Raw genomic sequence first — 54,714 nt, forward strand, 5'->3', positions numbered from 1 at the left:
AAACCTCCGCAACCTGCCCCGGGCCACCCCCCGGGGCAGTGCTGTTGGGCCTGAGCCAATGTTCGTATTCCAGGCTCGTAAGGCGACACACCACAATCCCAAAGTTCATGCACTGGGCCGGGTTGTAGCGTGGAGGGTTCGGCCTTTACCCCATCGCAAACAGGTCCCGCCCCTCGCCCGCGGGCGGTTCCTCGAAGGCGTTCGGGTCGCCCGGGCCGGTTTCCCAGCCGAGATCGGGGAGCGCGATGATGCGCAAGCCGCGCGGGTCGTTGCGGGTCACGACGATGTTGCGGGTTTCCATATAGGCGATGAGGCGCCGCGCCCGGCCCGGCGAGCGGCTGCCGCAGGCCCGCGCGATCTCGCCGTCGGGCGGACAGGGCGCGCCCTCCATCGCTGCGCGGGCGATGAGCAGGTAGACGCCCTGGATGTCCTCCTCCAGATCCGCCGCGAAGGCGACCGCGCGGTCCCATTCGGTGCCCTCGGCCCGGGCCGTGTCGACGCCGGCGCGCGCCACCGCCAGGCGGCGGCGGAAGGCGGGCAGGTTCAGGGGCTTGCCGGAGACGCGGCGGATGCGGCAGCGCACCAGAAAATCCTGATAGAGCACCGCCACCGTACGGAAGGCGGCCTCGGGATCGTCCAGAATCTCGCGCAGGATGGCGTCGAGCGCCGCCTCGCGCTCGGCCTTTGTCTCCTCCGTGACCTCGGGGCCTTGAGGCTCCGGCGCGGCGGCGGCCTTGGTGCGGGCGAGCTGGGCCAGGAGATCGTTGGTGGAGGGCGCGGGCGGCGGAGGGGCGCGGCGCGGCATGGCCGGACGGGCCGCGACCTCGTCCTCGCCCGCCTTGAAGATGAGGTCGCGCGCATCCTCCTTGGGTTGCTCGGGCAGCGGCATGAGCTTGAAGGTGCCCGTGCGGGTGGAGGTTTCCACCGCGCCGATGCGGATGGGGAGCGGGCGGCGCGAGAGCGCGGGCCCGAGGGCTACGAAATGCCCGCGCTCGAGATCGCGGAACATCTCGGCCTGGCGGCGCTCCATGCCCAGAAGGTCGGCGGCGCGGGCCATGTCGATGTCGAGGAAGGTGCGGCCCATGAGGAAATTGGAGGCTTCCGCCGCCACGTTCTTGGCGAGCTTGGCGAGGCGCTGGGTCGCGATGATGCCGGCAAGGCCGCGCTTGCGGCCGCGGCACATGAGGTTCGTCATGGCCCCGAGCGAGACCTTTCGCGCCTCGTCCGAGACCTCGCCCGCGGCGGCAGGCGCAAAGAGCTGCGCCTCGTCCACCACCACGAGCATGGGATACCAGTAGTCGCGGTCGGCGTCGAAGAGGCCGCCGAGGAAGGCCGCCGCGCAGCGCATCTGCGCCTCCGCGTCGAGCCCCTCCAGGCTCAGGACCACCGAGACCCGGTGCTGGCGCACGCGGGCGGCGATGCGCTGGATGTCGCCTTCGGAGCGGGAGGCGTCCACTACCACATGGCCGAACTTGTCGGCCAGCGTGACGAAATCGCCCTCCGGGTCGATCACCGCCTGCTGGACCAGGGACGCGCTCTGCTCGAGAAGGCGGCGCAGGAGATGGGACTTGCCCGAGCCGGAATTGCCCTGGACGAGCAGACGCGTCGCCAGAAGCTCCTCGAGATCGAGCAGAGCCGCCTGTCCTCCGGGGGCGGAGGAGACCACTCCCATGTCGATGCCAGCCTTCATCAGCCTCCCTCATACGGGTTTTCGAACCGGCTAAAGCATCGGACCCAAAAGTGGACTTGCACTTTTGGGATCCCATCCGATGCTTTCTCTTATGATGAGAGCATCGTTGGTGTGCGGAAAACCGGATCCACTTTTCCGCACGATGCTCTAGGCTCCTAACACGGCAAAGCTCGCGAAAGTGCCACGGGCTCCGCAATCCTCCCCGCTATCCCCAGGCATGAAGCCGCAGGAGGGCCGAAACCTGCACATGACCGGAACCGTTGGTAGAGGGCGGAAGGGCAGGAGCGATGCCGCTCGATCTCTTCAAAGGGCGAATCCCCGAGTCCATTCCCGTACCGGCGGGGATCGGGCGGGACCTTGGCCTCGAGGCGGCAGGAAGGCGGCCGGCCACCGAGGAGAACGGCAACGGGGTGATGCTCCCGCCGGCCGGAGCCTCCCGGGCCGAGGCGCTCTTCTCCGCCGTCGGGATCGCCCTGATCGTGGCGATTGTGCTCTCCGCCCTCTGGATCCTGATTCGCAGACGATAAGGCCTGGAGCCCGGCCCCGTCAGTCCCCCCAACGCGGCTCGACCGCAATGTCGAAATGCAGGACCTCCTCGCGGGTGCCGAGCTTTGCGTAGAGCGCAATGGCCGGTTCGTCGCCGTGATCCGCCTGGACATAGACCACCCAGGCGCCGCGCCGGGCGGCGAGCTCGCGCAGGCGCCCGATGAGGGCGGTCGCGACGCCCCGTCGCCGATGCGCCTCGGCCACGGCGAGGTCGTAGATATAGACTTCGCGCCGGGCCCGCTCGAACTTGTCGAGTTCGTAGGCGACGAGCCCGCCCACCACATCCTCGTCCGCCAGAGCGACGAGCGCGACGACATGCTCCTTCGCAAGCAGATCCTTGAGATAGGCGTCGTCCGGCGGCACGGCCCCGTAAGTCTCAGGCTCGGCCAAGGCGTCACCGAACAAGGCATTGAGCCTGCGGAGCAGCGTCACATCCGCGGGAGCGAGGCGGCGGAGCGTCAGGGGCTGCGAGGTCATGGCCGGAATATAGCGCCGCCGCTCCTGTCGTGAACCTGTCCGGGCTCCGTTCGAGGCCCTGGCGCAGTCGGGCATGCGCTTCCGCCAGAGGCTCGACCAACGATTCTCAATCCGCGATGGCCGCCTCCGCGGCCTTCACGGCGCCGCCGCGCAGGGGCCGCTCCTCCATGGCGATGAGGAAGACGAGCGCCAGCCCGAAGCCGAAGGCGGCCGCCGCGAAAACCCAGCGGAAGATGTCGACGAGATCGACGCCGCTCTGGGCTGCGGTCGCCGCCAGGGTCTCGAAGCTTGCAGCCCCGCCCATGCCGGAGCCGCCGAGCACGATGGCTCCGAAGATCGCCACGATGAAGGCGCCGCCGAGGGAGCGGAAGAAATTGGCCGTGCCCGTCGCCGTTCCCAGCTCGTGCAGGGCGACCGCGTTCTGGATCGCCACCGTCGAGACGGGAAGCAGCGTGCCGAGCCCGATGCTGATGACGGCGAGCAGGGCCTCCACGCCCGCAAGGGGCAGCGCCCCGGCGAAGGCGGCGAGCAGCCCCGTCGCGACCATGGCCACGAGCAGCCCTGCGACCGGCAGGGTCTTGTAGTGCTTCACCTTCGCCATGGTGCGGCCCGACAGGGTCGCGCCGCAGACGGTGCCGACCATGAGGGGAATGAGCGCCAGGCCCGATTCGCTGGCCGAGAGCCCGCGCACCGCCTCGAAATAAACCGGCAGGTAGATGGTGAGGCCGATATAGGTGCCCATGCCGAAGCAGGCGGACAGCACCCCCATGCGCACCACCGGGTTGTGCAGCACGCCCGGCGGGATCAGCGGCTCCGGCGCGAGCTTCATACGCATGGCGAAGAAGCCCCAGAGCACGAGCGATGCCGCGCAGAGCCCGAATATCGGCAGCGAGAACCAGGGATAGCGCAGCCCGCCCCAGCTGAGGCCCAGAAGCAGGGAGACGGTTGCGGAGACGAGCAGCAGCGCCCCCAGCAGATCGAGCCGGTGCGGCCGGTCGAAGCGCGGGAGTTTCTTCAGGCCATGAAAGGTGATGAACAGGGCGACGAGGCCCAGCGGCAGGTTGATCCAGAAGATCACCGACCAGTGCAGGTGCTCCGCGAAGAAGCCGCCGAGCACGGGCCCGAGCAGGCTCGAGGCCATGAAGACGCTCGCGAAATAGACCTGGTACTTCGCGCGCTCCCGCGGCGCGACGAGATCGGCCACGATCGTCTGGCCGAGCGCGATGAGCCCGCCGCCGCCGAGCCCCTGCAGGCCGCGGGCCAGGATCAGGATCAGCATGGTCGGCGCGACGGCGCAGGCGATGGAGCCGATGATGAAGATCACGATGCCGATGAGCATGGTGATGCGCCGCCCATGGCTGTCGCTGAACTTGCCGTAGAGCGGCGTCACGGCGGTCGAGGTGAGGAGGTAGACCGTCACCACCCAGGGCAGGTGCTCCAGGTCCCCGAGTTCGCGGCCGATGGTCGGAAGCGCCGTGGCGATGATGGTCTGGTCGAGCGCCGCCAGCAGCATCGCCAGCATGATGCCGATGATGATGTTGCGGATTTCAGCGTGCGTTAAGGCAGGTTTGGAGTCGGCCCGCAGGCTCTCGTTCGTCGACTGATCCATCGCGTCCATCGTGTTCCGGCCCGTCTCATAACGAGCGAGGAGCAACTTTGTCTTGACGCCGGGCGCAGGGCAGCCATGCGCCCGGGTGCGAACGGTACCGCGCTGGGGATGATGATTCCGAAGCGGGTTGCCAGAGGGGGCGATCTGGCGCTAGCTCTTTGTGTTCCGGTATTGTTCACGCATGGCACCCCGCACCAAGCTCTCCCTGCCCCAGGCCCGGCGCATCGCGCTTGCAGCCCAGGGCTTTCATGAAGACCGGCCCGAGGCTCCGACGGCGCGGCACCTGAACCGCGTGCTGCAGCGCTCGCACCTGCTCCAGATCGATTCGGTCAACGTGCTGGTGCGGGCCCATTACATGCCGCTCTTCTCGCGGATCGGGGCCTACGAGCGCGCGCTTCTCGAAAAGAACGCCTATCACCGGCGCAGGCGCAACGCCTTCGAATATTGGGGCCACGAGGCCTCGCTGATCCGCCTCGACCTTCACCCGCTCTTCCGCTGGCGCATGGCGCGCGCGGCCAGGGGCGAGGGCATCTATGGTGGGCTCGCCCGCTTCGGCTCCGAGAAGCGCGCCTTCATCGAGGAGGTGCGCCGGGAGATCGAAACCCGCGGGCCGATGGGCGCGGGCGATCTGTCCTCCGGCGGCAAGGGACAGGGCTCCTGGTGGGGCTGGAGCGACGGTAAGCGGGCGCTCGAATGGCTGTTCTGGGCGGGCGAGGTCACCACCGCCACGCGCCGCGGCTTCGAGCGCATCTACGACCTCCCCGAGCGGGCGCTGCCCTCCGAGATCCTGAACCGGCCGACGCCGCCTGAGGACGAGGCGCAGCGTGAGCTTCTAAGGCTCTCCATCCGTTCCCTGGGCATCGCCAGCGAACGCTGCCTGCGCGACTATTTCCGCCTCGAGGCGGCGGATGCGAAGGCGCGGATTCCCGAATTGGTGGAATCCGGCGACCTCATCCCTGTCGCGGTCGAGGGCTGGAGCGGGCCGGTTTATCTCGACCCCGAGGCCCGCATGCCCCGCCGGGTCGAGGCGCGGGCCCTCGTCTCGCCCTTCGATCCCATCGTCTGGGAGCGCACCCGCACGGAGCGCCTGTTCGACTTCCGCTACCGGATCGAGATCTACACTCCCGCCGAGAAACGGGAATACGGCTATTACTGCCTGCCCTTCCTCCTCGGCGACCGGATCGTCGCGCGGCTCGACCTCAAGGCGGACCGCGCGCAGGATCGCCTTCTCGTCCATTCGATCCACCCGGAGGCCTTCGTGTCTCCCGAGGAGATCGCGCCGGCGCTCGGAGCGGAGCTCCGCCTGATGGCCGAGTGGCTGGGCCTTTCCGACATCGAAGCGCCGAGGGGATGGAGAAAGCGACTGGAGATCTGAGCTCGCATCCGCAACGGGAGATCGATCGGCACCGCCGCTCTCGCCAGACTCGAACCGCTCCTCTATCTCTTGCATCCATGAAAGCTCTCCTCGCCCCCGCCGCCCACCTCTCCCGTCGCCTGCGTCTGAACGAAATCGGCCCGCTGATCTCGGTGGCCGCCTGCGGTTTCTTCGCCTGGGGATTCGTCGAGCTCGCCGATGAGGTCGTGGAGGGGGAGACCCACGCCTTCGACAACGCGATCCTGCTGGCGCTGCGCGACCCGCAGAACCTCGCCGATCCGGTCGGTCCGGGCTGGCTGGAAGAATCGGCGCGCGACATCACGGGACTCGGCGGCTTCGCCGTCCTGGGTATCGTGACGCTCGTGGCGATCACCTATCTCCTCATGGCGAGAAAGCGCGGAGCGGCGCTCCTCGTCACGGTGTCCATCGTCGGCGGAACGATTCTCTCGACGGCGCTGAAGCTCGGCTTCGAGCGCCCGCGCCCGGATCTCGTGCCGCACGGGGCCCAGGTCTACACGGCAAGCTTTCCAAGCGGCCATGCGATGCTCTCCGCCATCACCTTCCTGACCCTGGGAGCCCTGCTGGTCCGCGTCGAGAAGAGCCGGCGCATCAAGGCCTTCATTCTGACTCTCGCCATCATCATGACCCTGCTCGTGGGCTCGAGCCGCGTCTATCTCGGCGTCCACTGGCCGAGCGACGTTCTGGCCGGCTGGTCCGTCGGCGCGGCCTGGGCGGCTTTGTGCTGGTTCGTGGCGCTGCAGCTGCAGCGGAGCGGTCAGGTTGAGAGGCCGGGAGAGACGGTGCTCCCGCACGAACCGGAACAGGCATGACGGACGGAGGCGACGACAGGCCTGTCCGGAAGCCTCCGCGCAAAGTCACGTCCGCCTATCTGCAGCGGGCGGCGCTCGCCTATCTCGAACGCTACGCCTCCTCGGCCGAGAACCTGCGCCGGGTGCTGCGGCGGAAAGTGGACAAGCGCTGCCGCCTGCGCAACGAGGACCCGGCGGAGTTCCACGAGCTGATCGACGAGGTGGTGGCGAAAAGCCTGCGCAGCGGTCTCATCGACGACACCCGCTACGCGCAGGCCCGCATCGCCACCCTGCGCCGCCGGGGCGGCTCGGCCCGGGCCATCCAGGCCAAGCTCTCCGCCAAGGGCGTGGACCGCGCCACCATCGCGGAGGCGCTGGAGGGAGAGGAAGGCGACGAGGAACAGGCCGCCCGCGCCTTCGCCCGCCGTCGCAGGCTCGGCCCCTTCCGGCCCGGCGAGCGCGCGCCCCACCGCGACAAGGATCTGGCGGCCTTGGCCCGCGCGGGCTTCCGCTTCGATGTGGCGCGCAAGATCATCGACGCGGAAGAGGACGAGACCTAGTTCGCATCCCGCACGAACATGATCGTCGGCTGGCCCTTGTAGGTCGTGCGCCGGAACTCCCGGTAGCCGCATTTTTCCGCCACGCGGATCGAGGGCGCGTTCTCCGGCGCGATGATGCAGGCCGTGCGCACGGTGCTGAAATGGCTCTCGCCCCAGGCGACGGCCGCGCGCGCGGCCTCCGTCGCATAGCCCTTGCCATGGCCATGGGGCGCAAGCACCCAGCCGATCTCGGGAACGTCCTTGAGCGAGGGCTCGATGTCCCGCTTGAAATCGGCGAACCCGACCTCGCCGACGAAACGCCCCGTCGCCTTCTCCTCCACGGCCCAGTAGCCGTAGCCGAGGAACGCCCAGTGTCCGGCATAGCGCAGGAGCCGGGACCAGACCTCCTCCTCCGTCGAGGGCTTGCCGCCGATGAACTGCGTCACCTCGGGATTGCCCCACATGGCGGCGCATTCGGGAAAATCGGCGAGCCGGTGGCTGCGCAGCACAAGGCGTTCGGTCTCCAGAACCGGAATGCCTTCGGAGGAAAACAGAGGACTGGTCATCGAAAACCCGGGTTGTGCGGACAGGCTGTCAGGCGGCGCCCCGGAAAGCAAGGTCCGCAGGAAGCGCCGAGCGGGTTTGCACAGGCTGCTCTGGAGCCCGGTGCGGTCCGTCCTATTTGACCCGCAGTCACCACAGCGAGGAGATGATCATGAAGCGCAAGGCAAGGGCCGTCTGGCAGGGCACGGGCAAGGACGGCACGGGGCATCTGACGTCGGATTCCGGGGTCCTGTCGACGACGCCCTACTCCTTCAAGACCCGCTTCGAGAACGAGAAGGGGACGAACCCCGAGGAGCTGATCGCGGCGGCCCATGCAGGCTGCTTCACCATGGCGCTCGCCTTTCAGCTTCAGAATGCCGGCTTCACTCCGACGGAGCTCGCGACCGAGGCCGTCGTGTCCCTGGAGCAGGAGGGCGCAGGCTTCACGATCAAGAGCTCGGCCCTGACGCTCAATGCGAACGTTCCGGGCATCGACCGCGCGAAGTTCGAGGAACTGGCCCGCGCCGCCGAGAAGAACTGCCCGGTTTCGAAAGTGCTCAACGCAGACATCACGATGGACTTCACGCTGGCGTAGCGCTCGCCCGTCATCCCGGACACCGTCGGGCGTCCGGGATGACGGCTTGAGCGAATGCCAGCCTTACATCGACTTCTTATAGGCGTCGACGACGGCCTGGCCGTCGGAGCCGGCCTTCTTCAGCCAGTCGGCCGTGAGCTGCTCGCCGACCTTCTGGAGGCCTGCCTTCAGCTCGGGGCTCGGAGGCTGCACCTTCATGCCGTTAGAGGCCAGCTGCTCCAGGTACCACTTGGTCTTCTCCTGGGCGGTCTGCCAGCCGCGCTCCTCGGCCTCCTTCGCCGCCTTGAGCACAGCCTCCTGGGTCGGCTTGTCGAGGGCGTCGAAAGCGGCCTTGTTCACGAAGGTCATGTTCTTCGGCAGCCAGGCCTGCGTGTCGTAGAAGTTCGAGAGCGATTCCCACACCTTGGCGTCGTAGCCGGTCGCGCCCGAGGTCATGAAGGTCGTGACCGCGCCGGTGGCGAGGGCCTGCGGCAGCTCCGCCGCCTGGACCGTCACCGGCTGCGCGCCGACGAGTTCGGCGATGCGGGCGGTGCCGGGATTGTAGGCGCGCCACTTCACGCCCTTCAGATCCTCGACCTTGTTGATCTCCTGCTTGGAGAAGATGCCCTGCGGCGGCCACGGCACCGCATAGAGAAGCATCAGGCCCTGGCTTGCGAGCTTCTTCTCGACCGCAGGCCTCTGCACGTCCCAGAGCTTCTTCGACTCGTCGAAGGAGGTGGCGAGGAAGGGCACCACGTCGAGGCCGTAGACCGGGTCCTCGTTCTCGTGCAGCGACATCAGCACCTCGCCGGCCTGGGCCTGTCCCGTCTGCACGGCGCGCTTGATCTCCGGCGCCTTGAAGAGGGAGGCGTTTGGGTGGACGGTGATCTGCAGCTTGCCGTTGGTGGCAGCCTCCACGTCCTTGGCGAACTGGCTGATGTTCTCGGTGTGGAAGTTGTCGGACGGATAGGCGGCGGGCAGGTTCCACTTGGTCTGGGCCAGCGCCGGCGCGCTCATGAGCAGTACGCCCGCGAGCGCCAGTCCGTAGCGTGTCGAATGTCTCATTGGTCTTCTCCCTGTTTTGAGTTTTGACGAACTTCCTATTCCGGAAACGCAAGTCTCGGCAGGAACAGCGCGATGTCCGGAAAAGCCGTGATGATGGCGACCGCCGCCACGAGCAGGAAGAAGAACGGCACCGCCGCCTTCGCGACGGCGAAACTGTCCCGCCCGCTCATGTTCTGCAGCACGAAGAGATTGAAACCGACCGGCGGGGTGATCTGCGCCATCTCCACCAGGACGATGAGGAACACGCCGAACCAGATAAGGTCGAAGCCGGCCTGCTTGATCATCGGCAGCACCACCACCGTCGTGAGCACGATCATGGAGATGCCGTCGATGAGGCAGCCCAGGAAGATGTACAAGACGGTGAGCGCCGCGATCAGCACGTAAGGCGAGAGCTGAAGCGTCTCGACCCAGGAGGCGAGCGCCACGGGAATGCCCGTATAGGCCATGGCGGCTGTGGTGAAGGCGGCGCCCGCCAGGATCAGCATAATCGTGGCGGTCAGGCGCGTCGCGCTCAGCAGGCTCTCGCGAAAAGTCTCCCAGGTGAGCGTGCCGGACCACCAGGCGAGAATCAGCGCGCCGGTGACGCCCCAGGCGGCGCATTCGGTCGCCGTCGCCCAGCCGAGCAGCAGGGCCGCGAAGATGAGGAAGATCAGCAGGAGGACCGGCAGGAGCTTCGCCGACTGCCGCAGCTTGAACCCGAGGCTCGTGCGGGGCTCGGGCTTCGGCGACCGGTGCCGGTTGAGAAGCGACCAGACCAGGATGTAGCCGGAATAGAGCGCCATCACGAGAAGGCCGGGCAGGAACCCTGCGAGAAAGACCTGGATCACGGAGACATTCGCCGCGATCGCATAGACCACCATGGGAATGGAGGGCGGGATGAGCAGGCCCAGCGTGCCGGAGCCGGCAAGGCTGCCGAGGCTCATCATGTCGTCGTAGCCGCGTTTTTTAAGCTCCGGCAAGGCGATCTTGCCGATGGTGGCGCAGGTGGCGGCGGACGAGCCGGAGACGGCGGCGAAGACGCCGCAGCCGACCACGTTCACATGGAGCAGCCGGCCGGGCAGCCAGTTGAGCCAGGGGGCCAACCCTAAGAACATCTGCTCGGAGAGGCGCGTGCGGAAGAGGATCTCGCCCATCCAGATGAAGAGCGGAAGCGCGGCGAGCGACCAGGAGGCGGAGCTGGCCCACACGGTCGTCGCGAGAACAGCGCCGACGGGCACGTTCGTGACCAGGACGATGGCAGCGAAGCCTACGATGATGAGCGCGATGCCGATCCAGATTCCGAGCGCCAGGAGAAGGGCGAGAATCCCGAAGAGGATGGCGGCGACGGGGACGAGCCCGATATCGGCGAACATGGTCTAGATCCCGCCCTCGGCTGCACGCTCCACGACCTCGTCGGGCGTGGCGGGTTTCGGCTTTTCGTAGCGGGGCTCGCGGCCTCCGAGGACATGGACGAGTTCGTCCAGGAAGGCGACGGCGAGGATCGTCAGTCCGACGGAATATCCGAGCTGCGGGATCCAGAGCGGCACCGCGACCACGCCCTGCGAAATGTCGTTGAAGCGCCAGCTGTCATAGGTCATGCGCACCGCATGCCAGGCGAAATAGGCGGTCACGGACCCGCCGATCAGGAGGCAGAGGATCTCGACCGCGTGCCTCAGCGCGGCAGGCATCCGGTCGAGCAGGAGGCCGACCCGGATCAGGTCGCCGGACCGGAAGGTGTGGGCGAGCCCGAGGAAGGCGAGAGCCGCCATGGACCAGGCGGCGAAATCGTCGCCCGCGGGAACGTTGATCCCGACCTCTCGCCCGAGCGAGAGGCTCATCATCAGGAGGAAGATCGCGATCAGGAAAATGCCCGCGAGATAGCCGGCAGCGAGGTAGAGCCCGTCGAGCAAAGTTCGGATCATGCGGTCTGGTCGTCGCCTGCGCATCGTGCGCCCGGGTGAGATTACCGCTGCGGCAGGACACGGCAAGGGCCAAGGTGGACCTCCATGCACAAGCTTCCGGCTTTCCTGCCCGAAGCTTGGGCGTTTTCGTACTCTTCATGCGACCTCCCGTCCCTCTCGCGAGCCCTCGCCAGCCAGCACCCTTCGTGCTAGAACAAAAAGCGAACGAATATAGAAAGACCCATGGACGAAAAGCTCTTCAAGAAGCTGCGCATCCTGGCGGACGCGGCCAAGTACGACGCTTCCTGCGCCTCATCCGGCGCGCCGGGGCGCAAGGCCGATGCGGGAGGCCTGGGCTCCACCACGGGAACGGGCATCTGCCACGCCTACACGCCCGATGGGCGCTGCGTGTCGCTGCTCAAGATCCTGCTCACCAATTACTGCCTGTTCGACTGCGCGTATTGCGTGAACCGGCGTTCGTCCAACGTGAAGCGGGCGAAGTTTTCCGTCGACGAAGTGGTCACGCTCACCATCGAGTTCTACAAGCGCAACTATATCGAGGGCCTGTTTCTGTCCTCCGGCATCATCCGCTCGCCGGATTACACGATGGAGCAGATGCTGCTGGTCGCCAAGAAGCTGCGCCGCGACCACGGCTTTCACGGCTATATCCATCTCAAGACGATTCCCGAAGCGAGCCCCTGGCTGATCGAGGAGGCGGGGCTCTGGGCCGACCGTCTCTCCATCAATCTTGAGCTTCCGACGGAACGGAGCCTGGAGCGGCTGGCGCCCGAGAAGGACGGCGCTTCCATTGAGAGCGCGATGGCGCAGATGTCGGAGCGCATCGAGGAGGCTCAGCTTGAGCGCCGCCATTTCTCGCCCGCAGGCCAGACGACGCAGATGATCGTCGGCGCGGACGAGACGACGGACGCGAACGTGCTGCGTACCTCCGCACGTCTTTACGGCCACTATGACATGCGGCGGGTCTATTACTCGGCCTTCAGCCCGATTCCAGATTCCAGCGCCATCCTGCCCCTCAAGGCTCCGCCCTTGCTGCGGGAAAGCAGGCTCTACCAGGCCGACTGGCTGCTGCGCTTCTACGGCTTCAACGTGGACGAGATCGCGTCAGGCGGCGAGAAGGGCATGCTCGACCTCGAGGTCGATCCGAAGCTCGCCTGGGCGCTCAAGAACCGCCACCTGTTTCCCATCGACGTGAACCGCGCCGAACGCGAGATGCTGCTGCGGGTTCCAGGCCTCGGCGCGCGCGCCGTGGACAAGATCGTGGTGGCGCGGCGGCACACCACCTTGCGCCTGGAGGACGTGGCCCGCCTCACCTCGGGCCTCAAGCGCGCGAAGCCCTTCCTTGTCGCCGCCGACCACCACCCGAAGGCCCGGCTCGACCGCCAGGATCTGCGCGAACGGCTGGTTGAGAAGCCGGAGCAGCTGAGCCTGTTCACATGACGGGAGGACATGCATGAATCCCCACCCCATCACCCTTCGCGACGGAGCGGATCTCGACGGCTTTCGCCGGGCGGTGCGGTGGCTGATGGCGGAAGAGCTGGCGCCGCAGCACGTGGTGTGGAGCATCGGCGATGCGCCGGGCCTCTTCGGGGAGGATGCGGTGGGGGAAGCTCCGCCCGTCACCCTGCCCCGTGCGGTGGCGCGGCTGATCGAGCTCGTGGTGTGCCACCGCGATCCCGAGCGCTACGCGCTGCTCTACCAACTCGCCTGGCGCGTGCTGAACGGCGAGCGCGATCTGCTGGAAATTGCGAGCGACCCGCTCGTGCACCGCATCGATTCCATGGCCCGCGCAGTGCGGCGCGACCTGCACAAGATGTACGCCTTCCTGCGCTTCCGCCGGATGAGGGGCGAAGGCTCCGAGCGTTTCGCCGCCTGGTTCGAGCCGGAGCATTTCATCCTTGAAGCGGCGGCTCCGTTCTTCATCGACCGGTTCCGCTCCCTCGACTGGACGATCCTGACGCCCATCGGCTCGATGCGCTGGGACCGCGCGGCGCTCACCTTCGGCCCGCCGGCCCGGCGGGAGGATGCGCCGGAGGGAGACGAATTCGAGGAAGGCTGGCGCGGCTATTACGAGAGCGTGTTCAACCCGGCGCGGGTGAACCCCACGGCCATGCGCGCTGAGATGCCGAAAAAGTACTGGCGCAACATGCCGGAAACCGCCTCCATTCCGGGATTGATCCAAACCGCCGCCCGGCGCGTTGACCGGATGATCGAACAGGAGGCCACCATGCCTGCGAAACGCACGCCCGAACGCGCTCTCGAGGCCATGTGGGATCAGGAGCCGAAGACGCTCGAAGAGCTCAACGCCGTCATCGCGAAGGCCGGGCCGCTCGTGCCCGGCGCGACGCAAGCCGTTTTCGGCGAAGGTCCCGCTCATGCGGAGATCGCCTTTGTCGGCGAGCAGCCCGGCGACCAGGAGGACCGGCAGGGACGGCCTTTCGTCGGGCCTGCGGGCAAGCTCCTGACGAAGGCCATGGAAGAGGTCGGGATCAGCCGCGAGAGGGCCTATCTCACCAATGCGGTGAAGCACTTCAAATTCGAGCAGCGCGGCCACCGGCGCATCCACTCCAAGCCCACCGCCGGCGAGGTGAAGCACTATCGTCCATGGCTGATGAAGGAGCTCGAGCTGGTGCGGCCGAAGCTCGTGGTGGCCCTGGGCGGAACCGCCCTGCTCGCGCTCACCGGCAAGTCGACGCCGATCTCCCGCTCGCGCGGCCTGGCGCGGTTCGGCGACTGGCCGGGCTACATCACCGTCCATCCGTCCTACCTGCTCCGCCTGCCGGACGAGACGACCCGGCGCGAAGCCTACGAAGCCTTCGTGGAAGACCTTCGGCGCATTCACCACATCGCCAAGGCCGATCCGGAAACGGGCGAGCTGCGGCTGGCGGCCGAATAGGCCTCAGACCCGCTCGGGCGGCGATACGGGAGCAGGAGCTTCGGACGAATCGGGATCGGGAGGGCACCACTCGTCGACCGGCTGCCCGCGCTCCTGCCTTTTCCTGTCGAGACGGCGCATGACGGGGGTCACGGTCGTTCCATGGAGGACGATGGAAATCAGCATGATCAGGCCTGCCGTGCTCCAGAGGAGATCGGCCTCATCGAAGGGCGCATGGCCGAGCCCATAGGCGAGGTAATAGGCGGAGCCGAGACCCCGGATGCCGAAGAAGCTGATGACGGCCTTCTCGTCGGAGCGCTGGTGACGGCCGACAAGGCTGAGCCACCCGATCAGGGGCCGCACAAGGAAGATCGCAAGGACAGCGTAAAGGACGACCTCCAAGCTCACGGCCCGCAGGAGACCGCCATCGGCGATGGCGCCTCCGAAGATCACGAGCAGCACCATCATCAGGACCCGCTCCAGCTGCTCGACGAAATCGTGCAGCTTTTCGTGGTACTCGTTGTTGCGCTCCACCGACCTGAGGCCGAGAGCCGCCACGAAGACGGCGAGAAAGCCGTAGCCATGCGCCATCTCGGTCAGTCCATAGGCGAGGCAGGTGATGCCGAGCGCCACGAAGCCGTCGCCGGTGCGGGACAGCTTGGCCCGGTTCGGCAGGCGGAAGGTAAGCCAGCCGAGGATGCGGCCCACGACCCAGCCGACCGCGACGCCCGCTCCCAGCTTCCAGAAGACATCGACCGTCAGCCACTCCACGAACCAGGTCTTACCGGTCTGGGATGCGAGCGCTATGGCGACCGCGAGATTGACGAAGGGAAAGGCGAGCCCGTCATTGAGCCCGGCCTCGGAGGTCAGGGTGAAGCGCACCTCGTCCTCCAGCCCCTCGCCCGGCGGGCCGACCTGGACGTCGCTGGCGAGCACGGGATCGGTGGGCGCGAGGGACGCCGCCAGGAGAATCGCGCCGGCGGCGCCAAGGCCGAGCAGGAAATAGGCGAGCACGGCCAGCACGGCGATGGTGAGCGGCATGGCAAAGCCCAGGAGACGCCACGTCAGCATGCAGCTCACCCAGGCCAGCGGCCGGTCGAGCTTGAGCCCCGCGCCCATGAGCGCGATGATCACTACGAATTCCGTCAGCCGCTCGGTGAGCGCCAGATGCTCCTGGGGATGGGGCGCGACGCCGGGCACGGCGGGGACCGAGAAGATGACGGCTCCCAGCGCGACGCAGAAGATCGGCAGGGTGAGCGGCAGCTCCCGCAGCAGCATGGGAAGCCAAGCCGTCAGCAAGACGACCGCCCCGAAGCCTGCGAGCACGACGATATACGGATCCATAAGGACGCGAACGCGGGGCGGAATCGCCGGTTCCGCCAAGTTACAAGGTTTAACTGCCCCTTAAACCGCCATAATTACAGTGCTTCACAAGCATGATAAGGCTGGAAAAAGCCGGCTGACGAATGCGGGGTTTAAGACGTGGCGAACGGACGTGACCGGCGCAGAGAGCCGGTTTTCGATACGCCCGCCGCCGATGCGGGAGCGCTGGATTTCAGCCTCTCGCCTGAGGATCGGGCAGGGGGCAATATGGGGCGGCGGCGCAGTTCTCGAGGCAGTGGAGACGGAGGATCGCCGCGGCGTTCGCCGCCATCCCGCGGGCGCAAGCGCAAGCAGGGCCGTTCCTTCCTCGGCAAGCTGATCTATGCCGGCGTGGTGCTGGGCCTCTGGGGCGTGATCGCCGTCGGCGGCGTGGTCGCCTATTACGCCTCGCAGCTTCCCCCCATCGACCAGCTCACGGTGCCCAAGCGGCCGCCGAACATCGCGATCCTGGCCAGCGACGGCACGCTCCTCGCCAACCGGGGCGAGACGGGTGGGCGCACGGTCACCCTGAAGGAGCTGCCGCCCTATCTCCCGAGAGCGTTCGTGGCCATCGAGGACCGGCGCTTCTACGACCATTTCGGCATCGACCCGATCGGCATCGCCCGCGCGGTTTACCGCAACCTGAGCAACAGCGGCGGACTGCAGGGCGGCTCGACCCTGACGCAGCAGCTGGCGAAGAACCTCTTCCTGACCCAGGAGCGCACCGCCTCGCGCAAGATCCAGGAGGCGATCCTGGCGCTCTGGCTCGAGCGCAACTACACCAAGGACCAGATTCTCGAGCTTTATCTCAACCGAGTCTATTTCGGCGCCGGCGCCTACGGCGTCGAAGCGGCCGCCCAGCGCTACTACGGCAAGTCGGCCCGCAGCGTCTCGCTCTCGGAAGCCGCCGTTCTCGCGGGCCTCGTCCAGTCCCCGTCGCGTCTCGCACCCAACCGCAATCCGGAGCGCGCGCAGGCGCGGGCGGAACTCGTGATCGCGGCCATGAACGAGCTCGGCTTCATCACGCCGGGCATGACGAAGACCGCCCTCGGCGATCCGGCCGAAGCGGTCCGCCCGAAGGGAGCCGGCTCCGTCAACTACGCCGCCGACTACGTGATGGATGTGCTCGACGATTTCGTCGGCACCATCGAATCGGACATCGTGGTCACCACCACCCTCGAACCGAAAATGCAGGCCGCGGCCGAGCTTGTCCTCGTGGAGGAGCTCAACGCGAAGGGCGAGAAGTTCAACGTGAGCCAGGGCGCCTTCGTCGCCATGCAGCCGGACGGGGCGCTGAAGGCCCTGGTCGGCGGCCGGAACTACGAGGCGAGCCAGTTCAACCGCGCCACCGTCGCCCGCCGTCAGCCGGGCTCGGCCTTCAAGCCCTTCGTCTATCTCGCCGCCATGGAGCGGGGCTACACGCCGAACATGGTCATGGAGGACGCCCCCGTCGCCTATAAGGGCTGGGCTCCCAAGAACTACGACCGCAAGTATCGCGGGGCGATCACCTTGCGGGATTCCCTCGCGCTCTCCCTCAACACCATCGCGGTGAAGCTCAACATGGAGGTGGGGCCGAAGGCCGTGGTGCAGACCGCGCAGCGCCTCGGCATTTCCTCTCCGCTCCAGGCCAACGGCTCGCTTGCCCTCGGCACCTCCGAGGTGACGCCGCTCGAGCTGGTGAGCGCCTATGCGGCCTTCGCCAATGGCGGCATCGGTGTCATTCCCTATGTCATCGAGCAGGTGAAGACCACGGATGGCCAGGTGATCTACCGGCGACAGCACACCGGCGGCCTGGGCCGCGTCATCGACCCGTCTGCGGTCGCGATGATGAACGAGATGATGCACAACGTCTTCGTCATCGGCACCGGGCAGAAGGCGCAGATCCCCGGCTGGCCCATGGCCGGCAAGACCGGAACGACCGACGACTACAAGGACGCCTGGTTCGTGGGCTTCACCGGCAATCTCGTGGCCGGCGTCTGGCTCGGCAACGACGACGGAACGCTGACCAAGCGCGTCACCGGCGGCAATCTGCCCACGGAGGTCTGGCGCAACTTCATGGCGGTGGCCCTGAAGGACAAGCAGCCCGTGCCGCTCCCCGGCCTCGACCGCCTCCGGCCGCCCTCGGACGTGCCCGTGGCGGGCATGGAGAACGATCCGCGCTATGCGAGCGCCGATGCCCGCGAGAGCGCCTGGATCCCGCCGCAGCCCCAGCGCCGCAGCCGCGAGAAGAACTTCCTGGAGCGGCTCTTCGGCCTCTGAGCCCTCTTGCGGAAAAGAGCGGGCGGGGCAGCGCCCGCTTCCATGACCTCCGAGGTTATGGCCAGGGCTCCTCCCGCGCGGCATGCTGGCCCCGTTGTTCAAGCAAGGAGCCTGTCATGACCGCCTATGCCATCGGCCATCTGCACGACGTCGCCATGGGGCCGGAGATCGTTGAATACCTCCGGCGCATCAACGAGACGCTGGAGCCCTTCGGCGGTCGCTTCCTGATCCATGGGGGTCCTGTCGAGGTCCGCGAGGGGACCTGGTCGGGAGACCTGATCGTGATCGCATTTCCCGACCGGGAGAGCGCCCGGGCCTGGTACGATTCCCCCGCCTATCGCCGGATCCTGCCCCTGCGCACCGGGAACTCGCGGGGCGACGTCATCTTCGCCGACGGCGTCTCGGAGGAGCACAGGGCGACGGATATTCTGGCCGGCACACCAGCAGCCGGCTAGAGCGGTTTGCGTTCCGGTGGAATCGCAACCCGCTCTAATCTAGCCCTCAGGCCGGTGCCCGCCGCGCCCGCTCCGTCCCGAGAGACACCGCGAGCGCCAGCACGCCCGTCACGGCAATGGCGGCGGGCAGCGGCAGGGCGGAGCCGCCGAGATTCCGGCCCAGCACGATGCCCAGGATGGCAGCGAAGGTCATCTGGCAGATCCCCAGGAGCGACGACGCCGCGCCCGCCCGGTCCGGGAAGGGCATCAGCGCCGAGGCCATGGATTGCGGCATGGTGAGGCCGACTCCGAGCCCGTAGATCGCCATCGGCCCGGAAATGGCGAGCGAGGACTGCGCTCCGGAGGCCACCAGGACCAGCATCAGGACGCCGCCCGCGGCGAGGCTTGCGACGCCGAAACGGATGGTGTCGTCGAGGTCATAGCGCCCGACGAGGTGCTGCGCCAGATAGGTGCCGCCGATGAAGCCCACCACCACGAAGCTGAAGGAGAAGGCATAGGCGAGTTCGCTCAGGCCGTAGAGGCCCTGGAGCACGAAGGACGAGCCGGAGATGAAGGCGAAGAGACCGCCATAGGCAAGCATGGACAGGCTGACATAGGTCCGGTAGCCCGCATGGCCGAGCAGGGACCTGAACCCCTTGAGAATCGCCACGAAGGAGATCGGCTCCTTCGATTTTCGGCGGATGCTCTCCGGCAGGCGCAGGAACACGGTGGCGGCCAGCGCCAATCCGCACAGGATCATCACCCCGAAGGTCACGCGCCAGCCCGAAACCTGGGCGATCACGCCGCCGAACAGGGGAGCGATGGCGGGAACGACCCCCATGATCGTTCCCATGCGCGACAATTCCTTGCCTGCCCGCGGCCCCTCATAGAAGTCGCGCACGATGGCGCGTCCGAGCACGATGGGACCGGAGGCCCCGAGGGCCTGCAGGAAGCGCGCGCCGATCAGCACCTCGATGGAAGGCGCAAGCGCGCAGGCAAGCGTCGCGAGGACATAGAGGCCGAGCCCGAACAGCAGCACGGGCCTGCGGCCGATCCGGTCCGAAACGGGCCCGTAGAAGAACTGCCCGGCGGCGAAGCCGAGCAGGAAGGCCGAGAGCGTGAGCTGCGCCTGCCCCGTGGTCGCCCCGAACCCTGCCGCGATGGAGGGAAGCGAGGGCAGGTACATGTCCGTCGACAGGGGACCGAGCGCGGTCAGCAGCGCCAGGACGATCGTGAGGGCCAGCGTATCGGGCTTGAGCATCTGTTCGCGACGGGCAGGAATGACGGGACAGGCCGGGAGTAGGCCGAAAAGCCGCGCCTGTCACCCTTCTGCGAGCCCCATCGCTCCCTGTCATTCCCGGCCGGAGCGCAGCGGAGGGGAAGGGAATCGATCCGCGGATCCCCTTCCCGGCTCTTCGAGCCGCCGGGGATGACAAGGAAAAGTTCTTCTCACCCGATCCGGTGCAGGGCGCTGCCGTAGGTCTTGAGCCAGGCCTCCGCCTCTTTCGTGCGCGGGCAGAGCTGGTGGGTGAGCTTCCAGAAGCGGTGGGAATGGTTGAGCTCGCGCAGATGCGCGACCTCGTGGGCGGCGAGGTAATCCAGCACGAAGGGCGGGGCCATGATGAGCCGCCAGGAGAAGTTGAGCGCCCCGGTGGCCGAACAGGAGCCCCAACGGCTCTTGGTGTCGCGCACGGTGATTCGCTTCGCGGTCACGCCGAGCTGGGCCGTATGGCGCTTCACGGCGGCAGCGAAGTCGCGCTTTGCTTCCGCCTCCAGGAAATCCTGGACCCGCCGGGCCACATGGGCGGGTTCGCCCGCCACCGCGATGATCGGCTCGCCCGCGCTGTTGCGGGTGGCCTGGGTCACGCCGCGGATGGAGGACCAATGGACGATCCGGTGGAGCACGCCCCGCAGCGGCACGACGGAGCCGGGCTCGAAGAGCACCCGTTGGGGCACCTTGGCGATTCGGCTGGCGATCCACTGGCTGTGGCTGTCGGCGAATTTCTGGGCGAGGCCCACATCCGTCCGCTCGGGGATGGTGAGAACGACTTCGCCGGTCGCGTTCGAGACGCGCAGCGTGATCCGCTTCGCCGTGGGACGACGCTTCAGGGCCACCTTGAAGGCATGGCCCTGGTGGAAAACCTTGAGATGGGGAGGATCCGCGGGAACGCGGCGGAACAGAGCGGATTTCATGTCCGCAATCTGCCCCGCCGGACGAATTTTGTCAGCGCAGCCGTTTGCCGCTGGCGAGAACCTATCAGGAACGAAGTTCGGCTCTTGACGGCTTCTTCCGGGTTGGTTCTCGCTCGTAATTCTCAATGAATTCAACGATTCGAGGAGCGATTTCAGCCCTGAAACGAGAGCCGTTGAAGACGCCATAGTGACCGACCCCAGGCTGCAGGTGGTAGAGCTTCTTGGTCGAGGGCAGATTGGGGGTCAAGTCCAGGGCGGCCTTGGTCTGGCCCACGCCCGAGATGTCGTCCCGTTCGCCTTCGATGGCCATGATGGCGCAGCGCCGGATCGCAGCAAGGTCCACCGGCTCGTTCCGGTGCATCATCTCGCCCTTCGGCAGTTCGTGCTTCACGAAGACCGTGTCGACCGTCTGGAGGTAATATTCCGCGGTCAGGTCCATGACGGCCAGATACTCGTCGTAGAAATCCCGGTGCTTCTCGGCCGAATCGCCGTCCCCTTCCACGAGATGGTTGAACATCTCCCAATGGGCGTTCATGTGGCGGTCGAGATTCATGGCCATGAAGCCGGAGAGCTGCAGGAAGCCAGGGTAAACGTCGCGCCAGAAGCCGGGATTGCCCGGGGGGACCTTGGCGATGCAGTGCTGCCGGAACCACTCGATGCCGCGCTTTTCAGCCAGCTCGTTGACGGCGGTGGGCGAACGGCGCGTGTCGATGGGGCCGCCCATGAGGATCATGGAGCGGGGCGTGGCCGGGTCGTTCTCAGCCTCCATCCGGGCGACGGCGGCGATGACCGGGACCGCCGGCTGGCACACGGCCATCACATGCAGGTCCGGCCCGAAGGCCCGGAACATGTCCCTCAGGTAGTCGATATAGTCGTCCAGGTCGAAGCGGCCCTCGGCGAGGGGCACCAGCCGGGCATCCACCCAGTCGGTGATCATGACCTGGTGGGTGGGCAGGAAGGTCTCGACCGTGCCGCGCAGCAGCGTGGCGTAATGGCCGGACATGGGCGCCACAATGAGGAGCTTCGGCTGGGCCTCGGCGCGGGGATGGTCCCTGTCGAAGGCGATCACGTCGCAGAACGACCGCGACCAGACGATCCGTTCGGTGACCGCCACCTCCTCCGCGCCGATCACGGTGGTGCCGAGACCGAAAACGGGTTTGCCGTAGCGGCGGGTGGTGCGCTCGAAAAGCTCGCAGGCCGCCGTGACCGTCCTGCCATAGGCGGTATCGGTGAGAGGATTGCCAGGATCTTCAAAGAAGAGCTTTGTAATATCGGAGGCCGCGCGAGCGGGGCTCAACAGCCAATGCGCGGTCTCATACCAGTAATAAGAAAGGTTCATTCGAATCCCCAAGAGGCCGGGTGCCTGGTTTCTCGCACGATGCGGTAGGCTTATCCTCAACCGTAATTTTAAGATTAAAGTTCCTGCTGCTGAAAGCAATGCCCCCAGCACTTAAGTCTGACATTCGGGCGCCGTAATCCCCTCTTTCGCGCCTTTGAACCCCGGAATGGGAATTTCGACTTACACCGGGCTGTATCCCGTTGCTTGGCGAACGGGGGGAGAACCCTATTCTGTTCCCATGGCAGAGATCGAACCGAAGCGCCTGACCCACAATGCCCGGCAACTGCGCCTCGACACCCTGGTCCGGCTGCGCTGGCTGGCCATCTCCGGGCAGGCAGCGGCCGTCACGGGCGTCCGATTCGGCCTCGGCTTCGAATTGCCCTTCGCCCTGTGCTTCCTAGTGATCGCGGCCTCCGCCTGGGTCAATCTGGTCCTGCGCGTCCAGTATCCCGCAAGCCACCGGCTCAGCGACAACGCCGCCACCGCTCTGCTCGCCTTCGACATCCTTCAGCTGGCGGCGCTCCTCTACCTCACGGGCGGGCTCGAGAACCCCTTCTCCATGCTCTTCCTTGCCCCCGTCCTGATCTCGGCGACGGCGCTGACGCCGGAGCGGACCCTGGGGCTCGGCCTTCTTGCCGTCGGGTCCGCCACCATGCTGGTCCTGGCGCACCGCCCCCTGCCGTGGTTTCCCGGCCAGACCTTCAGCCTGCCCTTCCTCTACGTGTCGGGCATCTGGACGGCGATCCTGCTGGGGACGACCTTCACCGGCATCTATGCCTGGCGCGTGGCGGAGGAGGCGCGCCAGCTCGCCCAGGCGCTTGCGGCCACCGAGCTGGTGCTCGCCCGCGAACAGCACCTGACCCAGCTCGACGGACTTGCCGCAGCCGCCGCCCACGAGCTGGGAACTCCGCTCGCCACCATCGCCCTCGTGACCAAGGAGCTGGGCCATTCCATGCCCAAGGACGGCCCCGTGGCGGAGGATATCCGGCTCCTGCAGGAGCAGGTGGAGCGCTGCCGGACGATCCTGACCAAGCTCACATCCATGGGCGAGGAGGACGAGGCGGCCTTCCTCGAGACGATTTCCTTAAGCCATCTGGTGGAGGAGATCGTCGAGCCGCAGAGGGCGGTCGGCTTCGACATCCGCGTCCTCGCCTCCGGCGAGGGCCCGGAGCCGATGGGACGGCGCAATCCGGGCGTGGTCTACGGGCTCTCCAACATTCTCGACAACGCGACGGACTTCGCCGAGAGCCAAGTCACCATCGAGGCCTGCTGGTCTCCTCACGAGGTTTTCATCGAGATCCGCGATGACGGTCCGGGCTACGCGCCCGATATCCTGCTCAGGGTCGGGGAGCCCTACGTGACGACGCGCAGCGCCGCCGAGCGGACGGAGGACAGCGAGGAAGGCGGAGGATTGGGCCTGGGCCTGTTCATCGCCAAGACCCTGATCGAAAGATCGGGGGCTCATCTCACCCTCACCAACGCCGCTCCGCCCGCGACGGGCGCCGTCGCACGGATCGTTTGGGCGCGTCATGCGTTTGAACGGGGTGCGGCAATTTCGCCGCAGGGAGGCTCGCCCAGGCCTCTCAAAGAACATAGCAAGAATTCCCATATGAAGAATGGGCCGATGGGGCCCGCTTCATAAGGAGTCTTCTCGCCAATGGAGGGAGATGTTCTGATGGCCGATGCGCCTGTGGCGTTCGAAGATCGGGCCGACAAGAGCCTCTTGATCGTGGACGACGACCGACCTTTTTCGACCCGTCTCGCGCGCGCCATGGAATCGCGTGGCTATCAGGTTCGTGTGGCTGAAAGCGTAGCCGATGGCATCGCCGCCATCGAAAGCGAGCCGCCGGCTTTCGCGGTGATCGACATGCGCCTCGGCGACGGCAACGGGCTCGATGTGATCGAGCGCCTGAAGAATCGCCGTCCGGAAGCCCGCGGCGTCATTCTCACCGGCTACGGCAACATCGCCACCGCCGTCACCGCGGTGAAGATGGGCGCGTTCGACTATCTCGCGAAACCCGCGGATGCGGACGAGATCCACGCCGCGCTCATGGCGCAGCCCGGCGAGCGCGCCCTGCCGCCGGAAAACCCCATGTCGGCGGACCGCGTGCGCTGGGAGCATATCCAGCGGGTCTATGAACTGTGCGGCCGCAACGTCTCCGAGACCGCACGCCGCCTCAACATGCACCGCCGCACCTTGCAGCGGATCCTGGCCAAGCGCGCCCCGCGCTGATTCTCGCCACTCGTTATTCCCGGCCGGAGCGGAGGGGGAATCCAGTCTGACGCGCTGCGTCACGGGTTCAACCGTTCTGCGTCTCGCGCCGGGGATGATGCCGTCCGCTTTTTCCCGAAGAACTACAGTCGCCCGTCCGGAACGCCGTCGGGGTCGCTGAGCGCGTGAAGCGCCGAGGCTGCGGCCTGGGCGAAGCGCAGGGTCACGGCCTTTCGGCGCGCGCCTGCGAGCGGATGGCGCAGGGATTCGCGCATGATCGCCGCGCCGAACGAATCCGCGACGATGAGGCCACGATCCTCGGGGAGGATGTCGAAAGGCACCGTCTCCGGCACGGCGAAATAGAACCGGTCGCAGAAATCCTCGTAATCGGGCCATTTCCGGTCGGCCCGGAAATCCGCCACGCTCGACTTGATCTCGATGATCGTGAGCACGCCGTCCGGCGCGAGCGCGATGATGTCGGCGCGCCGCCCGTTGGCGAGGGTGAATTCCGGCAGCGTCGCGTGGCCGAGCTGCGCGAAGAGGCGGCGAACGCCGCGCTGGATTCCGGCGGCGACCGGCGACTGGCGCCCGTCGGGCGGCAGGATCGAAGGGGAGCGGCGAAGGGCAGGCGAATCGGACATGAACCCCAGACTAGCCGCCACGGCTGCGCCCGCAACGGCGGCGTTGTCGCGCGCGGGCGCGGTTCGGCCTTAATGCAGCATCAGGTTGCGCGGCGAGAGGTTTCGCAGCATCTCGCGCAGCTCGTCCATGTGCGGATTGATCGACAGGGCGATCTGGAACGCAGCCCTCGCCTCGTTCAGGTGACCATGACGCAGGCAGATGTCCCCGAAGCCTGAGATGGCGCCGAAATGGCGCGGCTCCAGCCGCAGGGTCTCGGCGATGTCGTTGAGGCTCTCCACATCGCGTTGCTCGATGAAGGCGAGCGTGGCGCGCTTGTTCCAGGCCTCCGCCCAATCCGCATGGGCCCCGACGAGGTGGTCGAGCAGGGGCTTCGCCTTCGCGAGTTCGCCCGCCGCCATGGCGTCCACGGCCGCGGCCAGGGTCTCCTCCGCCACCCGGTCCTCGTGCGAGGCCCAGAGCGCCCAGATCAGGTCCTCGATCTCCTCCGCCGGGCGGCCGGGATCGGGCGAAGCCAGTTCGCGGAAGAGATGGGTCAGGCGAGTCGGCAGGCTGGCGCTCGGACGGGCCCGCGGCGCGTCGAGGACGAGCTGGAAGACCGGATCGACGGGCAGGGCTGATGTCATGATGGGCTCATCATCCTCCGCAAGATGCCCCGATGAGCGGTGACATAGTGTTGTCATGCGCGGCGGCGAGAGGAGAGGCCGAAGAGCGCCTCTCCTTGTCCCGGCGCGACGCCGCCCTCACGAGGGAGGTGACCTGCCGCACGGACCGGCTCCCCCTTTCGCAGGAAAAGACTCTGGCCGTTGCGGCAAGGCTTGGGTAACGTCACGCAACGACAACGACCTGGGAGCTGACATGGAGCGCGATCCGCTTCGCCTGGCCTGGAAGACGCATCCGCTGCGCCATTGCCTCGGATTCTGTCTTCTCATTCTGGCAGGCCTACTGCTCCTCGTCGGCTTCGACCTGATCCGTGTCGTGGTGGACCGGGCGGTCGGCGGCACGATGGGCGTGCCGGACGCGCTTCTCCGGATCGCCGTGAGCCCGTCCCCGAACCTCTGGCCCGAGCCCCTGGTGCTCTTTCCCGGCTTTTCCTTGAGCGCGGAGGCATTCACCCTGGCCTCCATCGCGGGTCTGGTTCTCGTTCCCGTCCTGGTCGCCCTGGTCCTGGTCGCCCTCGACTGGACCATCATCGCCATCGGCTCGGGCGTGCTGGCCCGCATCCGCTCCACGATCATCGATGCAGTGCTGAAGGCTCCGCCTTCGACGCAGGACGAGGTGGCGGCCGTCACGGCGCTTGCGGGAACGCCGCTCGCCCGCGAGAACGCGGTGCTGGGCGCGGGCCTTCTGAGACCCGTGCAGCTCGGCGGCATGATCGGGCTGGCCTTCGCCTTTGTGCTCGTCATGGACTGGCATCTCGGGGTGGCGCTCGCCCTCGCGCTGGCCCTGGGCGGCATGCTGAACGTGCGCCGGTTCTTCCTGCGTTTCGATGCGGCCAAGGCCCGCTACCGCGAGGGCGAGGCCGCGGAAGAAATCCTGACGGACCTGGAGCACCGCATCCCGGCCCTTCGCGCCCACGGCACCGGGCACTCGGAGCGGGAGCGGGTGCGCCGCGCCCTCGTCGAGAGCCACCGTCCGGTGGCGAAGCGGGAAATCCGCATGGCGGTGATCGACGCCGCCGCCGCGGCCTCGCTCGCGCTGGCGCCCCTCGTAGTGCTGGCGCTGGGAAGCTGGTTCGCCCAAAGCCGCCCGCTCTCGGCGGGCACGGTCGCCGCCTGCATCCTCGCCGCCGCGCTGGCGGCCTACGGCGTGCGCGAGATCGTCCAGTGGCAGCGCCTCGGCCTGAGGGCGAACGCGATCCTCTGGGACATCGCCCAGAGCCTCGCCGCCTTCAGGGGCCGCGAGCCGCGGGTCGAAACGGCGGCGCTTCCCCCGCACGGAGCCCTCGTCGCACAGGGCGTCTCGGCCTACGACCCGCAAAGCGGCGGCCGCGTCACCTCCGTCAACCTGAACCTTGCCTTCCCCTCCCACATCGCGCTGGTCGGCGATGGGGATTCGGGCCCCCGGATCCTCGCCTCGCTCATCGGCGGGCAGATCGCCCCCTCCACGGGCCGCCTCACCCTCGGCGGCGTGAATCTCGCGGCGGCGGACCCGGTCGAGCGCAGCCAGCGGATCGCCCTGGCCGGGGACACGGTTCTCATCGCGGGCACCCTGCGGGACAACCTTCTCTACGGCTGCTCCGCCCCAGCGGAGGAGCTGGAGTACCGCCTCTCCGACGCCATTGCGGTGGCCGGCCTCGACCGCCTGACCCACGCCCGCGGGCTTGCCGGCACCCTCAACCCGAAGCGGGACCCGAAGACCGCCACGGCGATCGTCGAATCCCGCCGCGCCGTGCATGCGGCCCTCGCCCGCGAAAAGCTTGACCGCTTTGTCGACCCGTTCTCCATCGAGCGCTACAACCGCTACGCCACGATCGGCGAGAACCTCCTGTTCGGAAAGCCCATCGGCGACACGTTCCGGGAGGATGGCCTGTCCGGTCACCCCTACGTGCGGGCGATCCTCGAGGCCTCGGACCTGACCAAGCCGCTCGCGCGCATCGGCCTCTCCATCGCCACCAGCATGATCGAGATCTTCGCCGACGTGCCCAACGGCCATCCGCTCTTCGAGCGGTTCTCGTTCTTCTCCGCCTCCGACCGCCCCTACTTTCAGGATCTGGTGGAGCGCCGCAGCGAGCAGCGCCGCAGCGCCCAGACTGCGCGGGACCAGGAGCGCCTGATCGGCCTGGCGCTTCGCTACAACGAGAGCCGCCACCGCCTGGGGCTGCTCGACGACAGCATGGAGGAGCGCATCCTCGCAGCCCGCGCGGACTTCGCCCGCATGCTGCCGGTGAGCCTCAAGCCGTCCATCGAGTTCTATGACGAGGGCCTGTTCTGCGCGGCGGCAAGCGTGCAGGACAACCTGCTCTTCGGGCGCATCGCCTCCGACCAGGCGGGCGCGGCGGACGCGGTGCAGGGCGTGATCCGCCGGGTGCTGACCGAGCGGGGCCTCGACGGCGAGGTCTCGCGCATCGGCCTCGACATGCCCATCGACGAACAGGGCGGCGACCTGTCGTCGAGCGAGATCGCCGCCATCGACCTGGTGCGCTGCCTCGTGCGCCGGCCGAGCGTTCTGGTGGTCCAGCGCGCCCTCGACGGGCTTTCCGAAGCGCAGGCCGACAGGCTCGTCGCGAACCTGCGCCGCGCCCTCGTCGGGCGCGGGCTGATCCTGGTGACGCCCTCGATCTCGCCCGCCATGGATCAACCTCCCTTCGACGCAGTTATCCGTTTCGAGCGGGGCGAGCCCGTGATGGATCACCGCATCCGGCAGCTTGAGGCGCTGAGCGCGTGAGATTTTCCATCTTGACCAAAGGCTTGGCCCGGGGGCAGCTTGTCCCGTGCGCTGGCGCACATGAGAGGGATTGTCGATCGGTCATGATGTTACGATGGTAGGGCGTACTGACACTTCCGACGAACTCCGGGTCCGCTTCTGGGGCACGCGGGGCTCGACTTGTGCGTCAGGTCCGCAATTCGTCGAGTTCGGGGGCCATACGCCCTGCGTCGAGATCCGCTGCGGCGAGCGCCTCTTCATCGTCGATGCCGGAACGGGCCTCTCGGCGCTCGGCAGCGAACTCGGGACCTCGGCGCCCGACAAGGTCGATATCCTCTTCAGCCATCTCCACCTCGACCACATCGGAGGCCTGCCCTTCTTCAAACCCGTTCTCCTCGACAAGAACCGGGTCATCCGCACCTATTGCGGCACCCTGGAGGGGGACAGCGCGATGGAGGCCCTGGAGCGCCTGTTCGCGCCGCCGCTCTTTCCCGTGCGCCTCGGCCAGCTTCCGGCGCGCTTCGAGCACCACGGCTTCAAGGCCGGCGAGCCCCTGATCTTCGACGACGGGACCCGGGTCGAGACCCATCTCCTGAACCATCCCGGCGGCGCGACCGGCTATCGCTTCAGCCATCGCGGACGGAGCGTCTGCTACATCAGCGACATCGAGCACAGCGAGCCCTGGCCCGACCCGGACCTCGCCGCCTTCGTCCGCGATGCGGACCTGATGATCTTCGACGGCATGTTCTCGGAAGCCGAGTACCCGAGCTGCCGGGGATGGGGCCATTCGACCTGGCAGAAGGCGGTCGATCTCTGCCGCAAGGCCAATGTGAAGACCCTCGCGATCTTCCACCTCTATCCCGGACACAACGATCAGTTCCTGAAATGCGTCGAGGCCGAGATGCAGTCGGCGATGCCCTCCTCCTTCATCGCCCGCGAGCGCCAGTCCATCGCGTTCGCCCCTGCCGATGGGGAATCGGTTGCGGATCGGCCCGACGTCGGTAAGGTGCCCGCGATCTGATCAGCGGGCCCTTTCATGTCAGCTCCCATTCTCGTCACCGGCGCGGCGGGCTTTATCGGCTCTCACGTGGCCGAGCGGCTTCTCGCGGCAGGCCACCCCGTGGTCGGCCTGGACAGCTTCACGCCCTATTACGACGTGAGCCTGAAGGAGGCCCGCTTCGCGAGGCTTACGCCGCACAACACCTTCGTGCCTGAGCGCGTGGACCTCGCCGATGCGGCGGCCCTGAATGACCTCTTCAGCCGCCACCGTTTCGAGCGGGTGATCCATCTCGCCGCCCAGCCGGGCGTGCGCTTCGTGGATGCGCAGCCCTATGCCGCCTCGAACCTCGTCGGCTTCATGAACATGCTCGAGGCCTGCCGGCACGGGGGTGTCGGGCATCTGGTCTATGCCTCATCGAGCTCGGTCTACGGAGCCAACGGCAAGCTGCCCTTCTCCGAGCATGACATGGCCGATCACCCGATCAGCCTCTACGCTGCGACCAAGAAGGCGAACGAGATGATGGCGCATGCTTACGCCCATCTCTTCAAGCTCCCCGCCACGGGCCTGCGCTTCTTCACGGTCTATGGGCCTTGGGGACGGCCGGACATGGCGGTCTACAAGTTCACCCACGCCATTGCCCAGGGCCAGGAAATCCAGGTCGCGAATGCCGGCAAGGTCTGGCGGGACTTCACTTACGTGGACGACATCGTCGAGGGCATCGTGCGGCTCGTGGACTGCATCCCCGCCCCCGATCCGGCCTGGAACGCGCAGGATCCGGATCCTGCGACAGGCCCTGCGCCGCACCGGGTCTACAATATCGGCAACGACGCGCCCGAAGAGGTGAACCGTCTCATCGCCCTGATCGAGGAGGCTCTGGGCAAAAAGGCCAACCGCGTGGACGTGGCGCTCCCCCCCGGCGATGTGCTCGAGACCCGCGCCGATGTCACGGATCTGCGCCGCGACGTGGGCTTCTCCCCGTCCACGCCGCTGGACGAGGGCATCCGCCGCTTCGTCGCGTGGTACAAGAGCTATCACGGGGTTTGAGCCGATGGTCCGCGACTACCTGAAGCTCATCGCCTGCTGGGGCGTGTTGCTGGCGGCAGGATTTCTGCTGTCCGTCGCGTTCAATCCATTCGCCTTCTTCACGGTCGTGATGTTCTCGACGGTCCTGCTCGTGGCAGGCCTGATCGCTTCGCTTCTGATCCTCGCTCTTAAGCCGCTTCTTATCCGCTACGCGCTGGCGCGCCCGAATGCGCGATCGAGCCACAAGATCCCGACGCCCCAAGGCGGAGGAATGGCCGTTGTTGGCGCGGCGTTGATCGCGACGGCTTTGACATTTGCTCTTCTACCCCTCCCCAATGAACTCCTGAGAACCTTTGTCATTGTCGCAGTCGCTACGGTGATCCTGGCAGTGATCGGCGCCGTCGACGACATCCGCCCCCTTTCGGCGAGCCTGCGCCTCGTCCTGCAAGTCGCAGCCGTTTCCGCCGTCGTGGTGACGAGCGGCCTAAGGGTTCTGCCGGAAGCGGTGCCGCTCGCCGTGGAGCAGGCGATCCTCATCCTCGGCGGCGTCTGGTTCGTGAACCTCGTCAACTTCATGGACGGCCTCGACTGGATCACCGTCGCCGAGATGGTTCCTGTCACCGCTGCCGTCGCCGTTCTCGGGATCGCAGCCGGCGTTCCGTTCCCGGTCATCCTCATGGCTCTCGCCCTCTGCGGTGCGCTCCTCGGTTTCGCCCCCTTCAACAAGCCCGTCGCGCGGCTTTTCCTCGGCGATGTCGGCTCGCTCCCCATCGGGCTTCTCGTCGGCTGGATGCTGCTGCAACTGGCCGGAACCGGCGCGCTCGCGGCAGCCCTCCTGCTTCCGCTCTACTATCTGATGGACGCCACCATCACCCTGCTGCGCCGCCTCGCGCGCCGCGAAAAGGTGTGGGAGGCGCATCGCAGCCATTTCTACCAGAAGGCCACGGATAGCGGTTTTTCCGCCATGTCCGTCAGCGCCCATGTGTTCGGGCTCAACCTTGTTCTCGCGGGTCTCGCCGCTATGACATTGGTCTGGTCCTCGGGCGTCGTGCAGGTCGCGGCGCTCGGGCTCGGAACCGTTCTCGTCGCCCTGGTCCTCAGGCGCTTTTCCACCCCCCGCCCGGAGGTTCTTCGATGAATGCACCCCTGGTTGCGCTAACCGGCTCGACAGGCTTCATCGGAAAGCATCTTCTCACCGAACTCCCGAAGCGCGGCTACCGGGTCCGGGTACTCCTGCGCCGTCCCTCCGAAGTGCCGGAAGGCGCAACGAGCGCCGTGATCGGCGACATCGCCTCGCCGCACAACATGGCGGCGGCGCTTCGCGACGTGGACATGGTGATCCATTCGGCCGGCCTCGCGCACGCCATGTCGGGGCGCCCGGAGGACGATTACCGCACCATCAACACGGAAGCGACGATCAGGCTCGCGCAATCCGCCGAGCGGGGGGGCGTGAAGCGCTTCGTCTTCCTCTCCTCGATCCGGGCCCAGAGCGGACCGGTGGCGGAGGGCGTTCTCACCGAGGAGCAGGAGCCCCGGCCGACGGACGCTTACGGCCGCTCGAAGCTCGAGGCGGAAAAGGGCCTTGCGGAGCTCGGCATCGACTGGGCGGCGCTTCGCCCGGTGCTCGTCTACGGACCCGGCGTGAAGGGCAACATGGCGGCCCTCATGACCCTCGCGCAGTCGCCCTGGCCCCTGCCGCTCGGCGGCCTCAGGGCCAGGCGCTCGCTCCTCTCCCTCGACAATCTCGCCGCCGCCATGGACACCCTGCTGAAAGCGGAAGGCCCGCTCCGGCGGCCCTTCATCGCCGCCGACCCCGAGCCGCTGACCGTGCCGGAGATTGTGGCAGCCTTGCGCAAGGGCCTGGGACGCGGGCCGGGGCTGGTCCCGGTGCCCTCCTTCGTGCTGGGAGGCGTCGCCGCCCTTGCGGGCAAGGGCGAGGCATATGAGCGCCTCGCAGGCTCGCTGGTGGCGAGCCCCGCGGCGCTGGAAGGGCTGGGCTGGAAGCCGGTCAGTTCGACGCGAGACGGGCTTGCTCGACTGGCGCGGCAGGCGGGGGCACCTGCTTCCGGCGCTTGAATTCCGGGATCGCCTCCTCGAAGACCCGCTCGGCCATGGCCCGGTCGCCGACGGTGATGGCGCGGGCGAGGGTGTTGAGCCACTGGTCGACCCGCGCGCGGTCGGCGAAGACGGGCTTGGCCGCCATCACCCCGTCAATGCCGATCTCGGCGCGGGGCTCCTCGCGGGCGAAGAGGATCTCGTGCAGCCGCTCGCCGGGGCGCGTGCCGGTGACGGAAATCTCGATATCCTCGCCGGGCTCGTAACCGGCAAGGCGGATCATACGCTCGGCGAGATCGTAGATGCGCACCGGCTGGCCCATCTTCAGCACATAGACCGAGGCGCGCTCGTCGGTATTCGTGCCGTCCGTCAGCGTCCGGCCCTCCGCATCCGCATGGGAGGCCGAGGTGAGCACGAGATCCGCCGCCTCCCGGGTGGTCATGAAATAGCGCACCATGTCGGGATGGGTGACGGTGACCGGACCGCCGCGGGCGATCTGCGCCTTGAACTTCGGCACCACGGAGCCGACGGAGCCGAGCACGTTGCCGAAGCGCACCGCGATGGTGCGGGTCGCCCCGTTGCGGCCCATGAACTCGGCGTCGAGCGCCTGCCCGTACATCTCGGCGAGACGCTTCGTGGCGCCGAGCATCGAAACCGGATCGATGGCCTTGTCGGTGGAGATCATCACGATGGCGGAGACGCCTGCCTCCACCGCCGCATCGGCCACGTTCACGGAGCCGAAGACGTTGGTCTTGACGCCTTCCGTCCAGTTCTTCTCGAGATAGGGCACGTGCTTGAGCGCGGCGGCGTGGAACACCACGTCCGGCCGGAACTCGCCCATGACCTCGCGGATGCGCTCCCGGTCGCGCACATCGGCGATGACGCCGTCCACGCGCGTGTCGCTGGAGAGGATGGTCGGGTTCTCGAGAATATGATGCAGCGAGGGCTCGGAGCTCTCCAGGATCAGCAGGTCGCTCGCGCCGAAGGCCACGACGCGGGTGCAGATCTCGGATCCGATGGAGCCGCCCCCGCCCGTCACGAGCACGCGCTTGCCGCGGATGAAGGTCTCCAGCCGCTGCCGGTCGATCTGCACCGTGGGGCGCAGGAGCAGATCCTCGATCTCCAGCGGCGCGAGCTCCGCGTCGCGCATGCCTTCGCCCAGGCTCGTGACGCGCACCAGCGGCAGGCCGAGGCGGCGGGAGCGGGCAAGGAGCGTGTCCGGGTTGGCCTCCGGCGTCAGCGCGCTCGGCGTCGCCACGAGGCGGCGGATCGGAACGCCGCGCTCGTTGAAATCCTGGATCACCTGGTCGAGATCGTCGAAGGTGCCGAGCACCGGCACGCCGCGGATCGACTGGCCGAGATCGTCCGCGCGGTAGGACAGGATGCCCCTGGGCTGGAGCTTGCGCACCGCGCCCGATTCGATGGCCCTCAAGATCACCTCGGTGTCGCTGACCCGCCCCAGGAGCAGGGTCGGCGTGCTGGCGTTGCGCTCCAGCGTGTTGCGGGATCGGGCGTATTTCATGTAGCGGAAGGCCAGCCGCGGGCCTCCCAGCAGGAACATCTGGACGAGCCAGTAGAGGGCGATTGTGACCTTGCCGAAGAAGTAGATCCCGAAGAACTGCGGCGAGACGAGAACGTAGTCGACCACCAGTAGCGCGAGCGCCAGCACGGTGACCGCCCGGAAGATGTTGAAGAGGTCGGGCAGGGAGGCGAAGCGCCACTTGGAGCGGTAGAGCTGGAAGTACCAGTACACCGCGCCGGCAAAGGCGACGAAGGGCGGCAGAACGAGAGGCAGGTGAACCAGGCGCTCGCTCAGCAGGAATCCTTCGAAGCGCACGAAGAAGGTTGCGAGGACGGCGACGGCCGTCATCACGAGGTCGTGCGCGATAATGAGCGCTTTCTTGAAATCCTGCCGAGTCATGATCTTTGCCAGTTCCGCAGCGGCGGTATCCGCCGGGCTCATTGCTTTGTCAATGTAAGACCGTTTCGTTCCTCACGGGCGGATTCCCCGCCTCACGGCCGGGGCAGCGGGCGGTCGGCGACGACCACGAGGCCGCTTTCCCCGCGGGCGATATGCGCCCGGATGCCGAAGCTTGAAGCGAGCTGCGCCTCGGTCAGCACCTCGTGCGGCGGGGCATGGGCCTCGATAAGTCCTTGGCGCAAAAGCACCATGTCGTCGGCATAACGCGCAGCCAATGTCAGGTCGTGCATGACGGCGATCACCGTGCCGCCGGCTCTCGCATGGCTCCTGAGCACGTCGAGCACCACGAGCTGGTGGCGTGGATCGAGCGCGGCGACGGGCTCGTCGGCAAGGAGAACCGGAGCCTGCGTCGCGAGGGCGCGGGCGAGCAGCACCCGGGCGCGCTCGCCGCCGGACAGCTCCGTGGCGGGCCTGTCCTCGAAATTCTCCAGCCCCGTCTCACGGATTGCGGACGCGACCGCCTCCCGGCCTCCCGCCGGCAGCGCATCGGGCTTTTCCCCGTGCGGGAGCCGGCCCAGGCCCACGACCTGCGACACCGCGAGAGGCCAGGCGATCTCGCCCCCCTGGGGCAGATAGGCGATGGCCCGCGCGCGCTCCGCAGCCCGCATCTGCCCGACCGGGCGTCCGTCGAGGGTGACGCTCCCCTCGGCGGGGGCAACGAGCCCCGCGAGCGCCCGGATCAGGGTGGTCTTGCCGGCTCCGTTGGGGCCGACGATCACGGTCAGCCGCCCGGGCTGGAGGGAGAGATCGAGCCGCGTGAGCACGCGGCGACGGCCGAGATCCACCGAAAGCGAACGGGTCTGAAGGCGGGTCATGCGGGCGTCTCCAGGAGCTCGGCCTTGCGGCGGGCGATCACCCAGAGGAAGAACGGCACGCCGAGAATGGCGGTGAGGACTCCGATCTTGACCTCGGTCCCGGAGGGGATGAGCCGCACGGCGCAATCGGCCGCGAGCAGCAGCGCGGCCCCGACGAGCCCTGCGGGAACCAGCGTCCGGGCGGGATCGTAGCCCACGAAGGGGCGAACGAGATGCGGGGCGACGAGGCCGATGAAGCCGATGGTGCCCGCCACCGCCACGGAGGCGCCGGTGCCGATGGCCGCGCCCGCAACGATCAGCAGTCGCAGGCGCGTGACATCGGTGCCGAGGCTGCGCGCCGTCTCCTCGCCCAAGGCCAGGGCGCGCAGGCCGGGCGCCGCGGCGAGCACGAGGCCGGAGGCGATGAGGATGAAGGGCAGAGCCAGGACCACATGGGTGCGGGAGCGGTCCTCCAGGGAACCCAGCAGCCAGAACACGATCTCGGTCACGGCGAAGGGATTGGGCGAGAGGCTGATGGCGAGCGACGTGCCCGCGCCCGCAAGCCCTCCCACCGCCAGCCCTGAAAGAACCAGCACCACCACCGTCGCCCGTCGCCCCGCGACCAGCACCACCAGGGCGATGGAGAGAAGCGCGCCCACAATTGCAGCAAAGGGCAGGGCCCAGGACAGGGCTCCCACGAGCCCGGAATAGAGCACCAGCACTGCCCCGAAAGCCGCCGCCTGCGGCGCACCGAACACCGCCGTATCGGCGAGCGGATTGCGCAGAAGTCCTTGGAGCCCTGCGCCCGTGAGCCCGAAGATCCAGCCGATCAACAGGGCGAGGAGCGTCCGCGGCAGGCGGATCTCCCGCACCACGATGCTGGCGCCGCCCTGATCCGAGACGAGCGCCTTCACCGCCAGCGCCGGCGAGAGCGGGGCCGGACCGATCAGGAGCGAGGCGAGGCTCAGGCTCGCGACGAGCAGGAGCAGGCCCGCGACGAGGGGCGTTCGGGAGGAGAACATGCTTTGCGGTTGCATTGTCCCGCCCGCGATAGCAACCCGCCCGCCCGGTGTCATCTCCCGTTTGGTTCCGGCGATCGGAGCGACAGGGCGCGGGCATTCGACCTCAAGCAACTATTCCTTAAGGGAAATTCAGCATCAATCTAGTGAACGCAAGTGTAGATGGGGCGATCCGAGGTATTCTTCGCATTCCCGCACTCGCGTCGACATTTCACATTCCAACTGTACCTCCGCCGACAAGAATAACGAACGCGAGTCACGGCGGAGCGCAGGAAGATAAATACAAATGGGGGAACGACATGCGCCTGAAAGCCGGCATCGCCGCAAAGATTCATTCCATCACGCTGATCGCTCTCGTGGGCATCGCAGCGATCGCCGGGCTGTCGCTGTTTCAGCTCCGGGAGGAAATCACCCGGGCCCAGATGGTGAAGACGCAGCACGTGGTCGAAACCGCCTACGGAATCCTGGCCCATTCGAGGCCGAGGAGCGCGCCGGGCGGATGACGCGCGAAGCCGGCCGCGACCCAGTCCCTGAGGGCCCTGCGCTATGACGGCCAGGAGTATTTCTGGGTCAACGACATGCTGCCGCGGATGATCATGCATCCGATCAAGCCCGAGCTCGAAGGCCAGGACATGACGGAGAACAAGGACCCGACAGGCAAGCGCCTGTTCGTCGCCTTCGTCGACAAGGTGAAGGAGAGCGGCGCGGGCTTCGTTCCCTATCTCTGGCCGAAACCCGGCGCGCAGGAGCCGGTCGGGAAGATCTCCTATGTGAAGGGCTTCAAGCCCTGGGGCTGGATTGTCGGTTCGGGCGTCTACACGGACGATACCTCCGCCAAGATCTGGAACACCTCGCTGAAGCTGGTGGCCGGCGTGGCCCTGGTCCTTCTGGTGATTGCGGTGGTCGCAACCCTGATAGGACGAGGGGTGACACGCCCGATCCTGGCGCTCGGGCAGGCCATGCACGCTTTGGCCCGAGGCGAAAGGCAGATCGAGGTGCCGGCCCGAAACCGCACGGACGAGCTGGGCGCGATGGCCGGCGCCGTTCAGGTCTTCAAGGAGGCGCTCATCGCCAAGGACGAGGCGGACAGGACCTCCTCCCTCGAAACGGATGCACAGATGCGCCGGGCGCAGCGCCTGGACGAGCTGGCGGCGCGCTTCGAGAAGAACGTCTCGGCGATGACCCAGAGCCTGGCCCGCGCAGCCTACGAGATGGAATCGACGGCGCAGACCATGGCCTCCACCGCCGAACAGGCCAACCATCAATCCACGACGGTCGCCAGCGCCGCCCAGCAGGCTTCCGCCAATGTGCAGACGGTCGCCGCGGCAGCGGAGGAGCTGTCCATCTCTACCCGGGAGATTGCAAGCCAAGTGGCCCATTCCGCAAGGATTGCCGGCAGCGCCGTCGAGGAGACCCGGCGCACCGACGCGACGGTGCAGGCTCTCGCCGAGACTGCGGAGAAAATCGGCAGCGTGATCGCGCTCATCAACACCATCGCGGCCCAGACGAACCTGCTCGCGCTCAACGCGACCATCGAGGCGGCCCGCGCAGGCGAAGCCGGCAAGGGCTTCGCCGTGGTGGCGAGCGAGGTGAAGGATCTCGCCGGCCAGACGACCAAGGCGACGGAGGAGATCAGCGTTCAGATCGCCGGAATCCAGCAGGCGACGCGGGAGGCGGTGAGCGCGATCCAGAGCATCGGCGACACGATCGGCGAGATGTCCAACGTCTCCACGGCCATTGCCGCCGCCATCGAGGAACAGGGCGCGGCCACCGGCGAGATCGCCCGCAACGTCCAGGAGGCCGCCCAGGGCACCGAGGCGGTGAGCGGCAGCATCGGCAGCGTCAAGCAGGGGACCAGCCAGACCGGCGCGGCCGCCTCCCAGGTGCTCGGCGCAGCCCAGGAACTCGCCCGCCATTCCAGCGACCTGAGCCAGGAGGTCCAAGCCTTCCTCTCGTCCCTGAAGGCGGCCTGACCTGTCTGCACGCGCCGGATTCCGTCCGGCGCGTGCAAGCCCCCACCCCGGCTTGAGGGCGACACCCACCCCGTCGTCACCGGCCCTGTTCCGGTGATCCCGAAGGGATGTTCTCATTCTGTTCTAGGCTGTGGGGACAAGCTTTGCTATAGGTAGGTCAGATCTGCTCCACGAGGCGCGCGCTCGCGAGGCGTCGCAAGATGTGGGAGCAGGCACGGTCCTGCGGGAGGGCGACACGCACGCGCTCCCGACGGGAGGCCAGTCGCATCCGGCAACGGGTGATGGACCGCCTAAAAAGCCGTGCGCGAGGGGCCACCCGGCTCTTTCCATCTCACCCATTTCTGAGCCGGACGCCTCTCGCGCCCCCTCAACCCTTCAGGCTCGGAGCCCATCGGCTCCGGGCCCGAAGGTGCTGCTCTTTGACATGTCTCTGCCGGACTCTTGCCGAATGAAGTCCCAATCCCCACGCTTAAGACTTCACCGAGGAACCCCGGACCGCAATGAATCGCCGCACCCTCCTCAAAGCATTGGGCGCCCCAGCCCTCGCCGCCACTGGAATTGTCGGCTGGATGACGGCTGCGCGGGCGCGCAACCCCTATTACCAGGGGCCCGTCACCGACCATTTCGACGGAGTGCGGTTCTTCTCGCCCGGCCAGCCGCAGGACAAGGGCTTTTCGGAATTGCTGCGCTGGCAGCTCGGCGGCGGCCGCAAGGAATGGCCGGAGAGTTTCCCGAGCCCCTTCCGGGATACGCCGCCGGTCGAGGTGGCGGGCTTACGGGTGGCGCTGATCGGGCACGCCTCGTTCCTGATCCAGGTGGCGGGGCTCAACATCCTCACCGACCCGGTCTTTTCCGAGCGGGCGAGCCCCGTCTCCTTTGCCGGACCCCAGCGGGTCAACCCGCCCGGCATTGCCTTCGACGACCTGCCGCCGATCCATGCGGTGCTGGTCACGCACAATCACTACGACCACCTCGACACCGACACGCTGGGCCGGCTCTGGCGGCGGCACCGTCCCAAATTCGTCGCGCCTCTCGGCAACGATGCGGTGATCCAGGCCGAGCACCCCGAGGTTCCGGTCGAGACGCGGGACTGGGGCGGATCGGTCGATCTCGGCAACGGCGTCACGGCGCATCTCGAGCCCGCCTATCACTGGTCCGCGCGGGGCATCAACGACCGGCGCATGGCGCTCTGGTGCGCCTTCGTGCTCACCACGCCCGCGGGCACGATCTACCACGTGGGGGACACCGGATTCGGGGACGGCAAGATCTTCCGGGCCGTGCGCGAGCGCTTCGGTCGCCCCCGCCTCGCCCATCTGCCCATCGGAGCCTACGAGCCGCGCTGGTTCATGGAGCCGCAGCACATGAACCCGGAGGACGCGGTGAAGGCGCTCTCGATCGTCGAGGTCGAGCAGGCGCTGGGACACCACTGGGGCACGTTCCGGCTCACCAACGAGGGCATCGAAGAGCCGATAGCCGACCTGACCAGGGCGCTTGCGACGGCGGGCGTTCCGGCGGAGCGGTTCAGGCCCCTGCGGCCCGGTGAGGCGTGGTCGCCGCCAGCGTGAGGACGGGCCCCTCCACCTCATGCGGATGGTCCACGAGACAGGCTACCCCTGCCGATAACAATTCCTGCCGGGAACCATAGCCCCACGTGACGCCGATGGCCTGCATGCCATTGGCCTTCGCACCGATGACGTCATGCTCCCGGTCGCCGATCATGAGCGTTCCTGCGGGTTCGCATTTCTCCCGATGGACAATGTGCCGAATGAGGTCGCGCTTGTCGGCGTTGCGGTTGTCCAGTTCGGAGCCGTAAATCTCAAGGAAGAACCGCGACAGCTCGAAATGCTCGACGATCCGCCGCGCATAGACATGCGGTTTCGATGTCGCGACGAAAAGGCGGACTCCCTTCTCCTGAAGGCTCTGGAGCAGGGCCGGAATCCCTGGGTAGATCTCATTCTCGAACAGGCCGACATCGCTGAAGCGTTCGCGGTAAAGCCGCAGGGCCTCGTGAGCATCCTCAGCATGCCCCAAGAGTTCCGTAAAACCGGTAATCAATGGCGGGCCGATCATCCAGGTCAGGTCGTCCGCGTCCGGGACGGAGCGCCCGAGCCTTTCCAAGGCGTACTGGATCGAACGGGTGATCCCTGCTTTCGGGTCCGTGAGGGTTCCGCCCAGGTCGAAGAGGGCGATCATTTCTTCGGCTGAACGTAGATGTTGACCTCGAGATTCGTGTCCTCGGAATCCGTCAGGTCCGTCACGTATTCCTCGATGAACAGGTCCTCCGCCACGATCTCCTTGGCGTCGAGATAGGCGGTGATGGTCTCGTAGGTGCCTTCGATCTCGTCGTAGGAATCCTTGTGCACGAAGCGGAAGGACTTGCCCTCCGGCGTCTTGCCGAACCTGATCTCGGGCGTGAGCTCGGTCTTGCCTTCCGGGACCTGCGCGATCGGGATCATCGCCTCGTAGCGGAAGCCCTTGTCGTCGGTGTGGAGGAAGAGGGTCACCGGGCGGCCCGTGGGCGTAATCCCGGCCTTCTTCAACTCGTCCTCGATCCTGGCGAAGGCGCTCTTCAGGGAGGGATAGGCCGCGTCCCACGCGCTCGTGCCGGAGAGGACCGCCGCGGGCTTCGCCGTTAGCATGCCCTCTTCCACATTGGTCGGATCGCCGGGATTGGGAAAGAGCGTCGTGCGCGCCGTCGCCGCCTGGGCAGGCCCCGGCGCGGCCGGAGCCGGAGCAGAGGGCGCGGGAGTGGATTCGGCCGCCGCCGGAGGCTGCGCGGGCGGGGTCTCGGCGGGAGCAGCGGACTGGGCGGGCTCGGAGCCGGATGCCGGGGACTGTGCCTGGGTCGCGGGCTCGGCAGCCGGCGGCGTCTGCGCCAGGGCGAGCCCCGGGCCGAGGGCAAGGACGAGAACAAGACCAGAGGAGCGCAAACGCATGAAAAACGCCTCACCCGCGAATCAGGAAAAGAGAATGAGGGGCAGCATAGGAGGCTTTTTCGGAAGCGGCGAGGCCGTCCTGTCGCCCCCTTGTGGAGACCTTTTGCAGCAGGCTGTGAAAACGGGGAGCCTGCTTCGAAAGTCCTCTTGGAAGCTGAGCTTCCATCGCCGATGCTGCCGCCGGCCCACCCGGCCACCGCTGCGCAACCATGGGCTTTTTCCTGAATGGAAGATTTCCTGATCTTCGCCCTGATCGGCTTCCTGGCCCAGCTGGTGGACGGGGCGCTCGGCATGGCTTTCGGCGTTCTCTCGACGACAAGCCTGCTCGCCTTCGGCGTGCCTCCGGCGACCGCCAGCGCCGTGACCCATGTCACCGAGATCTTCACCACGGCGACATCGGGCACCTCGCATCTCCTCCACCGCAACGTGAACTGGCATCTCGTCGTCCGCCTTGCGCCGGCGGGCATGGTCGGCGGAGCCATCGGCGCCTTCGTCCTCGCCAATGTGGATGCGGGCCTGATGCAGCCCATCGTCTCGATCTACCTAGCAGGGATCGGCCTCTATATCGTGTTCAGGGCCCTCGGCCCCCTCTGGCCCCGGGAGGTCAAGGACTGGACCGTGCCTTTCATCGGCGCGGGCGGCGGTCTCCTCGACGCGATGGGCGGGGGCGGATGGGGGCCCATCGTCACCGGCTCGCTGATCGGGCGGGGCCACGCGCCCCGGGAGGTGATCGGCTCGACGAACCTGACGGAGTTCCTCGTCACGACCACTATCTCGGCGACCTTCATCCTGACGCTGGGCTGGTCGGAGTTGAGCTCGGCGGCGGGGCTCATCGCCGGCGGCGTGCTGGCGGCTCCGCTCGGCGGCTTCCTGGTCAGCCGCATTCCCACGCGGCCGCTGATGATCGGGGTCGGCCTCATCATCGTTGCGACCAGCATCCCGCGCATCCTGAACATCTTCTGATCCCGTTGCCGCAGGGCTGCGTTCCCCCTCTCGCGATTTCTCGAAAATTCAGCCATATACGGCTCATGAGCGCCCCGATGAGCAGCCCCCTGGCGAATTACCGCTTCCTAAAGATGAACGGTCTCGGCAACGAGATCACCGTGCTGGACCTGCGCGGCACGCGACTGCGCGTGAGCGCCGCGGAAGCGCGCGCCATCGCGGCCGACCCGCGCTCGCGCTTCGACCAGCTCATGGTGCTCCACGATCCCGTGACCCCGGGCATCGACGCCTTCATGCGCATCTACAACACGGACGGCTCGGAATCGGGCGCCTGCGGCAACGGCACCCGATGCGTCGCCTGGGCGATGACCGCCGATCCCGCCATGAGCCGCCCCGCAGGCGAGGGCCTGGTGCTGGAGACCAAGGCCGGGCTGTTGCCCGTGAGCCAGGTCTCCGAGACGGTCTTCACCGTGGACATGGGCGCGCCACGCCTTGCCTGGAACGAGATCCCGCTCGCGCATCCCTTTCCCGATACCCGCCGGATCGAGGTGGAGACGATGCTGCCCGAGAGGCCCGAACTGCAGGGGCCGTCGGCCGTGAGCATGGGCAACCCGCATGCGATCTTCTGGGTGGAGGATGCGGCGTCCTATGATGTCGCCGCCATCGGCCCGAAGCTCGAGCACGACCCGGTCTTTCCGGAGCGCGCCAATATCAGCTTCGCGCAGGTCACGAGCCCCGAGCACATCCTGCTCCGCGTTTGGGAGCGCGGCGCGGGAGCCACCCGCGCCTGCGGCTCGGCAGCCTGCGCTACCCTCGTGGCAGCGGCCCGCAAGGGTCTTACCGGCCGGAGGGCCGTGGTGTCGCTCCCGGGCGGCGATCTGATGATCGAGTGGCGCGAGAACGACGACCACGTGCTCATGACCGGACCCACCGAACTCGAGCACGAAGGCACGTTCTCCCCTGCCCTCTTTGCAGGAGCAGCCTGATGGGCATCGAGGTCGTCACCTTCGGCTGCCGGCTCAATACCTACGAGTCGGAGGCCATGCAGCGCCATGCGGAGGAAGCGGGGCTCGGCGAGGTCGTGATCGTCAATACCTGCGCCGTGACGGCGGAGGCGACGCGCCAGGCGCGGCAGTCCATCCGCAAGATCGCCCGCGAGAAGCCCAATGCCCGCGTCGTCGTGACGGGCTGCGCGGCTCAGGTGGAGCCCGAAACCTTCGCCGCCATGCCGGAGGTCTCCCAGGTCGTCGGCAACCACGAGAAGATGAAGGCCGAGACCTGGACGGGCCTGCGCGATTTCGGCGTGGGCGCGGCGGAAAAGGTGCTCGTCAACGACATCATGGCGGTGAAGGAAACCGCCGTGCACCTCATCGACGGCATGAGGGGACGCACCCGCGCCTTCGTGCAGGTGCAGAACGGCTGCGACCATCGCTGCACCTTCTGCATCATTCCCTACGGCCGCGGGAGTTCCCGCTCCGTGCCCATGGGCGCGGTGGTGGAGCAGGTGCGCACGCTCGTCGAACACGGTTCACGCGAAGTGGTGCTCACCGGCGTCGATATCACCAGCTACGGCAAGGATCTGCCCGGCGAGCCGAAGCTCGGTTCACTCGTAAAAAACCTCCTGCGCCACGTGCCGGAGCTGGAGCGGCTTCGCATTTCCTCCATCGACTCGGTGGAGGCGGACGAGGACCTGTTGGACGTGATCGCCGGCGAGAGCCGGCTGATGCCGCACCTGCATCTCTCGCTCCAGGCGGGCGACGACATGGTGCTCAAGCGTATGAAGCGCCGCCATCTGCGCGCCGACGCCATCGCCTTCTGCGAGCAGGTGAAGCGGCTGCGTCCCGACATGGTCTTCGGCGCGGACATCATCGCGGGCTTTCCGACCGAGACCGAGGAGATGTTCGCCCGGTCCCTCGACATAGTGGACGAATGCAGCCTCACGCATCTCCACGTCTTCCCCTTCTCGCCCCGCCCCGGCACGCCGGCCGCGCGCATGCCGCAGGTGGCCCGCGACGTGGTGAAGGACCGGGCGCGCCGCCTTCGCGAAAAGGGCGAGGCGGCGCTCGTGAAGCATCTTGCGGAAGAAGTCGGCGCGAAGCGCAACGTGCTGATCGAGACGAACCAGCTCGGCCGCACGGAAGGTTTTACGCTGGTGCGCTTCGCCAGTGCGGTGACTCCGGGCGCGATCGTGCCCGTCACGATTGCCGGACACGACGGCAAGGAACTGCTGGCGGCCTAAGCCGTGCCGCCACAGGCCGCGACGCGCTCGCGCATATGCTCCGGGACCGGCGCTTCGACAAGGATCGGCGGCTTCTTTGGATAGAGCGGAACCATCACGCTTCTAGCATGCAGATGCAGTCCCGGACCGCCGAAACGCGGGGTCGTGCCGTAGATGGGATCGCCCAGGATCGGGAAATTCATGGCGGCGCAATGAACGCGCAACTGATGGGTGCGGCCGGTGATGGGACGCAGTTCGAGGAGGGTGAGACCCTCGGCCCGCCCCAATACCCGCCACTGCGTCAGCGAGGGCTGGCCCTTGGGATCGACTTTCATCCACCAGCCGCGGTCGGGGGATTTCGGTGCGAGGGCCAGGTCTATCTCGCCTTCATCCGCCTCGGGCCCGCCCTCGACGACGGCCCAGTAGATCTTGTCGATCTCGTTCCTGCGGAAAAGCTCGTTGAGGCGGGCGATGGCCTTGGGATTCCGGCCCAGCACGAGACAGCCCGAGGTGTCCTTGTCGAGGCGATGCGCCGCTTCCGGGCGGCGCGGCAAGCCGAAGCGCAGGGCATCGAGGTGGTGAAACAGGGTCTCACCGCCCTTGGGTCCCGGATGGACCGGGAGACCGGCCGGTTTGTCGATCGCGAGCATCAGGGCATCGCGATACAGCACTCGGGACACTATCTCTTCCGCATTCATGGCGCCTCGGCTATCGAGGCTCAGGCGCCAAAGCAAGCGACAAGTTCCATTTGAAGGCGAAACGACCCCATGGCCGAAACGAAGCCCGACAAGCCCGGATTCTTCTCCCGTCTCTTCGGGCGCAAGGCTGAACCGACCCCTGAGAGCGCGCCCGAGACGCCGCAGGCCGGAGGCGGGCCCGAGGCCATGCCCTCCCCTCCCACGACCGGAGCGGACGATCTCGCCGCCGCCCCGCCGACCGTGACGGTGGCCTCCCCCGACACCGCCGAGGAGAACAAGGTCGCCCCGGAGCTCGCCGGAGCCGATCTGCAGCCCGTGGAGAACCTGGACCCCGAGGGCGGCAATCCGAAGGAGCCGATCCCGCGCATCAAGACGGAGGCCGGACCCGAGCCGCGTCCGGATTTCGCCGGCGAGACAGCGGCCCATGTCGTGGCCGAAGTGGCTGCGCCTCCCCCTGAAGTTCAGCCTGCCCCCACCAGGGGCTGGTGGCAGCGCCTGACCGAGGGCATGCGGCGCACCTCGTCCTCGCTGTCGGACAGCGTCACGGGCCTCTTCACCAAGCGCAAGCTCGACGATGCGACCCTGGAGGAGCTGGAGGATGCGCTGATCCAGGCGGATCTCGGCGTGCCGACCGCCATGCAGATCACCCAGGCCCTGTCGTCCGGCCGTTACAACAAGGAGATCTCGCCGCAGGAGGTGAAGGCGATCCTTGCGGGCGAGGTGGAGAAGACCCTTGCGCCCGTAGCCCACCCGCTCACCATCGACCGCACGAAAAAGCCCTTCGTGATCCTCATGGTGGGCGTGAACGGCGCAGGCAAGACGACGACCATCGGCAAGCTCAGCCAGAAATTCCGCGGTCAGGGCCTGAAGGTGATGCTCGCCGCCGGCGACACCTTCCGCGCCGCCGCCATCGAGCAGCTGAAAGTCTGGGGCGAGCGGGTCGGCGCGCCGGTGCTCGCCCGCGAGCAGGGCGCGGATGCGGCGGGCCTCGCCTTCGATGCGCTCCAGGAAGCGAAGGCCAACGGCACGGACGTGCTCCTCGTCGACACGGCAGGCCGCCTCCAGAACAAGGCCGGGCTCATGGCGGAGCTGGGAAAAATCGTGCGCGTCATGAAGAAGTTTGACGAGACCGCGCCCCACGCCACGCTCCTCGTGCTCGATGCGACCGTCGGCCAGAATGCGCTGAGCCAGGTCGAAATCTTCCAGAAGGCAGCGGGCGTGACGGGCCTCGTCATGACCAAGCTCGACGGGACGGCCCGCGGCGGCATCCTGGTGGCGCTCGCAGCCAAGTTCGGCCTGCCCGTCCACTTCATCGGCGTGGGCGAGGGCGTGGAGGACCTGGAGCCCTTTACCGCACGGGATTTCGCGAACGCCATCGCTGGGGTAGAAGCAACGTCATGACCGAACAGAAACAACTGCCCCCTCTTCTCAAGCTGGCCCTGGAACTCGGGCCGCTTGTCCTGTTCTTCATCGCCAATGCCTATGCAGACCGGTTCGGCTTCGCGGACAGCGAGCGAATCTATGCGGCGACCGGCCTCTTCGTCGCGGCGACCGTCGTGGCGCTGAGCATCAACTATGCGCTCATCCGCAAGCTGCCGATCATGCCGCTGGTCTCCGGCGTGGTGGTCGTGGTGTTCGGCGGGCTCACGCTCTTCCTGCAGGACGAGATTTTCATCAAGCTCAAGCCCACCATCGTGAACACGATGTTCGGCCTGGTGCTCCTGGGCGGCCTCTATTTCCGCAAGCCCCTGCTCGAGATCGTGCTCGACAGCGTCTTCGAGCTGACGGAAGAGGGCTGGCGCAAGCTTACCCTTCGCTGGGCCCTGTTCTTTTTCGCGCTGGCGGCCATCAACGAGATCGTCTGGCGCACCCAGACCACGGATTTCTGGGTGAGCTTCAAGGTCTTCGGCATCATGCCGCTCACCATCGCCTTCGCCGTCGCGCAGACGCCGCTGCTAATGCGGCACGATGCGAGCAAGAAGGCGGAGGAAGCATAACCTGTACCTCATCCTGACGAGAGTAGCGCCCAGGCAGGCTCCTCAGGATGAGGGTGCAGGATAAGCTAAGGGCCGCAGCAGAACGACCTTGCGTGTGACCCCCGGCAGGGGTTCGTGCTCGATCACGCTCCAGAGACCATCCTCGCCCGCAGCCGCAACCGCGTCCATCGAGGCGAGAAGGCTGCAATGGGCGCTCTTTGTCGCCTGCTCGATGCGAGAGGCGATGTTGACGGTCTCGCCGACCACGGTGAATTCGAGCCTGCTCTCGTCGCCGACCACGCCGCAGAATACGTCCCCCGTGTGGATGCCGATGCCGATCCGCACCGGCGGGTCGAAATGTCGTTTGACGTTCCAGCGCTCGACCAGTTCGAGCAGCATGCGCCCGCAGGCGAGCGCCCGCGCCGCATCGCTCTCTTCCGCATTCGGCACGCCGAAGAGGATCAGCGCCCCGTCGCCGGTGAACTTGTCGATGACGCCGCCATGCCGCGCCGCCGCCCGCAGGACCCGCCGGCGGAAGGAGGTGATGAAGACCGCGAGCTGTCCCGGCTCCATGGTCTCGCCGAAGGTGGTGGAGGCGCGGATATCGACGAAGAGCAGCGTCACCCGGATGCGCCGCCCCTGTCTCAAGGAGGCGAAGGCCTCCTCGGTGAGAATGGGAGCCAGCTCGCGCGGCAGGTAGCGGGTGAGATTGACGCGAAGGGTCGTTTCCCGCACCGCCCGCTCCAGCAGCAGCCGGCTCTGGCGCGCCACGAGGATCAGGATCAGCGCCGCGGCCAGCACCATGGCGAGGCGCACCAGATTGGCCTCGGTCGAGAACAGGCCATAGAGCTGGGACAGATCCAGCATGCGCTCCGCCGGCGGCAGGGGCTCGCCGCCGAAGGCGAGAAGCGAGAGGCCGATCACGTAGACCGCCGCCACATAGGCCTGGAGCCGTGGCTGATAATGGATGGCCGCCGCCGCCATGGTGATCGGCACCACCCAGACCACCGGAAAAGTGGAAAAGAGGCTGCCGGGAATGCCCAGGCCCCAATGACTGTAGGCGAGATTGCCCAGGACCAGCACGGCGTCGAGGGCGGCCGTGATCGCGGGCAGCTGGTCCACGGCGATGCGCCTCGAGGCGAGGAAGGCCCCGGTCCAGCCGAGTGCTCCGAAAAGGGTGAGGGTCAGCTCCGCAGCCCAGATCTGCCGCATGGCTGTCGGGTTGGTGATGTGGACATCCTCCGTGGCGACCAGCACGGCGATGAGCAGGAGCGCGGCGACGAGGATGCGCGCCAGCCCCGCCCGCTGCAGGGCCCCGATATCGGCCTCGCGGATCAGCCGCTGCGTGGCGTCGCTGAGCGCCGGCGTCGTCAGCTTGCGGAGCGAGATCCAGGCGGAGGTGATGCGGGAGCGGGGAGCCACGGGCTTTTTCTAGCTCTGAAGCGGGTTTAATAGATGGGACAGCCGCCTCGATCAGCGTGATGTGTCGGCGAATTCCGGCGAAAGCAAGCCCGATTCCAGGATTATATGACCGATGACCGAGACCGCTCAACCCATCGTGATTTTTGTCGATGCGGATGCCTGCCCGGTGAAGCCGGAGATCTACAAGGTGGCCGGACGCCACGGCGTAAAGGCCTTCGTGGTCTCGAACAGCTTTCTGAATGTGCCGCAGGACCCGCTGATCGAGCGCGTGGTAGTGAGCGCCGGCTTCGATGCGGCGGATGACTGGATTACCGAGCGGGCGCGCCGCGGAGCCATCGTGGTGACCGCCGACATTCCGCTCGCAAGCCGCTGCGTGAAGGCGGGAGCGGACGTGATCGGCCCCACGGGAAAGCCCTTCAGCGAGGCTTCCATCGGCATGGCGCTCGCCACCCGCGACCTGATGGAGGACCTGCGCGCCATGGGCGAGGTCTCGGGCGGGCCGAAGCCGTTTTCGCAGAAGGATCGCTCGGCCTTTCTTTCGGCGCTGGATGTGGCGATCAACCGGCTCAAGCGCGCGGGATTTGGTGGATCGCTTTAAGCGGGATCCACGAGATCCTCCTCCTTGATCAGATCCGGACGGTACTGATCAACAAGACGGAGGATGGTCTCTGTTTTCTCGGGAAATGGCCCATAAGCATAGTTGATTGCAATCTTCCTCGGAGGGAGCGTGCCGAAGATGCGCCTTGGTCCTGTCTCTGGTCCATAAAGCGTTATTCTCTTTTTCGGAGAGCCAATATCAAAACCCCAGAGCTTGGGCTGATGAACCGCTACATGAAGTGTCGAGATCGCAGACCAAGGCACATGGTGGAAGCTGCGACCGCTCCACCCGCTGACGCCCTCGGGCGAGAGAACGAAGTCGGGCTTTTTGTCGAACGCCTGTACTCCTAGAACACTGAAAAATCGTAAGAATTTGTAGCTCGACCAGAGAAGGAAAGGGATTCTGATCCAGAAAGGCAGCTTCATGAAGAGCACGAAAAATGGCCCAGAGGATCAGAGCGATGAAAAAACCTTTCCTCCTTCTGGAGGAGCCGGAGAAGTCAGGCTTCTCCGGCATCCAATCCGGGTCGAGGCTGAACCATGCCAAGACCAGTAGCGGCACGACAGTGACCGCGATGCTCATAGTGATTGTGAAAGCCGTGTGAGACGCCGAAAGATAGTAGGTCTGCGTTTCAGCGGAGGCGGAGGGAACGGAGACGGGGTCAGTCACTGACATCAGCGATCAGCAGGGTTGCGATTATCTCCGCAACCCTATTACTTTGCTGCGACTGCCTGCAACTTTTCCTTGAACGCCCCAAAATTCTCCGGCGTCAGCGGGCCGATATGCTTGTAGCGGATCGTGCCTTCGGGCCCGACGATGAAGGTCTCGGGCACGCCGTAGACGCCCCAGTCGATGGAGGCGCGGCCGTTCGGGTCGACGCCGACGCCGGCATAGGGATTGCCGAGGGTGCCGAGAAAGCGGCGGGCATTGTCCGGGTTGTCCTTCTGGTTGATGCCGACCACGCGGATCGAGGGATCCCTGGCGAGCTCCACCAGCAGCGGATGCTCCTGGCGGCAGGGCGCGCACCAGGAGGCCCAGACATTCACCACCGTGATCTGCCCCTTCAGATCGTCGTTCGAGAAGCCGGGCACGGGCTTTCCGTCGGCGGTCAGCCCTTCCAGCGGGGCGAGACTGAAGACGGGAACCGGCTTGTCGATGAGGACCGAGGGCACCTCGGCGGGATTCCGGCCCGAAACCAGCTGCACCGTGAAGAGCCCCACCAGCACCACGAAGATGATGGCGGGAAGCAGAAAGATCAGGCGGGAGTGGGGGCGCGCTGCTTCCTCAGCCACGGCGGGACCTCCGGCTGACGCCGCGCGCTTCGAGCTCAGTGAGCGCCCGCGTCTGGAGGCGGTGGTCGATGACGGCCCGCAGGATGAGGCCTGCGATCACGAGGGCTGTCAGAGCATAGGACAGGGTGATGAAGAAAGCGTGCGTACCCATCAGGCGGCCTGTGCGTCGAGGCGCTCGGCCTCAAGAATGGTGAGCGTGCGCACCCGGCGGCGCAGGATCTCGGTCCGCATGCCGGCAAGGTGCAGCGCCAAGCCGACGAGCGTGAAGGAGACGGCCATGACGAGCAGCGGCACGAGCATGGAGGAATGGATCGTCGGCCCGTCGATGCGGAACACCGAGGCCGGCTGGTGGAGCGTGTTCCACCAATCGACTGAGAATTTCACGATGGGCACGTTGACCGCGCCCACAAGGGTGAGGATGGAGACGGCGCGCGCCGCGCGGTTCGGCTCCTCGATGGCCCGCCAGAGCGCGAGAATGCCGAGATAGATCAGCAGCATCACCAGCATGGAGGTGAGGCGCGCATCCCACTGCCAGTAGGTGCCCCACATGGGCTTGCCCCAGAGCGAGCCGGTGACGAGGCAGATGAAGGTGAACGCCGCCCCGATGGGGGCCGCCGCCTTCTGCGAGACATCCGCGAGCGAGTGCCGCCAGACGAGGGTGCCCAGCGCCGAAGTCGCCATGATCATGTAGAAGAACAGGGACAGCCAGGCGGCCGGAACATGGATGTACATGATCTTGACCGTCTCACCCTGCTGGTAATCGGCCGGAGCCACGAACCAGACGAGATAGAGCCCTGCGGCCAGAAGCAGCGCAGCCAAGCCCCCCACCCACGGCAGCAACGCACCGCTGAGGCTCATGAAGCGGGTCGGATTGGCAAGGTCGCGGATCATCGGCATCGAGGTGGATGTAGCCATGTTGGGGCGCGGCTGCAATGCGTGGCATGCCGCCGACCGAATAACGATTTCGCCAGGGTCGGCTCTCCTTAATCGCAGCGGACCGCAGCGGACAATCCGGGATTGTGCGTAGGGGCGACGGGCACGCCTTTCATTCGCCATGACCGGCGCTCTATAGTCATGCACCTTTATTACGAAATCGCCATGCGCCCTGCCTCCGTACGCCTTCTCGCCGTCATCGCCCTCGCCCTCCCGGCAGGCGCCCTGGCCCAGGACATCTCGCTTCGCCTGCCCGTCGCCTGCGAGGTCGGGCGGACCTGCCTGATCCAGCACTATGTGGACCGCGACCCTTCGCCTGCGGCCGGCGACTACCAATGCGGCGCCCTCACCTATGACGGCCATAACGGCACCGACATCCGCGTACCCACGATGGCGGCGCAGAGGGCCGGTGTCGACGTACTGGCGGCCGCCGACGGCAAGGTGCTGCGGGTCCGCGACGGCGTGGAGGATGTCTCCATCGCGGGCAGAGGACGGCAGAGCGTCGCCAATACGGAATGCGGCAACGGGGCGGTCGTCGATCACGGCAACGGCTGGGAAGCCCAGTATTGCCACACGGCGAAGGGAAGCCTCGTCGTGAGGCCGGGGGATGAGGTGAAGGCCGGCGACCGTATCGGAAAGATCGGCCTCTCCGGCATGACCGAGTACCCGCATCTCCATTTCACCCTGCGCAAGGACGGCAAGGCGGTCGATCCCTTCGCCTATGGCGCGCCAGAGAAATCCTGCGGCGGAGGGAAATCCCTTTGGGAGGCCTCCCTCCAGGGGGCGCTCGCCTATCAGGCGGGCAACGTGCTCAACAAAGGCTTCGCCCCGGGTCCTGCCATGATGGAGGGGATCGAATCGGGAGCGGCCGAGCGGGACGTGCCCACGACCCGGTCTCCCGCCCTCGTCGCCTATGTGCGCTCCATCGGTCTGCGCGGCGGCGACGTGCAGGTCCTCACCCTCTTCGACCCGGACGGAAAGCCGCTGGCGCAGAACAGGGCTCCGCCGCTGGACCGCGCTAAGGCGCAGTGGATGGCCTTCGCCGGCGTGAAGCAGCCTACGGGAGGCTTTAGGCCGGGTCTCTACCGCGCCGTCTACCGGGTTGAGCGCGACGGCAGGCCCGCCATCGAACAGGCGTTCGGGATCAGCCTGAGGCCTTAAGAATTGTCATTCCCGGCCGAAGCGCAGCGGAGGGGAAGGAAATACACTCACGCGCGCTGCCACGGATCCCCTTCCCGGCTGCTTCGCAGCCGCCGGGATGACAGGGGGCTCACTCCCCCGACCGGAGCGCCGCCGCGGCTCCGACCGTGCCGACCACCGCTGCGATCAGCGACAGGGCAGCCAGTATCAGGAAGGGCGTCATGAACGGGATCGTGCCTCCCACCGCCGCATTGGCGGCCGACACCCCGAAGATCAGGGTCGGAATCATGAAGGGCACGACCAGGATCGCGAGAATCAGTCCGCCGCGCCTCAAGGATGACGTCAGCGCCGCCCCCACCGCACCGATGAAGGTGAGCGCGGGCGTTCCCACCAGGAGCGTGGCCACCATGGCGAGCATGCCCTCGGGCGAGAGCGCCACGAGAAGCCCCAGCAGGGGCGCGGCGACGGCGAGCGGCAGGCCCGTGACGAGCCAGTAGGCCACGACCTTCGCCAGCACCACCATCTCCAGCGGCGCGTGGGACAGGCGCAGGAGATCCAGCGACCCGTCCTCCTGATCGGCCTGGAAGAGCCGGTCGAGGCCGATGAGGGTGGCCAGAAGCGCCGCGACCCAGAGAATCGCCGGGCCGATGCGCGAGAGCAGGTTGAGATCGGGCCCCAGCGCAAAGGGGATGAGGGTCACGATCATCAGGAAGAAGATGAGCCCCATGACGCCGGAGCCGCCGACGCGGGCGGCGAGCTTCAGGTCGCGGATCAGGAGCGTGCGGAAAGAGCGAATCATGCGCTCTCTCCCGTGGGGGCGGAGGAACGGCTGCGCTCGATCCGGATCTCCTTCGCATCTCTCAGGAACAGCGGCGAATGGGTCGTGGCCACGATCATGCCGCCGTTCTCCCGGTGGTTTTCGAGAAGAAGGCGGAGGTTCTCCTGAGAGGCGGTGTCGAGGGCCGAGGTCGGCTCGTCGAGAAGCCAGAGGGGCCTGTGGGCCACGAGAAGCCTCGCCAGGGCGACCCGGCGGCGCTGGCCGGCCGAAAGATAGGCCACCGGCAGGCGGGCGGCATGGGCCAGCCCCACCGCTTCAAGGGCTTCGCGGGGCTTCAGAGCCGGGTTGCCGAGGAAATCGCGGGCGAAGGAGAGGTTCTCCTCGGCTGTCAGCGCCGCCTTCAGGGCGTCCCTGTGCCCGACATAATGCAGGCTCTCCGACAGGGTGCGCTCCCCGGCCTCTTCCAGGAGGATCGTACCCGAAGCGGGATGCAGGCGTCCGGCCAGAATGTCGAGGAGGGATGATTTCCCGGCCCCGTTCCGGCCGGTGATCACCAGGGCCTCGCCGGGGTCGAGCGTGAAGGAGACGTCCTGAAAGATCCGGCGCTCCCCCCGCTCGCAGGCCAAATTGTTAACGCTCAGACGCAAACTCTCGCACCCCTGCCCTCTTTGCACCCCAGAACCGTTCTAATCCGTGTAGCGGGATGGTTGGAAATGATCTATAGCACCCTCGGCTGCGCCGCGCGCCAAGGCGTCCAATCCGCCTCGCGCGCTTCTCCCCTGTCCGGGCGCCCCCGGAGCGGCGCGCGCATATCGCGCTTTCGGCCGAACACAATGTTCGTAACCCAAATGCACGCGAGGATTCGCCGTGACGCTCACCAATAGCTTCAATGCTCGCCAGACCCTCAAGGTCGGCGACAAGACCTACACTTACTACTCCCTCGTCGAGGCCGAGAAGAACGGCCTGAAGGGCGCCTCGAAGCTCCCCTTCTCCATGAAGGTGCTGCTCGAGAACCTGCTCCGCTACGAGGACGGCCGCACGGTCACCAAGGGCGACATCGAGGCCGTGGCCGCCTGGCTCGACAACAAGGGCAAGGCCGAGAAGGAAATCGCCTACCGCCCCGCCCGCGTCCTGATGCAGGACTTCACGGGCGTTCCGGCCGTGGTGGACCTCGCCGCCATGCGCGACGCCATGAAGAATCTCGGCGGCGATCCGCGCAAGATCAACCCTCTGGTCCCCGTCGACCTCGTCATCGACCACTCGGTGATCGTGGACGAGTTCGGCACACCGAAGGCCTTCGACCGCAACGTGGAGCTGGAATACCAGCGCAACGGCGAGCGATACCGCTTCCTCAAGTGGGGCCAGACCGCCTTCGAGAACTTCTCGGTCGTTCCCCCCGGCACCGGCATCTGCCACCAGGTGAACCTGGAGTTCCTCTCCCAGACCGTGTGGACCCGCAAGGACACCGCCACGGGTGAGGAAGTGGCCTATCCGGACACCCTGGTCGGCACCGATTCGCACACCACCATGGTCAACGGCCTCGCCGTTCTGGGCTGGGGCGTGGGCGGCATTGAGGCTGAGGCCGCCATGCTCGGCCAGCCGGTCTCCATGCTGATCCCCGAGGTCATCGGCTTCAAGCTCACCGGCAAGCTGAAGGAAGGCGTGACCGCCACCGACCTGGTGCTCACCGTCACCCAGATGCTGCGCAAGAAGGGCGTGGTCGGCAAGTTCGTGGAGTTCTACGGCCCCGGCCTCACCGACATGTCGGTGGCCGACCGCTCCACCATCGGCAACATGGCTCCCGAATACGGCGCCACCTGCGGCTTCTTCCCGATCGACCGCAAGACCATCGACTACCTCAAGACCACCAGCCGCACGGATGACCGCGTGGCTCTCGTCGAGGCCTATGCCAAGGCGCAGGGCATGTGGCTCACCCCCGATATGGCCAACCCGGTCTTCACCGACACCCTCGAGCTCGACCTCGGCGACGTGGTTCCCTCGCTCGCCGGCCCCAAGCGTCCGCAGGACCGCGTGACCCTCGACACCGCGAAGCCCGAATTCCTCGGCGCGATGGAAAAGGAGTTCCGCAAGGCTCAGGAGATCGGCAAGCGCGTGAAGGTGGAGAACGCCAA

54 protein-coding genes and 1 pseudogene (1 of these 55 only partly in view) are annotated in these 54,714 nt (G+C 66.9%); 29 read left to right on the top strand and 26 right to left on the bottom strand.

What is annotated here, in order from left to right:
- Positions 1-145 precede the first annotated feature (145 nt).
- Positions 146-1,690 carry a helicase HerA domain-containing protein gene (locus LG661_RS13960; protein ID WP_230532510.1) on the bottom strand — a complete coding sequence of 515 codons (1,545 nt, stop codon included), beginning with the start codon at positions 1,688-1,690 and terminating at the stop codon, positions 146-148.
- 287 nt (positions 1,691-1,977) lie between these two features.
- Here LG661_RS13960 and LG661_RS13965 point away from each other — a divergent pair, with 287 nt between their 5' ends.
- Complete coding sequence (locus tag LG661_RS13965; protein ID WP_230532511.1) at positions 1,978-2,217, top strand: hypothetical protein; 240 nt, start codon at positions 1,978-1,980, stop codon at positions 2,215-2,217.
- Between the two features lie 19 nt (positions 2,218-2,236).
- Here the strand turns inward: LG661_RS13965 and LG661_RS13970 are convergent, their stop codons facing one another.
- Both LG661_RS13970 and LG661_RS13975 read right to left on the bottom strand, forming a co-directional pair.
- Complete coding sequence (locus tag LG661_RS13970) at positions 2,237-2,713, bottom strand: AAC(3)-I family aminoglycoside N-acetyltransferase (RefSeq protein WP_230532566.1); 477 nt, start codon at positions 2,711-2,713, stop codon at positions 2,237-2,239.
- 106 nt (positions 2,714-2,819) lie between these two features.
- Positions 2,820-4,331 carry an MDR family MFS transporter gene (locus tag LG661_RS13975; RefSeq protein ID WP_407666714.1) on the bottom strand — a complete coding sequence of 504 codons (1,512 nt, stop codon included), beginning with the start codon at positions 4,329-4,331 and terminating at the stop codon, positions 2,820-2,822.
- Between the two features lie 172 nt (positions 4,332-4,503).
- Between LG661_RS13975 and LG661_RS13980 the strand changes: the two genes are divergently transcribed.
- The 3 genes from LG661_RS13980 to LG661_RS13990 all read left to right on the top strand — a co-directional run bounded on the left by LG661_RS13980 (position 4,504) and on the right by LG661_RS13990 (position 7,066).
- Entirely contained in the window at positions 4,504-5,697 is a 1,194-nt protein-coding gene (locus tag LG661_RS13980) for a winged helix-turn-helix domain-containing protein (RefSeq protein WP_230532513.1), read from the top strand.
- A gap of 77 nt (positions 5,698-5,774) precedes the next feature.
- Positions 5,775-6,527, top strand: coding sequence for a phosphatase PAP2 family protein (locus tag LG661_RS13985; RefSeq protein WP_230532514.1), 753 nt, complete (start codon positions 5,775-5,777; stop codon positions 6,525-6,527).
- A complete protein-coding gene (locus LG661_RS13990) occupies positions 6,524-7,066 on the top strand; it encodes a regulatory protein RecX (protein WP_230532515.1) in 543 nt (180 codons plus the stop codon). Before LG661_RS13985 ends, LG661_RS13990 begins: the two co-directional genes overlap by 4 nt.
- Here LG661_RS13990 and LG661_RS13995 read toward each other — a convergent pair.
- The gene (locus LG661_RS13995; protein WP_230532516.1) at positions 7,063-7,611 is read right to left on the bottom strand and encodes a GNAT family N-acetyltransferase; all 549 of its coding nucleotides are present in this window, start codon (positions 7,609-7,611) and stop codon (positions 7,063-7,065) included. The two genes, LG661_RS13990 and LG661_RS13995, sit on opposite strands and share 4 nt — an antisense overlap.
- A 149-nt stretch (positions 7,612-7,760) precedes the next feature.
- Between LG661_RS13995 and LG661_RS14000 the strand changes: the two genes are divergently transcribed.
- Positions 7,761-8,183, top strand: coding sequence for an OsmC family protein (locus LG661_RS14000; protein WP_322098872.1), 423 nt, complete (start codon positions 7,761-7,763; stop codon positions 8,181-8,183).
- Positions 8,184-8,246: 63 nt separating this feature from the next.
- Here the strand turns inward: LG661_RS14000 and LG661_RS14005 are convergent, their stop codons facing one another.
- The 3 genes from LG661_RS14005 to LG661_RS14015 are packed head-to-tail and all read right to left on the bottom strand — an operon-like array spanning position 8,247 to position 11,128.
- Positions 8,247-9,227, bottom strand: coding sequence for a TRAP transporter substrate-binding protein (locus tag LG661_RS14005; protein WP_230532517.1), 981 nt, complete (start codon positions 9,225-9,227; stop codon positions 8,247-8,249).
- Between the two features lie 35 nt (positions 9,228-9,262).
- Positions 9,263-10,579, bottom strand: coding sequence for a TRAP transporter large permease (locus LG661_RS14010; protein ID WP_230532518.1), 1,317 nt, complete (start codon positions 10,577-10,579; stop codon positions 9,263-9,265).
- A 3-nt stretch (positions 10,580-10,582) separates the two neighbouring features.
- The gene (locus LG661_RS14015) at positions 10,583-11,128 is read right to left on the bottom strand and encodes a TRAP transporter small permease (RefSeq protein ID WP_230532519.1); all 546 of its coding nucleotides are present in this window, start codon (positions 11,126-11,128) and stop codon (positions 10,583-10,585) included.
- Positions 11,129-11,350: 222 nt separating this feature from the next.
- Here LG661_RS14015 and LG661_RS14020 point away from each other — a divergent pair, with 222 nt between their 5' ends.
- On the top strand, positions 11,351-12,565 hold the full coding sequence (locus tag LG661_RS14020) for a putative DNA modification/repair radical SAM protein (RefSeq protein ID WP_230532520.1): 1,215 nt from the start codon (positions 11,351-11,353) through the stop codon (positions 12,563-12,565).
- A 13-nt stretch (positions 12,566-12,578) separates the two neighbouring features.
- Positions 12,579-14,021 carry a UdgX family uracil-DNA binding protein gene (locus LG661_RS14025; RefSeq protein WP_230532521.1) on the top strand — a complete coding sequence of 481 codons (1,443 nt, stop codon included), beginning with the start codon at positions 12,579-12,581 and terminating at the stop codon, positions 14,019-14,021.
- 3 nt (positions 14,022-14,024) lie between these two features.
- On the opposite strand, the gene LG661_RS14030 is transcribed toward LG661_RS14025, so the two are convergent.
- A complete protein-coding gene (locus tag LG661_RS14030; RefSeq protein WP_230532522.1) occupies positions 14,025-15,344 on the bottom strand; it encodes a cation:proton antiporter in 1,320 nt (439 codons plus the stop codon).
- A 138-nt stretch (positions 15,345-15,482) separates the two neighbouring features.
- Here LG661_RS14030 and LG661_RS14035 point away from each other — a divergent pair, with 138 nt between their 5' ends.
- Both LG661_RS14035 and LG661_RS14040 read left to right on the top strand, forming a co-directional pair.
- The gene (locus LG661_RS14035; RefSeq protein WP_230532523.1) at positions 15,483-17,621 is read left to right on the top strand and encodes a transglycosylase domain-containing protein; all 2,139 of its coding nucleotides are present in this window, start codon (positions 15,483-15,485) and stop codon (positions 17,619-17,621) included.
- Between the two features lie 116 nt (positions 17,622-17,737).
- Positions 17,738-18,076 (top strand): DUF1330 domain-containing protein, encoded by a 339-nt coding sequence (locus LG661_RS14040; protein ID WP_230532524.1) that lies wholly within the window; start codon positions 17,738-17,740, stop codon positions 18,074-18,076.
- A 46-nt stretch (positions 18,077-18,122) separates the two neighbouring features.
- Here LG661_RS14040 and LG661_RS14045 read toward each other — a convergent pair whose 3' ends face one another.
- The 3 genes from LG661_RS14045 to LG661_RS14055 form a co-directional block, all read right to left on the bottom strand.
- The gene (locus LG661_RS14045; RefSeq protein WP_230532525.1) at positions 18,123-19,316 is read right to left on the bottom strand and encodes a multidrug effflux MFS transporter; all 1,194 of its coding nucleotides are present in this window, start codon (positions 19,314-19,316) and stop codon (positions 18,123-18,125) included.
- 188 nt (positions 19,317-19,504) lie between these two features.
- On the bottom strand, positions 19,505-20,248 hold the full coding sequence (locus tag LG661_RS14050; RefSeq protein ID WP_230532526.1) for a M48 family metallopeptidase: 744 nt from the start codon (positions 20,246-20,248) through the stop codon (positions 19,505-19,507).
- 64 nt (positions 20,249-20,312) lie between these two features.
- Positions 20,313-21,587, bottom strand: a complete 1,275-nt coding sequence (locus tag LG661_RS14055; protein WP_230532527.1) for a polyhydroxyalkanoate depolymerase — start codon at positions 21,585-21,587, stop codon at positions 20,313-20,315.
- A gap of 238 nt (positions 21,588-21,825) precedes the next feature.
- Between LG661_RS14055 and LG661_RS14060 the strand changes: the two genes are divergently transcribed.
- A complete protein-coding gene (locus LG661_RS14060) occupies positions 21,826-23,229 on the top strand; it encodes an ActS/PrrB/RegB family redox-sensitive histidine kinase (protein WP_230532528.1) in 1,404 nt (467 codons plus the stop codon).
- Positions 23,230-23,262: 33 nt separating this feature from the next.
- A complete protein-coding gene (locus LG661_RS14065; protein ID WP_230532529.1) occupies positions 23,263-23,820 on the top strand; it encodes an ActR/PrrA/RegA family redox response regulator transcription factor in 558 nt (185 codons plus the stop codon).
- A 122-nt stretch (positions 23,821-23,942) separates the two neighbouring features.
- On the opposite strand, the gene LG661_RS14070 is transcribed toward LG661_RS14065, so the two are convergent.
- Together LG661_RS14070 and LG661_RS14075 are read right to left on the bottom strand one after the other, a co-directional pair.
- Positions 23,943-24,440: an MmcB family DNA repair protein gene (locus LG661_RS14070; RefSeq protein WP_230532530.1), complete on the bottom strand. Its 498-nt coding sequence runs from the start codon at positions 24,438-24,440 to the stop codon at positions 23,943-23,945.
- Positions 24,441-24,509: 69 nt separating this feature from the next.
- Positions 24,510-25,064, bottom strand: coding sequence for a hypothetical protein (locus tag LG661_RS14075; RefSeq protein ID WP_230532531.1), 555 nt, complete (start codon positions 25,062-25,064; stop codon positions 24,510-24,512).
- Between the two features lie 232 nt (positions 25,065-25,296).
- On the opposite strand from LG661_RS14075, the gene LG661_RS14080 reads away from it, so the two are divergent.
- From LG661_RS14080 to LG661_RS14100, 5 genes are all read left to right on the top strand, one after another.
- Positions 25,297-27,825, top strand: coding sequence for a P-loop NTPase family protein (locus tag LG661_RS14080; protein ID WP_230532532.1), 2,529 nt, complete (start codon positions 25,297-25,299; stop codon positions 27,823-27,825).
- Between the two features lie 94 nt (positions 27,826-27,919).
- Entirely contained in the window at positions 27,920-28,825 is a 906-nt protein-coding gene (locus tag LG661_RS14085) for an MBL fold metallo-hydrolase (RefSeq protein ID WP_230532533.1), read from the top strand.
- 15 nt (positions 28,826-28,840) lie between these two features.
- Positions 28,841-29,848: an NAD-dependent epimerase/dehydratase family protein gene (locus tag LG661_RS14090; RefSeq protein ID WP_230532534.1), complete on the top strand. Its 1,008-nt coding sequence runs from the start codon at positions 28,841-28,843 to the stop codon at positions 29,846-29,848.
- A 109-nt stretch (positions 29,849-29,957) separates the two neighbouring features.
- Positions 29,958-30,965 carry an MraY family glycosyltransferase gene (locus tag LG661_RS14095; RefSeq protein WP_230532568.1) on the top strand — a complete coding sequence of 336 codons (1,008 nt, stop codon included), beginning with the start codon at positions 29,958-29,960 and terminating at the stop codon, positions 30,963-30,965.
- On the top strand, positions 30,962-31,903 hold the full coding sequence (locus LG661_RS14100) for an NAD-dependent epimerase/dehydratase family protein (protein ID WP_230532535.1): 942 nt from the start codon (positions 30,962-30,964) through the stop codon (positions 31,901-31,903). Before LG661_RS14095 ends, LG661_RS14100 begins: the two co-directional genes overlap by 4 nt.
- On the opposite strand, the gene LG661_RS14105 is transcribed toward LG661_RS14100, so the two are convergent.
- The 3 genes from LG661_RS14105 to LG661_RS14115 all read right to left on the bottom strand — a co-directional run bounded on the left by LG661_RS14105 (position 31,836) and on the right by LG661_RS14115 (position 35,679).
- Positions 31,836-33,803 carry a nucleoside-diphosphate sugar epimerase/dehydratase gene (locus tag LG661_RS14105; RefSeq protein WP_230532569.1) on the bottom strand — a complete coding sequence of 656 codons (1,968 nt, stop codon included), beginning with the start codon at positions 33,801-33,803 and terminating at the stop codon, positions 31,836-31,838. The two genes, LG661_RS14100 and LG661_RS14105, sit on opposite strands and share 68 nt — an antisense overlap.
- A gap of 92 nt (positions 33,804-33,895) precedes the next feature.
- Positions 33,896-34,678, bottom strand: coding sequence for an ABC transporter ATP-binding protein (locus LG661_RS14110; protein WP_230532536.1), 783 nt, complete (start codon positions 34,676-34,678; stop codon positions 33,896-33,898).
- Positions 34,675-35,679 carry a FecCD family ABC transporter permease gene (locus LG661_RS14115; RefSeq protein WP_230532537.1) on the bottom strand — a complete coding sequence of 335 codons (1,005 nt, stop codon included), beginning with the start codon at positions 35,677-35,679 and terminating at the stop codon, positions 34,675-34,677. Before LG661_RS14115 ends, LG661_RS14110 begins: the two co-directional genes overlap by 4 nt.
- A gap of 296 nt (positions 35,680-35,975) precedes the next feature.
- On the opposite strand from LG661_RS14115, the gene LG661_RS14120 reads away from it, so the two are divergent.
- The 4 genes and pseudogenes from LG661_RS14120 to LG661_RS14130 all read left to right on the top strand — a co-directional run bounded on the left by LG661_RS14120 (position 35,976) and on the right by LG661_RS14130 (position 39,214).
- Entirely contained in the window at positions 35,976-36,179 is a 204-nt protein-coding gene (locus tag LG661_RS14120) for a hypothetical protein (protein WP_230532538.1), read from the top strand.
- A gap of 15 nt (positions 36,180-36,194) precedes the next feature.
- Positions 36,195-36,524 (top strand): annotated as a pseudogene (locus LG661_RS25425) (cache domain-containing protein); the annotation flags it as partial.
- A gap of 51 nt (positions 36,525-36,575) precedes the next feature.
- Positions 36,576-37,649, top strand: coding sequence for a methyl-accepting chemotaxis protein (locus tag LG661_RS25115; protein WP_407666716.1), 1,074 nt, complete (start codon positions 36,576-36,578; stop codon positions 37,647-37,649).
- Between the two features lie 500 nt (positions 37,650-38,149).
- Entirely contained in the window at positions 38,150-39,214 is a 1,065-nt protein-coding gene (locus LG661_RS14130) for an MBL fold metallo-hydrolase (RefSeq protein WP_230532539.1), read from the top strand.
- On the opposite strand, the gene LG661_RS14135 is transcribed toward LG661_RS14130, so the two are convergent.
- On the bottom strand, positions 39,171-39,842 hold the full coding sequence (locus tag LG661_RS14135) for an HAD hydrolase-like protein (protein WP_230532540.1): 672 nt from the start codon (positions 39,840-39,842) through the stop codon (positions 39,171-39,173). The two genes, LG661_RS14130 and LG661_RS14135, sit on opposite strands and share 44 nt — an antisense overlap.
- A complete protein-coding gene (locus LG661_RS14140; RefSeq protein ID WP_230532541.1) occupies positions 39,839-40,585 on the bottom strand; it encodes a GyrI-like domain-containing protein in 747 nt (248 codons plus the stop codon). Before LG661_RS14140 ends, LG661_RS14135 begins: the two co-directional genes overlap by 4 nt.
- A 225-nt stretch (positions 40,586-40,810) precedes the next feature.
- Between LG661_RS14140 and LG661_RS14145 the strand changes: the two genes are divergently transcribed.
- The 3 genes from LG661_RS14145 to mtaB all read left to right on the top strand — a co-directional run bounded on the left by LG661_RS14145 (position 40,811) and on the right by mtaB (position 43,766).
- On the top strand, positions 40,811-41,548 hold the full coding sequence (locus LG661_RS14145; RefSeq protein ID WP_230532542.1) for a sulfite exporter TauE/SafE family protein: 738 nt from the start codon (positions 40,811-40,813) through the stop codon (positions 41,546-41,548).
- 77 nt (positions 41,549-41,625) lie between these two features.
- Entirely contained in the window at positions 41,626-42,513 is an 888-nt protein-coding gene (dapF, locus tag LG661_RS14150; protein ID WP_230532543.1) for a diaminopimelate epimerase, read from the top strand.
- Positions 42,513-43,766, top strand: a complete 1,254-nt coding sequence (gene mtaB, locus LG661_RS14155; RefSeq protein ID WP_230532544.1) for a tRNA (N(6)-L-threonylcarbamoyladenosine(37)-C(2))-methylthiotransferase MtaB — start codon at positions 42,513-42,515, stop codon at positions 43,764-43,766. Before dapF ends, mtaB begins: the two co-directional genes overlap by 1 nt.
- Here mtaB and LG661_RS14160 read toward each other — a convergent pair.
- The gene (locus tag LG661_RS14160; protein WP_230532571.1) at positions 43,763-44,443 is read right to left on the bottom strand and encodes an RluA family pseudouridine synthase; all 681 of its coding nucleotides are present in this window, start codon (positions 44,441-44,443) and stop codon (positions 43,763-43,765) included. The genes mtaB and LG661_RS14160 overlap by 4 nt on opposite strands.
- A gap of 69 nt (positions 44,444-44,512) precedes the next feature.
- Here LG661_RS14160 and ftsY point away from each other — a divergent pair, with 69 nt between their 5' ends.
- Entirely contained in the window at positions 44,513-45,844 is a 1,332-nt protein-coding gene (gene ftsY / locus LG661_RS14165) for a signal recognition particle-docking protein FtsY (RefSeq protein WP_230532545.1), read from the top strand.
- Complete coding sequence (locus tag LG661_RS14170) at positions 45,841-46,440, top strand: septation protein A (RefSeq protein WP_230532546.1); 600 nt, start codon at positions 45,841-45,843, stop codon at positions 46,438-46,440. Before ftsY ends, LG661_RS14170 begins: the two co-directional genes overlap by 4 nt.
- A gap of 42 nt (positions 46,441-46,482) precedes the next feature.
- Here the strand turns inward: LG661_RS14170 and LG661_RS14175 are convergent, their stop codons facing one another.
- Positions 46,483-47,841, bottom strand: a complete 1,359-nt coding sequence (locus LG661_RS14175; RefSeq protein WP_230532547.1) for an adenylate/guanylate cyclase domain-containing protein — start codon at positions 47,839-47,841, stop codon at positions 46,483-46,485.
- A gap of 112 nt (positions 47,842-47,953) precedes the next feature.
- On the opposite strand from LG661_RS14175, the gene LG661_RS14180 reads away from it, so the two are divergent.
- Positions 47,954-48,439: a YaiI/YqxD family protein gene (locus tag LG661_RS14180; protein ID WP_230532548.1), complete on the top strand. Its 486-nt coding sequence runs from the start codon at positions 47,954-47,956 to the stop codon at positions 48,437-48,439.
- On the opposite strand, the gene LG661_RS14185 is transcribed toward LG661_RS14180, so the two are convergent.
- Positions 48,436-48,864: a hypothetical protein gene (locus LG661_RS14185; protein ID WP_230532549.1), complete on the bottom strand. Its 429-nt coding sequence runs from the start codon at positions 48,862-48,864 to the stop codon at positions 48,436-48,438. The two genes, LG661_RS14180 and LG661_RS14185, sit on opposite strands and share 4 nt — an antisense overlap.
- Positions 48,865-48,878: 14 nt before the next feature.
- Here LG661_RS14185 and LG661_RS14190 point away from each other — a divergent pair, with 14 nt between their 5' ends.
- Positions 48,879-49,043 carry a hypothetical protein gene (locus LG661_RS14190; RefSeq protein ID WP_230532550.1) on the top strand — a complete coding sequence of 55 codons (165 nt, stop codon included), beginning with the start codon at positions 48,879-48,881 and terminating at the stop codon, positions 49,041-49,043.
- 109 nt (positions 49,044-49,152) lie between these two features.
- Here the strand turns inward: LG661_RS14190 and LG661_RS14195 are convergent, their stop codons facing one another.
- Genes LG661_RS14195 through LG661_RS14205 form a run of 3 tightly spaced genes read right to left on the bottom strand, consistent with a single transcriptional unit; the run spans position 49,153 to position 50,646 of the window.
- Positions 49,153-49,731: a DsbE family thiol:disulfide interchange protein gene (locus tag LG661_RS14195; RefSeq protein WP_230532551.1), complete on the bottom strand. Its 579-nt coding sequence runs from the start codon at positions 49,729-49,731 to the stop codon at positions 49,153-49,155.
- The gene (ccmD, locus tag LG661_RS14200) at positions 49,724-49,882 is read right to left on the bottom strand and encodes a heme exporter protein CcmD (protein WP_230532552.1); all 159 of its coding nucleotides are present in this window, start codon (positions 49,880-49,882) and stop codon (positions 49,724-49,726) included. The genes LG661_RS14195 and ccmD overlap by 8 nt, the downstream gene beginning before the upstream one ends.
- Positions 49,882-50,646, bottom strand: a complete 765-nt coding sequence (locus tag LG661_RS14205; RefSeq protein WP_230532553.1) for a heme ABC transporter permease — start codon at positions 50,644-50,646, stop codon at positions 49,882-49,884. Before LG661_RS14205 ends, ccmD begins: the two co-directional genes overlap by 1 nt.
- Positions 50,647-50,805: 159 nt before the next feature.
- Between LG661_RS14205 and LG661_RS14210 the strand changes: the two genes are divergently transcribed.
- Entirely contained in the window at positions 50,806-51,825 is a 1,020-nt protein-coding gene (locus LG661_RS14210; protein WP_230532554.1) for a M23 family metallopeptidase, read from the top strand.
- 109 nt (positions 51,826-51,934) lie between these two features.
- Here the strand turns inward: LG661_RS14210 and ccmB are convergent, their stop codons facing one another.
- Positions 51,935-52,603, bottom strand: coding sequence for a heme exporter protein CcmB (gene ccmB / locus LG661_RS14215; RefSeq protein WP_230532555.1), 669 nt, complete (start codon positions 52,601-52,603; stop codon positions 51,935-51,937).
- Positions 52,600-53,229, bottom strand: coding sequence for a heme ABC exporter ATP-binding protein CcmA (ccmA, locus tag LG661_RS14220; RefSeq protein WP_230532556.1), 630 nt, complete (start codon positions 53,227-53,229; stop codon positions 52,600-52,602). Before ccmA ends, ccmB begins: the two co-directional genes overlap by 4 nt.
- 220 nt (positions 53,230-53,449) lie before the next feature.
- On the opposite strand from ccmA, the gene acnA reads away from it, so the two are divergent.
- Positions 53,450-54,714, top strand: the beginning of a protein-coding gene (gene acnA / locus LG661_RS14225) for an aconitate hydratase AcnA (protein WP_230532557.1). It continues 1,441 nt past the right edge of the window; 1,265 of the gene's 2,706 nt are visible here — the first part of the coding sequence; its start codon is at positions 53,450-53,452; the stop codon falls past the right edge of the window.

The organism is Microvirga roseola (assembly GCF_020866965.1).
In the GTDB taxonomy this organism is placed as follows: Bacteria; Pseudomonadota; Alphaproteobacteria; order Rhizobiales; family Beijerinckiaceae; genus Microvirga; species Microvirga roseola.

What these genes read in the sequence shown, in the direction of transcription:
- LG661_RS13960 (WP_230532510.1), bottom strand. Translation starts at nt 1,690, where the DNA reads ATGAAGGCTGGCATCGACATGGGAGTGGTCTCCTCCGCCCCCGGAGGA.
- LG661_RS13965 (WP_230532511.1), top strand. Translation starts at nt 1,978, where the DNA reads ATGCCGCTCGATCTCTTCAAAGGGCGAATCCCCGAGTCCATTCCCGTA.
- LG661_RS13970 (WP_230532566.1), bottom strand. Translation starts at nt 2,713, where the DNA reads ATGACCTCGCAGCCCCTGACGCTCCGCCGCCTCGCTCCCGCGGATGTG.
- LG661_RS13975 (WP_407666714.1), bottom strand. Translation starts at nt 4,331, where the DNA reads ATGGACGCGATGGATCAGTCGACGAACGAGAGCCTGCGGGCCGACTCC.
- LG661_RS13980 (WP_230532513.1), top strand. Translation starts at nt 4,504, where the DNA reads ATGGCACCCCGCACCAAGCTCTCCCTGCCCCAGGCCCGGCGCATCGCG.
- LG661_RS13985 (WP_230532514.1), top strand. Translation starts at nt 5,775, where the DNA reads ATGAAAGCTCTCCTCGCCCCCGCCGCCCACCTCTCCCGTCGCCTGCGT.
- LG661_RS13990 (WP_230532515.1), top strand. Translation starts at nt 6,524, where the DNA reads ATGACGGACGGAGGCGACGACAGGCCTGTCCGGAAGCCTCCGCGCAAA.
- LG661_RS13995 (WP_230532516.1), bottom strand. Translation starts at nt 7,611, where the DNA reads ATGACCAGTCCTCTGTTTTCCTCCGAAGGCATTCCGGTTCTGGAGACC.
- LG661_RS14000 (WP_322098872.1), top strand. Translation starts at nt 7,761, where the DNA reads ATGAAGCGCAAGGCAAGGGCCGTCTGGCAGGGCACGGGCAAGGACGGC.
- LG661_RS14005 (WP_230532517.1), bottom strand. Translation starts at nt 9,227, where the DNA reads ATGAGACATTCGACACGCTACGGACTGGCGCTCGCGGGCGTACTGCTC.
- LG661_RS14010 (WP_230532518.1), bottom strand. Translation starts at nt 10,579, where the DNA reads ATGTTCGCCGATATCGGGCTCGTCCCCGTCGCCGCCATCCTCTTCGGG.
- LG661_RS14015 (WP_230532519.1), bottom strand. Translation starts at nt 11,128, where the DNA reads ATGATCCGAACTTTGCTCGACGGGCTCTACCTCGCTGCCGGCTATCTC.
- LG661_RS14020 (WP_230532520.1), top strand. Translation starts at nt 11,351, where the DNA reads ATGGACGAAAAGCTCTTCAAGAAGCTGCGCATCCTGGCGGACGCGGCC.
- LG661_RS14025 (WP_230532521.1), top strand. Translation starts at nt 12,579, where the DNA reads ATGAATCCCCACCCCATCACCCTTCGCGACGGAGCGGATCTCGACGGC.
- LG661_RS14030 (WP_230532522.1), bottom strand. Translation starts at nt 15,344, where the DNA reads ATGGATCCGTATATCGTCGTGCTCGCAGGCTTCGGGGCGGTCGTCTTG.
- LG661_RS14040 (WP_230532524.1), top strand. Translation starts at nt 17,738, where the DNA reads ATGACCGCCTATGCCATCGGCCATCTGCACGACGTCGCCATGGGGCCG.
- LG661_RS14045 (WP_230532525.1), bottom strand. Translation starts at nt 19,316, where the DNA reads ATGCTCAAGCCCGATACGCTGGCCCTCACGATCGTCCTGGCGCTGCTG.
- LG661_RS14050 (WP_230532526.1), bottom strand. Translation starts at nt 20,248, where the DNA reads ATGAAATCCGCTCTGTTCCGCCGCGTTCCCGCGGATCCTCCCCATCTC.
- LG661_RS14055 (WP_230532527.1), bottom strand. Translation starts at nt 21,587, where the DNA reads ATGAACCTTTCTTATTACTGGTATGAGACCGCGCATTGGCTGTTGAGC.
- LG661_RS14060 (WP_230532528.1), top strand. Translation starts at nt 21,826, where the DNA reads ATGGCAGAGATCGAACCGAAGCGCCTGACCCACAATGCCCGGCAACTG.
- LG661_RS14065 (WP_230532529.1), top strand. Translation starts at nt 23,263, where the DNA reads ATGGCCGATGCGCCTGTGGCGTTCGAAGATCGGGCCGACAAGAGCCTC.
- LG661_RS14070 (WP_230532530.1), bottom strand. Translation starts at nt 24,440, where the DNA reads ATGTCCGATTCGCCTGCCCTTCGCCGCTCCCCTTCGATCCTGCCGCCC.
- LG661_RS14075 (WP_230532531.1), bottom strand. Translation starts at nt 25,064, where the DNA reads ATGACATCAGCCCTGCCCGTCGATCCGGTCTTCCAGCTCGTCCTCGAC.
- LG661_RS14080 (WP_230532532.1), top strand. Translation starts at nt 25,297, where the DNA reads ATGGAGCGCGATCCGCTTCGCCTGGCCTGGAAGACGCATCCGCTGCGC.
- LG661_RS14085 (WP_230532533.1), top strand. Translation starts at nt 27,920, where the DNA reads ATGGTAGGGCGTACTGACACTTCCGACGAACTCCGGGTCCGCTTCTGG.
- LG661_RS14090 (WP_230532534.1), top strand. Translation starts at nt 28,841, where the DNA reads ATGTCAGCTCCCATTCTCGTCACCGGCGCGGCGGGCTTTATCGGCTCT.
- LG661_RS14095 (WP_230532568.1), top strand. Translation starts at nt 29,958, where the DNA reads ATGTTCTCGACGGTCCTGCTCGTGGCAGGCCTGATCGCTTCGCTTCTG.
- LG661_RS14100 (WP_230532535.1), top strand. Translation starts at nt 30,962, where the DNA reads ATGAATGCACCCCTGGTTGCGCTAACCGGCTCGACAGGCTTCATCGGA.
- LG661_RS14105 (WP_230532569.1), bottom strand. Translation starts at nt 33,803, where the DNA reads ATGACTCGGCAGGATTTCAAGAAAGCGCTCATTATCGCGCACGACCTC.
- LG661_RS14110 (WP_230532536.1), bottom strand. Translation starts at nt 34,678, where the DNA reads ATGACCCGCCTTCAGACCCGTTCGCTTTCGGTGGATCTCGGCCGTCGC.
- LG661_RS14115 (WP_230532537.1), bottom strand. Translation starts at nt 35,679, where the DNA reads ATGTTCTCCTCCCGAACGCCCCTCGTCGCGGGCCTGCTCCTGCTCGTC.
- LG661_RS14120 (WP_230532538.1), top strand. Translation starts at nt 35,976, where the DNA reads ATGCGCCTGAAAGCCGGCATCGCCGCAAAGATTCATTCCATCACGCTG.
- LG661_RS14130 (WP_230532539.1), top strand. Translation starts at nt 38,150, where the DNA reads ATGAATCGCCGCACCCTCCTCAAAGCATTGGGCGCCCCAGCCCTCGCC.
- LG661_RS14135 (WP_230532540.1), bottom strand. Translation starts at nt 39,842, where the DNA reads ATGATCGCCCTCTTCGACCTGGGCGGAACCCTCACGGACCCGAAAGCA.
- LG661_RS14140 (WP_230532541.1), bottom strand. Translation starts at nt 40,585, where the DNA reads ATGCGTTTGCGCTCCTCTGGTCTTGTTCTCGTCCTTGCCCTCGGCCCG.
- LG661_RS14145 (WP_230532542.1), top strand. Translation starts at nt 40,811, where the DNA reads ATGGAAGATTTCCTGATCTTCGCCCTGATCGGCTTCCTGGCCCAGCTG.
- dapF (WP_230532543.1), top strand. Translation starts at nt 41,626, where the DNA reads ATGAGCAGCCCCCTGGCGAATTACCGCTTCCTAAAGATGAACGGTCTC.
- mtaB (WP_230532544.1), top strand. Translation starts at nt 42,513, where the DNA reads ATGGGCATCGAGGTCGTCACCTTCGGCTGCCGGCTCAATACCTACGAG.
- LG661_RS14160 (WP_230532571.1), bottom strand. Translation starts at nt 44,443, where the DNA reads ATGAATGCGGAAGAGATAGTGTCCCGAGTGCTGTATCGCGATGCCCTG.
- ftsY (WP_230532545.1), top strand. Translation starts at nt 44,513, where the DNA reads ATGGCCGAAACGAAGCCCGACAAGCCCGGATTCTTCTCCCGTCTCTTC.
- LG661_RS14170 (WP_230532546.1), top strand. Translation starts at nt 45,841, where the DNA reads ATGACCGAACAGAAACAACTGCCCCCTCTTCTCAAGCTGGCCCTGGAA.
- LG661_RS14180 (WP_230532548.1), top strand. Translation starts at nt 47,954, where the DNA reads ATGACCGAGACCGCTCAACCCATCGTGATTTTTGTCGATGCGGATGCC.
- LG661_RS14185 (WP_230532549.1), bottom strand. Translation starts at nt 48,864, where the DNA reads ATGAAGCTGCCTTTCTGGATCAGAATCCCTTTCCTTCTCTGGTCGAGC.
- LG661_RS14190 (WP_230532550.1), top strand. Translation starts at nt 48,879, where the DNA reads ATGGCCCAGAGGATCAGAGCGATGAAAAAACCTTTCCTCCTTCTGGAG.
- ccmD (WP_230532552.1), bottom strand. Translation starts at nt 49,882, where the DNA reads ATGGGTACGCACGCTTTCTTCATCACCCTGTCCTATGCTCTGACAGCC.
- LG661_RS14205 (WP_230532553.1), bottom strand. Translation starts at nt 50,646, where the DNA reads ATGGCTACATCCACCTCGATGCCGATGATCCGCGACCTTGCCAATCCG.
- LG661_RS14210 (WP_230532554.1), top strand. Translation starts at nt 50,806, where the DNA reads ATGCACCTTTATTACGAAATCGCCATGCGCCCTGCCTCCGTACGCCTT.
- ccmB (WP_230532555.1), bottom strand. Translation starts at nt 52,603, where the DNA reads ATGATTCGCTCTTTCCGCACGCTCCTGATCCGCGACCTGAAGCTCGCC.